The following is a 56,812-nucleotide window of genomic DNA, read 5'->3' on the forward strand; positions in this document are numbered from 1 at the left end:
CGCCTCCGGCGGCCAGGGGGGAAGGGGAGAGAGGGAACCCTTTGAAAAGGGCTTCCCTCTCTCCCCTTCCCCCCGGACCCCCATCCCCTCTCTCCCTCCTAAACTTTTTGTGCCGCTTCGCGGAGGGAGATGTCGTAGAATGGAAAATTCGGAAAGGGTTGCCTTTTTTCCGACCGAAGCGATACATCTACATATGTTTGATTACGACGCGAAGCGCGCCAAAAGTTTTGAAGGGGAGTCCAGAGGGGAAACTTTTGTAAAAGTTTTCCCTCTGGCCGCCGGAGGCAACCTCACCATGAGCAAACGCAATATCTATCTGAAGACTATCCCGCCCGAAGAGGCGGTGGCCCTGGCCAAGGCGAACCTTGACCGCGACGCCCTGCTCGGCACCGAGCGGGTGCCCACCCACGAGGCGGCGGGCCGGGTCACGGCCGGGCCGATCTACGCCCGGTATTCCTCGCCCACCTTCCACGCGGCGGCCATGGACGGCGTGGCCGTGGTGGCCGAATCCACCTTCGCGGCCCGCGAGGACGCGCCCGTGGCCCTGGAGCTGGGCGAGGGGTTCCTGTTCGTCAACACCGGCAACCCCATGCCCGACGGCAAAAACGCGGTGGTCATGATCGAGAACGTGGTCCAGAAGGGTGAGATGACCGTGCTCATCGACGGCCCCGCCTTCCCCTGGCAGCACGTGCGCCGCATCGGCGAGGACATCGTGGCCACGGAGCTGCTCATCCCCCAGAACCGGGAACTGACGCCGTCGGACATCGGCGCGCTCATCTCGGCGGGCATCTACGAGGTGGAGGTCCGCGACCGGATCCGGACCATCTTCCTGCCTACGGGCGACGAGGTGCTGAATTTCCTGGACAAGCCCGAGCCGCGCGCCGGGCAGGTCATCGAATCCAACTCCCAGGTGTTCCGGGCCTACGCCAAGAGCTGGGGCCTGGACGCCCAGTGGTCCGCCCCGGTGCCGGACGACGAGGACGCCCTGCGCGAGGCCGTCGTGGACGGGCTGCGCAAGGGCTGCCACATGGTCGTGGTCGGCGCGGGATCGAGCGCCGGGAGCAAGGATTTCTCCAAGAAGGTCTTCGAATCCATCGGCACGGTCCTGGTCCACGGCATTTCGGTCATGCCGGGCAAACCGAGCCTGCTGGCCGTAAGCGACGAGCGCAGCGGGTATCCGGGCAGGCTCCTGGTGGGCGCGCCGGGCTATCCGGTGTCGGCCATTGTTTGCCACGAGAAGATTCTCGCGCCCGTGGTCCACTGGCTCATGGGCAAAGCCGCGCCCGAACGGTTCGAGGCGGACATCGTCCTGGCCCGCAAGACGCCGTCCAGGCCGGGCATGCGCGAGGCCATCCGGCTGGCCGCCGGACGCATCGGCGAGAACATCGTGGGCGCGCCGCTGGCCAGGGGCGCGGGCATGATCTCGACCATGACCAAGGCCCAGGCCGTGACCTACATCCCGGAGGACGTGGAGGGCGTGGAACAGGGCGAGACGGTCAAGGCCGAACTGCTGGTCCCCAAAAGCGACCTGGACCGGGTGCTGGTCCACGTGGGCAGCCACGACAACACCCTGGACCTGTTGGCCAACGAATTGATGGGGCTGTCCGAGCCCCTGCGCCTGGTCTCGAGCCACGCCGGGTCCATGGGCGGCCTGACCGCGCTCAAGGCGGGCTCGGCCCTGTTCGCGGGCGCGCACCTGTTCGACCCCGAGACCGGGGACTTCAACTTCCCGTTCATCGAGCGCTACCTGAAGGGCATCCCGGTCACCGTGATCAACCTGGCCATCCGCCATCAGGGGCTCATCGTGGCCAAGGGCAACCCGCTGTCCATCCGGGGCGTGAACGACCTGACCCGCAAGGACGTGACCTTCATCAACCGCCAGCGCGGGGCCGGGACGCGCATCCTGCTCGACCATCATCTGAAGAAGGCGGGCATCGACCCGCGCGAGGTGGCCGGGTACGACAACGAGGAATTCACCCACATGGCCGTGGCCGTGAACGTGCTCACCGGCGCGGCCTCCTGCGGGCTGGGCATCTACGCGGCGGCCAAGGCGCTGGGCCTGGACTTCGCGCCCCTGGCCCACGAGCGATACGACCTGGTCATCCCGGACAGGTTCATGGACGATGCGCGCATCAAGACCCTGCTCGAGGTCATCGGCAAGAGTTCCGTCCAGACCAGGATCAAGGCCCAGGGCGGATATGAGACGGATCTGACCGGCCGCGTCATGGAGCCGGGCATGGGATTGGGACAGGATTAGAGCAGGGAGGCGGTCTTGGCCTCTTCGGCCGGGCGGACCTCGACGGCCTTGGGGCCGGTCTCCTCGTCGGTCAGGCCGAAGGTGACCTTTTCGCCGGGCTCCAGGGTCTGGAACCCGTCGCGGACGATCTCGGTGTAGTGGACGAAGACGTCGCGGCCGTCCTCGCCGGTGATGAAACCGAACCCCTTCTGTTCGTTGAACCAGGTTACTTCGCCCTTGTGTCGCATGGCTTCCTCCGCATGCTCACGCATGGAATTTCCCTGATACTACCCGCCGGCCGGGGTCTTGGCAATGCGCCAACCGCCCCGGCCCGACAATGAAATCAGGACGCCTCTACCTGGTCGTCGTCCGAATCCGCGTCGTCGTCCGCGTCATCGTCAGCGTCGTCGTCCGAATCAAAGTCGTCCTGCTTCTTCAGCTCCTTGCGCTTCAATTTTTCTTCTTTCTTCTTTTTCTTCGCCAACTCTTTCTGCCGCTTTGCGAACTTGTAATTCGGTTTGGCCAAAACAACTCCCGGTTATGGGTGACCGGCCTGACGCCGGAGAATAAAAAGCCCGTCCCTCCCTCAAGAGAGACGGGCATAGATGCCTTTTTAAGGGCGGGTGCGAACTACCAGCGGGGGCGCTCCGCACGGGGCTTGGCTTCGTTGACCTTCAGGTTACGGCCGCCGAAGTCCTTGCCGTCCAGCGCCTCGATGGCGTCCAGAGCGGCGGAGTCGTCGTCCATTTCCACGAAACCGAAGCCACGCGGGCGGCCGGTCTCACGGTCTTCGATCAGTTTAACGGAGGAAACCTGGCCGTGAGCTTCGAAAGCCGCGCGGACTTCGTCTTCGGTGGCGGACCAGGGCAGATTGCCGACATAGATATTCTTGGACATGTTATTCACTCCTGGTGAATCAATTTGATGCTTTCGCATCGATGAAATAATAAGAGAAGCAGCGTACACGATGCGCACACTGCTTCTCGATATACCTGTTTCCTTTCCCCAGTCAGCGTCGGCCGGAAATGAGACCGTCCCCAAGGGGTCCCGCTGACACACTAGAAGGCACAGTTCTCCAAAAAACAAAATTAGTCAAGGGGTTTTTTTAAATTTAAACGGAATTAAATGGCAGGGTTCCATCCTCACCCGGCGGCCCGGCCCGCCGCAAACCCGCTCCGTTCGCCGCAAAAACGCTGCCGCCCGGCCGCAAGTTCCATAATCCGGTTGACTGCGGGTATCCGGTCCTCGGCGTAATGGGAGACCATTATCAGCGGAGTTCCGGCCTCGGCCAGCCGTTCAATGAGGCCGATCATCAGCGCCCTGGAGGCCGGGTCCAGGCCGGACAGCGGCTCGTCCAGGAGGAGCAGCCTCGGCCCCGGCGCCATGGCCCGGGCCATGAAGACCCTGCGCTGCTGGCCGTAGGACATGTGCCGCAGCCGCCGGGAGCCCAGCCCGCGCAGGCCGACGATGTCCAGCCACTGTTCGGCCCCGAGCCGTTCCCGGCTGGTGGGCTCGTCGAGCATGCCCACCGAGCCCCGGAACCCGGACATGACCGTCTCTTCGGCGGTCACCTCCCAGCCCAGCTCGCGGGCGTACCCGGCCTGGAGGTCCGGGGAGACCACGCCGATGAGCGGCCGGGCCTCGTCCATGGTCATGCCGCCGAACCGCTCCACCGTGCCCGTGCCCCGCTCGCCGTCGGCATAGGGCGCGATGTGGCTGAGGATCAGCTTGAGCAGCGTGGACTTGCCCGCCCCGTTCTCGCCGAGCACGAGCCAGTTTTCGCCGGGCAGGACCTCCCAGTCGATCCCGTCGAGGATGCGCGTGCCGTCGGCCACCACGGACACCCCGGTCATGCGCAGGAGAAATTCGAAGGATTCGGGCGCGGACGCGGGCGGCAGGTCGCAGGCGACCACGTCCGGGGCGGACTGGCACAGGGCGCGCTCGGCCTGGTCGCGCTCCCCTTCGGCCAGGACCTCGCCGTGGTCCAGGGCCAGGGCGTGGCGCACGCAGTCGGGCAGGTCCCCGGCGCGGTGGGCGGCGCAGACCAGGGTGGTCCGCTCCCCGGCCCGGTCGAGCAATTCGACCACCTCGGCCCGTGAGGCCGCGTCCAGCCCGTCCAGAGCCTCGTCCAGGAGCAGGACGTCCGGCTCCGGGGCCAGGGCCCGGGCCACCAGGAGCTTGCGCACCTGGCCTGTGGAAAGTGTTCGCAACTCGCTCTCGGCCAGGTCGCGGATGCCGAGCCGCTCGATGACCGCGTCGGCCAAGGCCTCCTCCCCGGGCTCGACCCGGTCGTAGAGGATGGGGGTGTCGTGGAACCCGGCCAGGACCACGTCGCGGCCCTTTACCCGGGGGGTGTGCAGGAAGTAGAAGTCCTGCATGTCCGCCGAGACCAGGCCGATGCGCTGCCTGAGCCCGAGCACGGTCCGCTGCGGCCCTTCGCCGAAGTCGTAGACGCGCTCACCGCCGATGTCCGGGGTGATCTCGCCGCGCAGCAGGCGCAACAGGGTGGTCTTGCCCGAGCCGTTGCGCCCGGTCACGGCGGTGTGGCGGCCGCGCTCCAATTGCCAGGTCACGGGCCCGAGCAGCCGCCTGCCGTTGCGGGTCACGGACACGTCTTTCAGGGAAACGAGTGGATTCATTCGGCTATTGTCTCCTTTCCCGGCCCGGCTGGCAAGCCCCGGCTTGTCAATGTCCGGGACCGGGCCTATGCTCGCCCCCATGCCCGAAACCGTCGCCATACTCAGCGTCCCCGAATACCGGTCCGACCTGCTCGGCCCGGCCGTCGCCCGGCTCCTGGAAACCATCGGGTTCGCGCCCGCTCCGGGCGACCGGGTGCTGGTCAAGCCGAACCTGGTCAACGGGAGCAACGCGGCCCACTGCACCACCCATCCGCTGGTGGTCCGGGCGGCCTGCGCCTGGCTCCTGGACCACGGCGCGAAGGTGACCGTGGCCGACTCCCCGGCCTTCGGTCCGGCCTCCTACGTGGCCGGAGCCTCCGGGCTCGGCGAGGCGCTCCGGGAGCTCGGCCTGGAGGTCCGGAGCCTGGGCCGCCCCGCCCCCCTGCCCCTGACCCTGGGCGGGACCATCGGGCTGTCGCGCGACGCCCTGGAAGCGGACCGCATCCTCAACCTCCCCAAGCTCAAGGTCCACTGCCAGATGACCGTGTCCGGCGCGGTCAAGAACCTGTTCGGCTGCGTGGTCGGGTTTCGCAAGGCGTACGCCCACCACCGGCTGGGGCACAGCCACGCGGTCTTCCGGTCCATGATCATGGACGTGTACCGCGCCCTGCCCCGGACCACGCACCTCATGGACGCGGTCCGGCCCATGCACCGCGACGGCCCCATCAAGGGCGAGCCGTTCCCCCTGGGCATGCTGGCCGCGTCGAACAACGGCGTGGCCCTGGACACCATGGCCTGCACCCTGCTCGGGCTTAAGCCGGAACAGGTCCCCCTGTGGGAGGAGGCCGAGACCCGGGGTATGGACGGCGCGCATCAGGACCGGCTGGCCTATCCCCTGGAATCATTAGAAGGATTTGACACCACTGGATTTATGCTCTCCGAGGTCCGCGAACTGTCCTTCGCGCCCATGCGGCTGATCCGAGGACGTATACGCAGCCTGTTGAAACATCTTGCAAAAAATTGATTCCCCTTGCGTAAAATGGGCTTGAACGGTATGGACAACCATGCGGATGCGCCAACGTTTCACCATCACCGGCCAGGTGCAGGGAGTGGGCTTCAGGCCCTTCGTCTACCGCATCGCCCTTGACCACGGCGTCACCGGTTCGGTGAACAACTCCTCGGCCGGGGTGCTCATCGAAGTGCAGGGCGACGTCGGGCAGGTCAACGGATTCGCCGAGGATCTGACCGGCAAGCTGCCGCCGCTGGCCCGCATCGTCACCTTCGATTTCGAGGAACTGGACGCGGTGGACGGCGAGGACGGTTTCATCATCCTCGAATCCACCCGGAGCGCGGGGCACTCCGTGCTCATCAGCCCGGACGTGGCCACCTGCCCGGACTGCCTGGACGACATGCGCGACCCGGACAACCGGCGCTACCGCTACCCGTTCACCAACTGCACCAACTGCGGGCCGCGCTACACCATAACGCGGTCCATCCCCTACGACCGGCCCCAGACCTCCATGGCCAAGTTCGCCCTGTGCCCCGAGTGCGGGGCCGAGTACGCCGACCCGCTGGACCGGCGCTTCCACGCCCAGCCCAACGCCTGCCCGCGCTGCGGCCCGCGCACCTGGCTGACCGACCGCGACGGCCTGGTCATCGCCCAGGGCGACGAGTCCCTGCGCCGCCTGGCCATCGAACTGGCCGCAGGCAGGATCGCCGCGGTCAAAGGACTCGGCGGCTTCCACCTGGTCTGCGATGCGGGCTCGAACAAGGCCGTGGACGAACTCAGGCGGCGCAAGCACCGCCCGGACAAGCCGCTGGCCGTGATGGTCGCGGACATGGACACGGCCCGGCGGCTGGCCCTGGTTTCCCCGGCCGAGGAGGAATGGCTGACCGGCATCCGCAGGCCCATCGTCCTGACGGCCAAGAAACGCCCCTTCCCGCTCGCCGGGAGCGTGGCCCCGGACACGGACTTCGTCGGGCTGATGCTGCCCTACACCCCGCTGCACCACATCCTGCTCCACGACTACGCCGGGCTCAAAGGGCCCGAGAGCGCCCTGGTCATGACCTCGGGCAACATGAGCTCCGAGCCCATCTGCCTGGACAACGACGAGGCCCTGGAGCGGCTGACCGACATCGCGGATATCTTTCTCTTCCACAACCGGGACATCCTCATCCGCACGGACGACTCCGTGGTTCGGGTCAACCCGGACACAGGCGAGCCCATCTTCATGCGCCGGGCGCGCGGCTTCGTGCCCTCCCCGGTGTTCATGCCGGTCAAGGGCCCGACCGTGCTCGGCGTGGGCCCGGAGCTCAAGTGCACCCTGACCCTGACCAAGGGCGACCAGGCCTTCACCAGCCAGCACATCGGCAACATGTCGAACCTGGAGACCCTGGAATTCCACAACGAGATCCGCGCCCATCTCGAAGACATTTTGCAGGTCGAGCCGAAGCTCATCGTCCGCGACCTGCACCCGGACTACATGACCACGTCCCTGGCCGAGGAGCTGGGCGGGAAGCGGGGCGTGCCCGTGGCCGCGCTGCAACACCACTACGCGCACATCCACGCGGTCCTGGCCGAGAACAAGTTCGACGGGCCGGTCATCGGCCTGGCCCTGGACGGCACGGGCTACGGCGAGGACGGGACCATCTGGGGCGGCGAGTGCCTGCTGGTGGACCCGACTTCCCAGGACCACCAGCGGCTGGCCCACTTCGCGCGCTTCCGGCTGCCCGGCGGCGAGGCCGCGGTCAGGGAGCCGTGGCGCATCGCCCAGGCCGCCCTGTGGGAGCTGGGCGTGAAGGAGCCGGGCAAGTACGCCTGGCCGTGGCTCGGCCGCTACGAGGCCGAGAGCCGCTTCCTGCCGCAGATACTTGAAAAGGGGCTCAACGCGCCGCTGACGTCGAGCTGTGGACGGCTGTTCGACGGCGTGGCCGCCCTTTGCGGGCTGACCAGCGCCATCACCTACGAGGGACAGGCGGCCATCCTCCTGGAAAAGGCCCAGGACATGGACGAGGCCGGGGCCTACCCCTGCCCGCTCAAGTCCGACGATCCGGTGGCCCTGGACACCTTGTCCCTGGTGGCGGCCGCGCTCGAAGACCTGGAAAACGGCGCTCCGGTGGGCAAGATCGCCCGGCGCTTCCACCTGGGGCTGATCAACGGGCTGACCGAGATGGCCTTCTCCTTTTCCATGCTCCTGGACATCCACCACGTGGCCCTGTCCGGCGGGGTCATGCAGAACCTGACCCTGGCCCGCGAATTGCCCCTGGCCCTCCGGGGCGCAGGTCTGCTACCCTTGGTCCATACCCAGCTGCCGCCGAACGACGGGTGCATCTCCCTGGGCCAGGCGGCGTGGGGAGTGCGCAAGCTGCTCAACGAACCCTAGGAGGGACCATGCCCCGGACACTGACGCTGCTGATCACCCTGTTCCTGCTGCTCGGCCCGTCAACGCTCCGGGCCGCCCCGCCCTGCGACCCGCCCGTCCTGGGTGCGGTGACGATCACCGAGCGGACCGCCGGCTTCAAGGTAGACGCCGAATACCCGGTGCTCTGCCGGGCCGAGCCCACACGGGCCGTCCGCGACTACGTGTCCGCGACCATCCATGAGTTCAAGAAGACCGACCCGGACCACGACCTGCGCCGTTTTCCCCACCCCTACGAGCTGATCACCCGCTACGCGGTCTGGCCCGCGCCCGGCGGCCGCTTCGTCTCGGTCAAGCTGCACGTCATGGCCTATACCGGCGGGGCCCACCCCAACAACTGGCCCATGACCTGGGTCTTCGACATGCAGGACGGCCGGGAGATCACCCTGGACCGGCTGTTCCCGGACCGCAAGGCGGCCCTGGCCAGGGTCTCCGGCCTGTGCCGCGAGGTCCTGTCGCAGTCGCTGGGCGGCATGCTCGTGCCGGACATGCTCGACGCGGGCCTTACGCCCACGGCCGACAACTTCAGCCGCTTCATCCTGACGAACGAGGGCGTGGCCTTCTTCTTCGGCCCCTACCAGGTGGCCCCCTACGCGGCGGGCGAACAGGTGGTGACCATCCCCTACGACAACCTGGGCGGGCTCATCGCCCCGGACATCGCGGCCGGGGCCAAGGCGGATTGACCGCCGTTGTCCGCGACGCGAAAAAACGATAAGAATGACCATCCCCCAACCCGCACCAAGGAGCCCCCATGGAAATCCTGCGCATCATCATCTCCATACTCATCCCGCCGCTGGGCGCCTTCCTCAAGGTCGGCCTGGGGCTGCAGTTCTGGATCAACCTGCTCCTGACCCTGCTGGGCTACTTCCCCGGCCTGGTCCACGTCATCTGGCTGCTGTCCAGGCGATAGACGCAAAAAAAGGGTCGGCGCGCGCCGACCCTTTTTACGTTCTCCCGCATCAATACCGTTCCAGGCCGTCGCCTTGGCCGGAGCCCGAAGCGGCGGGCAAGGCCCCGGACGACGCGTACCCGCCACCGTCCACGCCCCCCAGATCAAAATAGCCGATGGCCCGGTGCAGCTGCCGGGCCTGACCCGACAGCTCCTCGGCGGTGGAGGCCAGCTCCTCGGAGGCCGAGGCGTTCTGCTGGATGGCCTGGTCCAGCCCCTGGATGCCGCTGTTGACCTGGGCGGCCCCCTGGGACTGCTCGGCGCTGGCCGACGAAATCTCCTGGACCAGTTCCGCGGTCCGCAGTATGTCCGGGACCATCTTGGCCAGCATGTCCCCGGCCTTTTCGGCCACGGCCACGGAGTTGTTGGACAGTTCGCTGATCTCGGCGGCGGCCTTGCCGCTGCGCTCGGCCAGCTTGCGCACCTCGGCGGCGACCACGGCGAACCCCTTGCCCTGCTCCCCGGCCCTGGCCGCCTCGATGGCCGCGTTCAGGGCCAGCAGGTTGGTCTGCCGGGCGATCTCCTCGACGATCGAAATCTTTTCCGCGATGGCGCGCATGGCCTGCACGGTCTCGCCCACGGCCCGGCCGCCCTCTTCGGCGTCGCCGCTGGCCTGCCGCGAAATGGACTCGGTCTTGGCGGCGTTTTCGGAGTTCTGCCGGATGGAGACCACGATCTGCTCCACGCTGGCCGAAACCTCCTCCACCCCGGCGGCCTGCTGATTAGCCCCCTGGGCCACGGCCTCGGCCGTGGCGTTCAGCTCCTCGGCCCCGGTGGTCACGCTGGAGGACGCCTCGGACACGTCCGTGACCACCCCGACGAGCTTCTCCACCATGGACCGCATGGCCCCGTAAACCGAACCGCCGTCCCCGGCCGCGTCGAACCGCACGCCGAGCCTGCCGTCCGCGATGAGCCGGGTGATGCGCACCAACTCCATGGGATCGGTGCCCAGCTGGCCGAGCACGCTGCGCACGATGAACACGGCGAAGACCAGGCTCAGGACGATGGCCGCAAGCCCGATGAGCATGGCCGCGCGGGCCAGCCGGGCGGCGCGGGCCCCGACCTCGTCGGCCCGCTCCCCGGCCAGGCGCGTGCCTTCGGCCGAGAGATTCTCCACCACGGGTTCGATGGCGTGCACGGCCGTGCGCATGCGCTCGGTGATCTCCTTGATGCGCCCGTCCTCGGCCACCAGGGCGTCGAAGGAGTTCGCGTACGCCTTGGTCATGGCCACGGCCTCGCGCACGTATTGTTCATCCGCGCCGGACTTTTCAAAGGCGGCGACCAGCTTGTCCAGGCTGGCGTGGGTCTTGCGCACGTATTTCTCCTGGCCGCGCAGGAGGTAGTCCTTCTCGCCGCGCCGGACCATGAGCAGGAGTCCCTTGACGTCGGGCACGAACACCGAATCCAGGAGCTTTTCCAGGGCTTCGGCGGACTGGCGCACGATCTGGTAGTCGGCGTCGGAACGACTCACGCGGAACCGGTCGAAGGCCGCGCGGTAGGCGGCCAGCGCCTTGCCTGCGTCGTCGAGCAGCGCGGTTTTCTCCTTCAGATCCAGGTCGTGCTCGAAGCGGTCCATGGCGTCGAGCAACCGGTTCAGGTAGCGGTCCGCGCCGGTGCGGTGGAAGTCCTTTTCCCAGCGGCGCATGAAGAGCATGTCGATGTACAGGTCCTGGACCTCGTGCCGCTCGAAGGCAGCCTCGGCCGCATGAACCACGTCGCGGAAGGCCCCCTGGAGCCCCGAGTCCGGGGTCAGACCGCGCCGCTCCCAGGCCTCGACCAGTTCCAGGAAAGCGGCCCGGTACTCGGCGGCGGCCGATTCCACCGACCGCGCCTGGGCCGCGAGATCCGGCTTGCCGATGGCCTCGGCCAGGGGGACGACGGCGGCGGCCCGCTCGTTCACCCGGGCCAGGTTGGCCTCGAAGGTCGAAAGATACTTCCTGTCCAGCCGCAGGAGAAAGTCCTTCTCGTTGCGGCGGCATTGCAGCATGGCTATCTCGGCCTGCCGGGCGTGGGCGCTGATCGCCACCTGCTCGCGCAGCAGCCGGTCGAAATCCCGCACCGAGGCGGTGTTGGCGTATTGGTAAAGGCCGACGACGACGAGCAACAGCAGGCTGGCCGTGCCGAAGCCGAGCAACAGTTTTGTCCTGAGCTTCAGGGCGTGGAACATGGGTCTCTCCTTCCCGGGATGGATATTTCAGGCATAACCATCAGGCAGGTGGCCCGGTTCATCCATTATATAACTGTTACGATACGGTGACGGACGCGCGGGCGCAAAAAAAGCGGGCCGGAGAAATCCCCCGGCCCGCACGAATTCGGATTGGCGCTCTATATCAGATGGTCACGCGGTTGACGCCCGCGATGGCGCTCAGGGCCTCGCGGACCGTCTCGGTGGGCCTGGAGTGGACCATGTACACGGTCTGGACCTGCTCGCCGAGCTTGCGGGAGTTGTTCTCGCGGATGTTCACGCCCATCTCGCCCATGAGGGTGCCGAACTTGCCGAACATGCCGGGCTTGTCCTCGTGGGTGATGAAGATGGTATAGACGTCCGCGCCCTCTTCCTCGACGGTTTCGCCCACGTTCACGGAGTTGCTGTACTCGCCGCGCTTGAGGTAGCCGGTGACCACCTCGGCGATCTCCAGCCCGGTGCGGATGCCCGCGTTGTTGGTGGACGCGCCCAGGTGGGCGGACATGACGATGTTGTCCAGCTCCTGGAGCTTGTTCACGAAGGGCAGCCCCTCGCGCTTGGGCTCGGTCTCGTAGCAGTCCAGGGCCGCGCCCGCGATCTGCCCGGTCTTGAGGGCGTGGTACAGGGCGTCCTCGGACACGTTCCTGCCGCGCGAGGCGTTGATCAGGAAGGCGGTCTCCTTCATCTGCCCGAGCTCCGGCGCGTTGATGACCGGGTCCGCGCCGCCGCAGTGCAGGGACACGAAGTCGGACCTGCCGAGCAGTTCCGGGATGGAATCCACGTAGGTCAGGGGCGCGTCGATGGACCGGTAGAGATCGTAGCCGATGACCTTCATGCCCAGGGCCGAGGCCTTGCCCGCCAGGGCCTGGCCGATGCGCCCGCAGCCGATGACCCCGAGCGTCTTGCCGAACAGCTCCACGCCCTTGAACCGCTTCTTGTGCCAGGTGCCGCCCATGAGGGTGCGGTGGGCGAACGGCACCTTGCGGGCGATGGCGAACATCAGCCCCAGGGCGTGTTCGGCCGTGGCGTTGGTGTTGCCGTTGGGCGCGAACTTGACGATCACGCCCAGCTCCTTGGCCGCATCCAGGTCGATGTTGTCCGTGCCCACGCCGCCCCGGCCGACGATCTTGAGCCTGCCCCCGTCCCGCACCCCGGCCTCGAGCAGGGCCCGGGTTACCTTGGTGGCCGACCGCACGAGCAGGGCGTCGAAGGAACCGATCTCGCTGATGAGGTCGTCCTCGTCGCGTTTCTCGGTCTCCACGGTGAAGCCCTGCTGTTTCAAGTACTTCCGCGCCTCCTCCACGAGGCCGTCATTGGCAAGAATCCGCATACTCTTCTCCCCTTCCTCTGCTTCGAGTCGTCAGACGGTTACAACTTCCTCAACTCCTTTGCGAGCGTGTCCAGGTAGGCCGAGAGCATGTCGGGCATGATGTCGCCCATGTGGCCCACGCGGAAAACCAGGCGGCGGCCCGCCTCTTCCAGCAGATTGTTCAGCTTCATGTAGCCCGGGTCCATGAGGTACCCGTGGGCGCGCATGGCCTCCTTGACCGTGCCCTTGAGCTGCGCGCCGGTCACGCCCTCGGGGCAGAGCACGGTGGACACGGTGGGCGAGCGGTAGCCTTCCGGGGCGAACATGTCGAAGCCGTCGAGCCCGGCGACCCATTTCTCGACGATGCCGCGCATCTCGATGTGCCGCGCGAAGCGGCGCTCGATGCCTTCCTCGTTGACGATGCGGTCGAGCTGGAACCACATCATGTTGGCCAGGGTGGTGTTGGGGGTGGTCAGGGTCTGGTTCTTGCGCGCCCGGCCCAGGTGCTTGATGATGTCGTGGTGGTGGCCCTTGTTGGTCACCCTTTCGGCCTTATCCTCGGCCTCCTTGGAGACGAAGCCGATGCCGAACCCGGCGGGCAGGGCCAGGGACTTCTGGGTGGCCGTGGAGTACATGGCCGCCCCGGACTCGGACAGGGCGATGTCCGCACCGCCGAAGATGGACACGCCGTCCACGAGGGGCATGGCCCCGTATTGGCGGATGAGCGAACAGACGGCCTTCATGTCGTTGACCACGCCGGTGGAGGTCTCGTTGTGGGTGAAGGAGACCACCTGCGGCTTGAGCTCCTTGAGCTTGTCCTCAAGCACGTTCAGGTCGATGGCCTGGCCGTAGTCGAACTTGAGGTTCTCGGCCTTCTTCCCGTTGCTGACGGCGATGTTGTAGTACATGTCGCCGAAGGAGCCCACGGACACGTTCAGGATGGTCTCGTCCTCGGCCACCAGGGAACGGACCGAGGCCTCCATGGCCATGGAGCCGGAGCCCAGGCACAGGATCGGCTCATAGTCGTCGCCGCACCCGGCGAGCTTGCGCAGGTTCTCGCGGATGGGCGCGAAACGCAGGTCGTTCTCCGCGTCGCGATGCCCGAATTCGGGCAACAGGCCCGCCTCCTTGACATCCTGCCGGATGTAGGTCGGCCCGGTGATGAACAGTTTCAAAGGCGCAAAATTCGGCTTGCTCATAGTCTCTACCCTTCAGTGATTGTGACGGAAAAGAAAAGTCTGCCCCATACCATGAAAAATGTTTTCGATCAGTATAACGGCAGGGGCCGAAAGGCAAGACGGACCGGAACCGCTCCGCATTCGCGGCCGCGCATCCGGGACCTTTCCCCACACGGCCCTTTCGTTGTTCCCGGAACCGGATCGCCCGGGGAAAATGCATCCCGAGTCCGGTGGAGCGAATTTTATAATACCGTCGTCCTGAGTTAGCGCGAACACTATGCCCATTGTGACCGAATACGGTCGAGTTACAACAACCGTCAATTTCTTCGGGAGAAAAATCATGTTTAAGAATCTTCGGTTGGGCATGAAGTTGGGCATCGGTTTTGGAATCGTCCTGGTGCTTACAGCCGCCATCGCCGTAATCAGCTTGCAGGGAATGGCGAACATCAGGGATCGCGTGGACAAGGCGGACGACGCCAACCGCATGGTCCGCTTCATCCTCGAAGGGCGCATCAAGGAAAAGAACTACATCCTCCGCAAGGACGCCACGCTCCTGGAGGCGCACGCCGCCACTCTCAAGGATTTGTTCGCCCAGGCCAACGCGACCAGCGACAAGTTCGACAATAAGGCCAACAAGGCCCAGATGACCGCCACGATCGAGGCGGTGCGCAACTACGAAAAAGCCTTCACCAGCTACGTGGACCTGGAGAGCAAGAAGGTCGTCAACCTGGCCCAGATGCGTGACAGCGCCAAGGCGGCCCTGACCCTGGCCGAGGAACTGCGCAGCGAGCAGAAGGGCCAGTTCTCGACCCTGCTCGCCGGGGGCACGGCCCCCCGCAGCGAGTTGGAGTCCAAGCTGGCCAAGGCGGACGACGCCAACCGGATCATCAAGTGGATGCTGGACGCGCGCAAGAACGAGAAGGAATACATCGTCTCCAAGGACAACGCCTACCGTGACGCCAACCTGAAGGACATTAAGAGCATCCTGGCCCTGACCGCCAACCTGGGGACCCGCTTCAACGACCAGCGCAATATCGACCTGCTCAAGCGAGTCGGCGAGGCCGTGACCCGCTACCAGACCGAATTCGAGACCTTCCACCAGTATGTGCAAAGCCAGGGCGAGGCCGAAAAGGCGATGCTCACGGCCGCCCGGACTGCGGACGAGGTCTGCCGCAAGGCGCGGGCCGAACAGAAGCAGGCCATGCTCAACGACATGGAATGGGCCAACATCCTGAGCCTGAGCGCGGCGGGCGCGGCCCTGCTCCTCGGTCTGGCCGCCGCCGTCCTCCTGACCCTGTCCATCACCCGGCCCGTGGCCAAGGGCGTGCGCTTCGCCGAAGACATGGCGGGCGGCGACTTCACCAAGTCCCTGGACGTGGACCAGAAGGATGAAATCGGCGTGCTGGCCACGGCCCTGAACAACATGGTCGTCAAGCTGCGCGAGGTGGTCCAGTCCGTGGGCGCGGCCTCGGAGAACATCGCCTCGGGCAGCGAGGAGCTGTCCGCCTCGGCCGAGGCCCTGGCCCAGGGAGCCACGGAACAGGCCTCGGCCATCGAGGAAATATCGGCCTCCATGGAACAGATGGCGTCCAACATCGAGCAGAACGCCCACAACTCCAAGGAGACCGAGGAACTGGCCAACAAGGCGGCCGCCGACGCACGCGAAAGCGGCGAGTCCGTGGGCATGACCGTAAACGCCATGAACAGCATCGCCGAAAAGATCTCGATCATCGAGGAAATCGCCCGGCAGACCAACCTGCTGGCCCTGAACGCGGCCATCGAGGCGGCCCGCGCCGGCGAGCACGGCAAGGGATTCGCCGTGGTCGCGGCCGAGGTGCGCAGGCTGGCCGAGCGCAGCGGCGTGGCCGCGGCCGAGATCAGCGATCTGTCCACCTCCAGCCTGGCCGTGGCCGACAAGGCCGGGAAGATGCTCCAGCAACTGGTCCCGGACATCGAGAAGACCGCCTCCCTGGTTCAGGAGATCACGGCCGCGAGCAACGAGCAGAACGCGGGCGCGACCCAGGTCACCCAGGCCATCGAACAGCTCGACCAGGTCATCCAGCAGAACGCCTCGGCCTCCGAGGAGATGGCTTCCACCAGCGAGGAGCTCTCGGCCCAGGGCCAGGAGCTCCAGACCACCATGGCCTTCTTCAACGTGGACGAGGGCCCGGCCCGCACCGTCCGCGTGACCCCCGCCCGTCCCAAGCCCCTACCCGGCGCGGGCGCCTCTGCCCGCCAGACCCCTCAGGCCCTGGAAAGCGGCGACGGGGACTTCGAGCGGTTCTAGACGGAAAACCGCAGCACGTATCCTGATGCGCGGCGTCCATTGCGGACGCCGCGCCTTTTTTCCGGTTTTTGTGAACTTGCCATCCGGCCAAAAAGGTCTTACTCCTCTTCCCTTCACCGACCACCCATGGAGTAATAAGACATGGCCCAGCTTGGACCCCATATATCGATCTCGGATGAACAGCTCATCACCCGCGCCTTCGGGGTGGTGGACATGGAGCAGTTTCAGCACTGGCCCGAAAAGGTCAAGAAACTGGCCTCGAACCTGGCCGCCGAACTGTTCCTGGTGCGCTACAACCCCTTCATCGATCCCGAACTGGTCAAGACCGCCGTGGAACGGCGGCTGAACATGTCCCGGCCCATGCTGGACCGCGAGTTCGCCACCATCCTGACCAAGGGCATCGAGCTGTTTTGGGAGCGCCACGAGAACGAGCTGGCCTTCCGCGACGACATCGTCTCCCGGCTCAGGAAGTTCATGTCCGAGGACGCCATCGGCCATGAGCCGCACGCGCGCGTCGAGTCGGCCACGGACGCCACCGACCTGCGCATGGAGCTGCCCATGCTCGTGCTCTTCCCCGAGGACGAGGCGCAGATTCAGGGCATCGTCAAGCTGGCCAACGAGATGCGCTTCGGGATCATCCCGCGCGGCGGCGGCACTGGCGCGACCGGCGGGGCCATCCCGGCCGAGGCGCGCTGCGTGATCCTGTCCCTGTCGCGCTTCAAGAAAATTCTGGACATCGACCCGGCCGAGCGGACCATGACCGCCCAGTCCGGCGTGATCACCCTGAACGCCATCCAGGCAGCGGCCAAGAAGGGACTGCTCTTCACCGTGGACCCGGCCTCCAAGGCGGGCTCCTCGCTGGGCGGCAATATTTCGGAAAACGCGGGCGGGCCGTTCGCCTTCGAATACGGCACGACCATCGACAACATCCTGAGCTACCGCATGGTCCGGCCCGACGGCTCGCTCATCGAGGTCCGGCGCAAGGACCACCCGCGCCACAAGATCTACCCCTTCGACACCGCCGTGTTCGAGATCCTCGACCAGCACGGCAAGCTCCTGGACACCGTCACCCTCAAGGGCGACGAGATCCGCGGCCCGGGCCTGGGCAAGGACGTGTCCAACAAGTACCTGGGCGGCCTGCCCGGCGTGCAGAAGGAAGGCACGGACGGGATCATCACCACGGCCACCTTCGTCTGCTACCCCACCCTGGCCCACTCCCGTGTGCTCTGCCTGGAGTTCTTCGGCCGGAGCATGGGCAACGCCATGCTGGTCATCAAGGACGTGGTCCGGATGCGCGACACCATCCGCGAGGAGGGCGACCTGGTCAAGATCTCGGCCCTGGAGGAGTTCGGGCCCAAGTACGTCCAGGCCATCGAGTACCAGACCAAGTCCACCCAGTACGAGGGCGACCCCATCTCGGTCATCATCATGCAGCTCGACTCGGACGACAAGGCGGCCCTGGACGCGGCCTGCCAGACCGTCCTGGCCATTGCCCAGCCCTATGACGGCGTGGACATCTTCGCCGCCCGCGACGAGCGCGAGGCCGAACTCTTCTGGGAGGACCGCCACAAACTGTCCGCCATCGCCCGGCGCACCTCGGGGTTCAAGATCAACGAGGACGTGGTCATCCCCATGGAGGTCATCCCGCAGTTCTCGGAGTTCCTCGAGGACCTGAACCTCATTTACCTGGCGAACATCTACGCGGCCACCCTGGACAAGGTCGTGGACCTGGAAGGGGTCAGCCCGAACGACGAGGACATCCAGGAGGCGCGCGAGCGCATCCGGGCCATCCTGGGCGGCGAGATCACCTCCAAAAACTTCTCGGACGTGGAGCAGGAGGCCCAGTGCCGGTTCCTGTTCCTCAAGCTGCGCGACACCTACCCGAAGCTCGACCGCGAGATCAAGGCGCTGTGGCAGGAGCTGCAGCTCAAGCGCATCGTCATCGCCAACCACATGCACGCGGGCGACGGCAACTGCCACGTCAACCTGCCGGTCAACTCCAACGACGCCGAGATGCTGGCCGCCGCCCACGAGGCCGCGGACACGGTCATGAGCAAGGTCCTGGAGATGGGCGGCCAGGTGTCCGGCGAACACGGCATCGGCATCACCAAGATCGGCTTTTTGAGCGAGGAGAAGATCGAGGCCCTGGCGAAGTACCGCAAGGTGGTGGACCCGGGCGGGGTGTTCAACCCCGGCAAATTGACCTCCAGGACCCTGCCGAGCACGCCCTTCACCTTCTCCTTCAACCGGCTCATCCACGACCTGGACGACACGGCGCTCAAGGACAAGGAAGCCCTCATGGGGCTGCTCCGGAACATCCAGACCTGCACCCGCTGCGGCAAGTGCAAGCAGGTCTGCCCCATGTACCAGCCCGCGCGCGGGCTCATGTACCACCCGCGCAACAAGAACATCGCGCTCGGCGCGCTCATCGAGGGTATCTATTATTCGCAGATCCAGACCGGCGAGCCCGCCCATGCGTTGATGAAGGAGTTGCGCGACCTCATGGACCACTGCACGGCCTGCGGCAAGTGCCAGGCCGCCTGCCCGGTCAAGATCGACTCGGCCGGGGCCGCCCTGTCCATGCGCTCGTTCCTCGACTCCAAGGGCAAATCCGGCCACCCGATCAAGCAGATCGTGCTGCGCAACCTGGCCAAGAACCCGGCCCAGACCCTGCCCGTGACGGCCAAGGTCTTGTCGGTCGGCCAGTCCATCCAGGACAAGACACTGGGCATGATCCCGGCCCGCTGGCTGTCGAAGATCCAGTCGCCCGTGGTCAAACACCGCAGCCCGAACATGGACTTCCACAACCTGTCGGAAAAGCTGCATCTCGAAGAGGGCTCGGTCTTCCGGAACCCCGGCGCGGACCGCGACCAGACCGTGCTCTACTTCCCGGGCTGCGGGGCCTCGCTCTTCTCCCGGTCCATCGGCATGGCCTCGGTCTACCTGCTGCTCAAGAGCGGGGTGAACGTGGTCCTGCCCGACCACCACATGTGCTGCGGCTACCCCCTGCTCGCCTCGGGCTGCGAAGAGGCCTACAAGACCAACCGGCACCGCAACGTGCAGGAATTTCTGGACCTGCTGGTCAAGACCGGCAAGGCGGGCCTGAAGGCCACCACCCTGCTCACGGCCTGCGGCACCTGCCGCGAGTCGCTCGAGACCTACGACTTCTCCTCGGAGCTGGCCGACCCGCTCAAGCACCTGGACGTGGTCCAGTTCCTCATGGAGCGGCTGCCCGCCGTGCGCCAGACCGAAGCGGTCCTGTACCACGCGGCCTGCCACATGGAGTGGACCGGCGTGCCCAAGCTCAAGGCCCCGGAGATGTACCGCGCGGCCCTGGCCAGGCTGACCGGCACCGAAGTGGACCTCTCCCCGGGCTGCTGCGGCGAGTCCGGCCTGGGGGCCATGACCAGCCCGGCCATCTACAACCGGCTGCGCGAACGCAAGCAGGAACAGCTGCGCGAGGACCTCGGCTTCGACCGCGACCGTCCCATCGTGGTCGGCTGCCCGTCGTGCAAGATCGGCATAAAGCGGTCCATGCTCCAGATGAAGCGGCCCAACCGAGTCCTGCACGCCGTGGAGTACCTGGCCGAATGCGTGGGCGGCCCCAAGTGGGAGAAGGATTTCGCCAAACTGCTCGACACCGTGGAGCGCAAGGGGACCTAGTCCCCGGCCCTAGGGTTTCGGCCCCAGGATGCGCCCCAGGTTCTCCGGCTTGTAGGACGGGTCCTCCCGATACTTCCGCTCCAGCGAGGGGTGCAGGGACTCGCACGTGTTGTCCGCCCGCATCACCTCGCGGTGGTGCGGCGCGACGACCTTGTAGAACCCCTTCCACGATTCGTGGCGCCGCGCCATGGGGTCCGGCCGGGGCCCCGGCCTGAACGGCGAGAACTCCAGCCCGCAGGACTTGGCCTTGTCGATCATCCACTTCAGCGGGATGTCCGACAGTCCGGTCTGCGGGTAGCCCCCGCCCACGTCCGAATGCACCCCGGCGAACCAGACCTGCTCCAGGGTCTGCCCCTTGGGCGCGGGCTGGTCCTGCACCCACAGGCTGGCCTTGAAATGCCTGCGCTTCTCGTCCACGGCCAGGGCCTGGAAGGCGTTCTCGATCTTGGAGCTCAGCGACAGGTCGTGGAAGGTGTTGCGGCGGCTCAGGGGGCTCTTCAGCCAGGCGGGGTTGCCCAGGGCGCCGACCGTGTCCCAGACCCCGATGAACTTGATCGGGGTGACGTCCTCGAAGGCGTAGGTCTTGCGGAACAGCACGGCCTCCCGCGCCCTGGGGTGCGAATCCTGGGCCCGGGAACGGTACAGCTTGTAGGCCATGCCGATCCTGTCCAGGTTCTCGGGGCAGAGCAGCCCGGAGTTGCGGATCAGCCCGGCCAGGCTGCGCGCGGTGAACGCGCCCCGGCTGAACCCGAAGAGATACAGGTCGTCGCCCGGCTCAAAGACCGAGGAAAGATACCGGTAGGCCTCCCGGACGTTTTTCGACAGCCCGGTGCCCGTTGCCCCTTCGAACACGCGCCGGAGCCTGGTGCCGCTGGCCCCCACGCCGGGGTCGTAGAACATCTTCTGTTCCACCCCGTCCTTGCCTTCCCGTTTGACGGCCTCGGCCATGCGCACCACGTTGGTGGCGCAGGATACGCCCTCGCTGGTCGTGTCCGGCGAATTCCAGGTACCGTCGCAAAAGATCGCTATCCGCTTCCTGTCAGCCATATGTCCTCCCCGGCTTGCAGTGAACGCACACGCCGAATTCATACACCCGATACAAATTATGCGTCAAACCGATATAACAAAAAATAACCTCGGCCGTGACCGGGGTTATTCCCCGGCGGCCGCACCCGGCCCTTGACCACGGGCGGCGGGCATGCTTTTTTGTCTCAGTCATTCACGCGCCGGAGGAGGCCCATGGACAGCCAGGACATACGACGACTCTTCAACGAGAAGAACCGGTTCGCCGCCCACGCCGGGGTGGAGATCGTGGATATTTCGCCCGGCGCGGCCGTCTGCCGCATGGACGTGCGCGACGAGCACCTGAACCCCTTCGGCACGGTCAACGCGGGGGCCGTCTACACCCTGGCCGAGACCGCCTTCGGCGCGGCCGCCAACGGGCACGGCAATGTGGCTCTGGCCGTGAACCTGTCCATCGCCTACCTCAAGCCCGCCACGGGCAGGCGGCTCACGGCCACGGCCACGGAGCTGTCCGCCGGGGGCCGCATGGCCACCTACTCGGTCCGGGTGACGGACGAGGCGGGCGCGCTCGTCGCCGACGTCCAGGCCATGGGCTACCGGACCAAGACCCCGCTGGAGGACGTCTAGGTGCGCGCGCTGGGCATCGATTTCGGGCTCAAGCGCGTGGGCCTGGCCGTCAGCGACCGCACCGGCACCCTGGTCTCGCCGCTGAAGACCATCGAGCGGACCACGCGCCAGGCGCTCTTTGACGAACTGACCGAAATCATTCATGATGAGGCCATCGAGGCCGTGGTGGTCGGCCTGCCGCTCGCACTCGACGGCGAGGACACCCTGACCACCCGGCAGGCCCGCAATTTCGCGCAGAGCCTGGAGCGGAGGATCGAAGCGCCCGTCCATCTCATGGACGAGCGGCTGACCTCGGCCCAGGCCGAAGAGGAACTCAACGCCGCCGGACTGTACGGCGCCAAACGCAAGGCCGCCCTGGACAGCCAGGCCGCCGTGGTCATCCTTCGCTCATGGCTCGATTCCGTTACTTCCTGATTGCCTCGGTCCTGCTGGCGGTCCTCGCCGGGCTCGGCGTGGCCGGCTACAAGTGGTACAAGGCGTGGCAGGAGGAGCAGTTCCTCAAGACCGCGCCCGAGACGCCCGGCCGCGAGGTCCTGTTCCGCGTGGAGCCGGGCCAGCTGTTCACCACCGTCGCCGCCAACCTCAAGAGCCAGGGCCTGATCACCGACACCCGCCGCTTCTACCGGCTGGCCGTGCGCACGGGCAAGGGCTCGGCCGTACGCGCGGGCGTGTTCAGGCTGTCCACGGGCTGGGTGCCGGAGCGCGTCCTGACCGAACTGACCTCGTCCACCGGGGTCATGCGCCGGGTATCCGTGCGCGAGGGGCTGACCTGGTGGCAGACGGCCAAGGTCATCGAGGAAGCGGAGCTGGGCGATGCGGACGGCTTCGCCAAGGCAGTGGCCGACCCCGAACTGCTGGCCGGATTCGGCATCAAGGCCAAGGACGCCGAGGGCTACCTCTTTCCCGAGACCTACCTGCTGACGCCGCCCAAGGACCACCCGGCCCGGCACATGGCCGAGGTCATGATCCGGGAGTTCTTCAAGAACGCGCACAAGGTCTGGCCCGAGGGGCTGCCGCCCTTCAAGGAGATGCACCGGGCCGTGATCCTGGCCTCGCTGGTCGAGAAGGAGACCGGCGACGTGACCGAGCGGGCGCGCATCGCCGGGGTGTTCCGCAACCGGCTGAAAAAGCACATGCTCATCCAGTGCGACCCGACCATCATCTACGGCCTGGGCCCGGACTTCGACGGCAACCTGAAAAAGAGCGACCTGACGGACCGGAACAACGCGTACAACACCTACGTCCACTCCGGCCTGCCTCCGGGCCCCATCTGCTCGCCCGGCCTGGACTCCCTCATGGCGGCGGTCCATCCCGAGAAGCACGATTTCCTCTATTTCGTGGCCAAGGGCGACGGCTCGCACCAGTTCAGCCGGACCCTGGAGGAGCACAACCGGGCCGTGCGCAAATATCAGCTGCAGCGCAACCGCTCCACCTACCGCTCCACCAAGCAGTGACCCATTATGTCTTGCATTGCGAACCCACCCTTTTTTCTATAGGTTACACCGGTAAGCGTAACAGGTGACATTGGGGGGGAATGATGCGTTCGAGATGGAACTTCGCATTGCTGGCCGGGCTGTTCCTGTGCCTCTGCATGATCTCGCCGTCCTCCGCGCAGGACGCCACCGTGGTCCGTCGCGCGGCCTTCGACGTCGGCGCGGCGGCCATCAAGTGCATCATCGCGGACGTGGACATCTCCACCGGGCTCATCGTCAAAACCGTGGACACCCTGTCCGAAAAGGTCGATTTCGCCGAGGACCTGGCCCGGTCCTATGACGGCAACCTGAGCAAGGAAGTCATGGCCCAGGGCATCAAGACCCTGGAAAAACTCAAGGCCGTGGCCGTGGAGAAGAACGCCCTGGAATACTCGGCCGTGGGCGGCCGCATCTTCCAGAAGGCCCAGAACGGGCGGGCGTATTTCGTGCGCATCCGCCAGGAGACGGGCATCCCCTCGCGGGTCATCTCCGAACAGCAGGCGGCCATGCTCAGCTACCACGCCGTGCGCCAGGAACTGGGCGACAAGGCCCACGACCTCCTGGTCTGGGACATCGGCGGCAACTCCATGCAGATGACCATCCGCAAGCCGGACGGCGGCCTGCTCTTCTACATCGATCCCATGGCCTCGGTGGCCTTCAAGAACGTGGTCATCCAGACCATCCAGCGCAAGGACATCGGCACCACGGTCAGCCCCAACCCGGTCAGCGCCGACGAGGTGGAGCAGGCCCTGGCCTACATCCAAGCCCACGCGGCCATGACCGTGCCCCTGTACATCGCCAACAGGGTCTCGCGCCCGGACCTGACCGTGGCCGGCATCGGCGGGGTGCACTACTACTCCGTGCCCGAGGTGCTGGGCGGCCGCAAAGACGTCTACACCCGCGACGAGGTGGCCGCGGCCCTCAAGAAGTGGACCGGCAGGCCGGACAAGGATTTCGAAAGCGAATACGCCGAGAGCCGCCTGACCAACCTCATCCTGGTCCTGGGCTACATGGACGCCCTGGGCATCAGGGAAGTCCGCCCGCTCAAGATCAACCAGGCCGACGGGCTGTTCGCTGCCCGCGAATTCTGGTAGGCCACCCCGCCTAACGCAGGGGCGCTCCCAATCTGTCCGCCCAGTCGGGGGCGTTCATGTCGCCGGGGAAATAGATGTACCCGGCCCTTCCGGTTATCTTGTCCCTGGGCACCGGCCCGAGCCAGCGCGAATCGAAGCTGTCCTCGCGGTTGTCGCCCATGAGGAAATACTCGCCCGCCCCAAGGGTGACCGGCCCGAAGATGTCGCGCACCGGAAGGTTGCCCTGCCGGGTATAGCAGACGTAGGGCTCGCTCAGGGCGGCCCCGTCGACAAAGACCTGCCGCGCCTTGATCTCCACGGTCTCGCCGGGCAGGCCGACGATCCGCTTGACGAAGTCCCGGCCCCGGGTCTCGGGCATGCAGAAAATGACGATGTCGCCCCGCTTCAACGCATCCTCGGGCTCCAGGACCTCGACCATGAAGTGGTCGCCCACCCGGATGGTCGGCAGCATGGAGGCCGACGGCACCTCGTAGGCCTTGAAGAACCAGCCCTTGACCACCCGCTCGAAGGCCGCGCCCGAGCCGAGGCTGACGGCCAGGCAGAGGAGATATATCCACCACCGATTGCACGGCTTGAACGTGTACCCCGACGACTTGCGCGCCGTGGCGAAGGCCTCCCCGGCCACGAACAGGTTGTAGCCGAGCAGGATGGACACGCACAGGAGCATGGCCGCGAAATCGGCCCAGAACAGAACCATGACCAGGGCCACGAGCAGTTCGGCCAGGTAGAAGCCCGCGCCCTTTTTCCACTGGCCGTTGTAGACCTGGCCCAGGCCCACGGCCGCCAGAGAGAGGACCAGGGCCAGCCACGGGTTGCGGGGCTTGGCGACAGCTGCCGCCGGAGCGTCGATGTCGGCCATGGAATGCATCCTCCCGGTCAGTCGCTGACCAGCTTGTGCAGTTTGTCGCCCACCTTGAGCCCGTGCCCGGTGAACATGGTCACGATGGTCTCGCCCGGGGCGGCGTCTCTCGCGTACTGCGCGGCGCCAGCCGCCACCGCCGCCGAGGTGGGCTCGATGCAATACCCCTTGCGGCCCGCGTCCCGGAAGGCGGCCAGGATGTCCTGTTCGGACACGGCCAGGCAGGTCCCACCGGTGTTGCGCACGGCCTCGAGCATCTGCTGGCCGCGCATGGGCAGCCCGATGGCGATGCCCTCGGCCAGGGTGGGTTCGGAGATGGCCGCGTCCACGGTGTCCGCGCCCGCCGCAAAGGCCGCGCACAACGGCGCGCACCGGGCGGACTGCACGGCCACCAGCCGGGGCACGCGCTCGATGAGCCCCATGTCCCGGAGCTCCCGGAAGCCGATGTGCGCCCCGAGCAACAGGGTGCCGTTGCCCGCGGGCAGGACCACGGTGTCCGGGCCCTTCCAGCCGAGCTGCTCGACCACCTCGTAGGCGAAGGTCTTGGTGCCGTGGAAAAAGAACGGATTGTACACGTGGCTGGCGTAGTAGTGGTCCCGCGCCGCCGCCATGCACGCGGCGGCCGTGTCCTCGCGGGAGCCGGGCACGGGTTCGAGCTCGGCCCCGTAGAGTTCGATCTGGCCGAGCTTGCCCGGCGAGTTGTCGGCGGGCACGAATATGCGGCACCGGATGCCCGCCTTGGCCGCGAAGGCCGACACGGCGCAGCCCGCGTTGCCGGACGAATCCTCGACCACGTCGGTCACGCCGATGTGCGCGGCCATGGCCATCATGACCGCCGCGCCCCGGTCCTTGTACGAGCCGGTGGGAAAGAGCTGCTCCTGCTTGACCAGCACGCCGCGCCCGCCCAGCTCCACCTCGACCATGGGGGTGAACCCCTCGCCCAGCGTCAGCTCCGCGCCCTCGGGCACGGGCAGGGCCTCGCGGTAGCGCCACAGGGTGGCGGGCCGCCCGGCCACTCGATCCGGGTCGAGGCGCGGGGTGAAGTCCAAATCCAGCAGCCCGCCGCAGTCGCAGCGCCAACGCGGGACCATGACGTCGAAATCCAGGCCGCAGTCGCGGCAGACGAACCGAGTCATGCGCCCTCCCCCCCGGTCTCCTCGACGGCGTTCACGGCGGCCACGCACTCGATCTCCACCAGGAAACCGTAGTGCAGCTCGCGGGTCGGGACCACGGCGCGGGCGGGTTTGTGCTCGCCGAAGAACTCGGCGTAGACCGCGTTGACCCGGCCCCACAGCTCGATGTCGGCAATATAGCAGGTGCATTTGAGCACCCGGTCGCGGCCGGAACCGGCGGCGCGCAGGACCGCGTCCACGTTGTCCAGCGCCTGCCGGGTCTGTTCCTCGATGGTCCCGAGCCTGCGCTCGCCCGTGGCCGGGTCCACGGCGAGCATGCCCGAGACCCAGACCAGGCCGCCGTGCACGACGCCCTGGGAATAATGCCCCGCCGGGGGCGCGCAATCCGGTGTGGATACGAACTTCATGAGCACTCCTTGTCTGGATCAACCGTGCCAGATTCCGAGTGAAATGGCTAGACTGGGGGAGAAATCAGGCGGCCGGAATGTAGTCGCGGCCAAGTCGGCCGCCGCGCGCTTCGAGGAACTCGGCGATCTCCCCCCGCGCGCCCCGACTGGCCACGTACGGGACGCAGAATCCTTCGCCCGGACCGGGGAGCTCGGCGCGGTCGCGGACCGGCAGGCCGTGGACCACGTGGCCGATCTTTTTCGGGTCCACGTCGTAGTAGGCCGCGAACTCGATGCCGTGTTCCAGGAGCAGGTCGGCCCGCTTGCGGGTGATCCGCCCCGAGCCGAGGATGTGGACCACGGGGTGGTGCGGGTTGTTGCGCTTGAGCCAGCGGGCCAGGTACTCGGTCTTGACGCGGTAGAAGGCGTCCACGTCGTAGCGCGGATGGGTGCGCGACAGCCGGTCCGGCGGATCGTTCCAGACCAGCAGTTCGGCGTCCGCCTTCATCATCCGCACCCCGCCCTCCAGCCAGCGCAGGAGCAGGTCGTAGTCCTCGGGGAAGTCGCCCTCGCGGTACGGGCCGTGCCGCTCCAGACAATCGCGCCGGAACATGATCGACGGGTTGGGCACCGGGAACTCCACGAACCGGTTCAGGCTGATGGCCTCGTGGTCCAGGAGCGTGTTGGTCCAATCCACGTAGTGGGCGTACCCCCGGCAGGTCCGGCGGCAGCCGCCGAAGCGCACCCGGCAGCCGACCAGGCCGACGCTCCGGTGGGCGTCGAGCAGCCCGGCCTGGATCGCCAGGCGGCCCGGCAAGGCCTCGTCGTCGGCGTCCATGCGGGCGATGTACCGCCCTTTCGAGGCCTCGATGGCCGCGTTGGCCGCCTGGATGACCCCGCCGTGGGGCATGGACAAGACACGGACGCGTCCGTCCCGGCGCGCGTATTCGGCCAGGACGGACGCGGTGTCGTCGGTCGATCCGTCGTCCACGGCCACCACCTCGAAATCCGCGCCCTCCTGGGCCAGGAGCGAATCGAGCGCCCCGGCCACGGTGCCCGCGCAATTGTGGCAGGGCATGGTCACGGAAATTTTCGGGGTGGCCACGGGACTACTCCGCCTGGGCCTTGCTCTCGCGCACGGCCGCCCTGATGCGGCAGACCGAGCAGACCTCGGCGCTGGTGGGCGAGCCGCACTCGGTGCACGGCGCCAGTTTCGCGCCGGTCTCCTTCTCCACCTGGGCGAAGGCCGGTTTGCCTTTCTTGAGGAAGGACTGGTAGAACTGGAACTTCTGGCCCGGGCTGCGGTGCTCCAGCTCGCCCCACAGCTCCTTGTGCCCGGTGAAGCTGGCCCCGCCCGCGTACGGGCAGGGGTCGGAATGGATCTCAATGCCCTTGAGGAAGGCGTAGTTGGCGGTCTCGAACTCGCTTAGGCGGAACAGGGGCTTGACCTTGCGCACGAACCCTTCGGACGCGGGCAGGACCGGGCCCTGGTCGGACAGGTAGGCCGTGTCCCAGCGCAGGGTGTTGGCGAACAACCGAGCCACCTCGTCGTCCAGGTTGTGGCCCGTGGCCAGGACGTCGAAGCCCTCCTCCACCGCGATGCGGTTGAAGTGGTGGCGCTTCAGCTTGCCGCACACGGCGCAGACCGGGCGCTTGACGTGCTCCTTGACGTCCGGGATGGGCAGCCCCCAGGCGGCCATCTCGAAGACGCGCAGGGGCAGTTCGTTCCTTTCGCAGAAGTTCTCGACCTTGTTGCGGGCCTTGTCCGACGAGTTCGGGATGCCCAGGTCGATGTGCAGGCCGGTCACGTCGTACCCCTGCAGTTTCAGTTCGAGCATCAGCGCCAGGGAGTCCTTGCCCCCGGACAGGGCCACCAGGACCCGGTCGTCATGGGTGAACATCTTCTCCCGGCGGATGGCCGTCTCCACCTGCTTGGTGAAGAAGAGCGGATAACAATCCGCGCAAAAGCCGGAGTGATGGCTCGGCAGGGCCACGTGGGCCGTCTTGCGGCAGCGGGTGCATTTCATATGATTATCCCCCCCTAACCGGCCGAGGTGACTTTGCGGACCAGCAGTTCGTCGCCGTGGAAGAGCATGCGGTCCGAGGTGAGCAGTTCGCCGTCGCGGACGACGATGGCCATGGTGGAACGGAGCCGCAATTTGTTCAGCACGGCCAGCACCGAGCGCGTGTCGTTCAGCTCGATGCGCTTTCCGTCCGGTTCCAGATTGACAATGATCATGGGTTATCTCCTTTGCCGCAGGTCATTTTGAGGGCCAGCGGCTGCGGCGGACAGTACGCAGATTGGCGTCCGAGTTCAAGTTTTGCCCGGCACGCCGCCTGCGGCGGGGAGGAAAGGCGATTATCTGCCATTAATTTCAAAACCGCTGTTGACCCTAAAGCGCTATATCGCCTATGCTCGTATTAAGGGCTAATTCCAAGGAGGAAGCCATGAGCAAACCTAAAATTCTCGTAGTCGACGATGAAAAGCATATCCGCATGCTCTACCGGGAAGAACTGGAAGCGGACGACTACGTGGTCGCCACTTCCGACGGGGAAGAAGACATTCTCGACGTCATCGCCAGGGAAAATCCGACCATCGTCATTCTGGATATCAAACTGGGCGTCAACCGCTCCGGTCTCGATCTGTTGCAGGAAATCCGCACCAAGGATCAACAGATTCCGGTCATTCTTTCGACGGCCTACGACTCCTTCCAGCATGACCTCAAATCCATCGCGGCCGACTACTACGTGGTCAAATCCGTGGACCTGACCGAGCTGAAGGACAAGGTCCGGATGGCCTTGAACAAGGCCGGCGTCTAACATTTCTCCTTCATGCTCACTCCGAACAAGGGCGTCCTCCCGCCACGGGAGGGCGCTCTGCTTTTTGGCGGCCCGCAAAGGGCCTGCGGCTATCATTGACAACCGGGAAGTTTCATGGATACCTGAAATCATTCCGGGAAGAGGCGGCGGGGTCCCCCACCGGACCGGCAAACAGGAAGATGTCCATGGCCCAACTGACCAAGGCTGAATATTTCCCCATCTCACCGCTCATCCTGCGGCCGGACTTCAAGGTGCCCTTCGACATTTTCCTGCGCCACGACGACAGCTACGTCCTGTTCAACGCCAGCGGGCGGACCCTGACCAAGGCCAAGCGCAAGGAACTGGCCCTGGCGGGCATCGTGACCATCTACGTGGACAAGCGCTCCCGCAAGCTCTACCACAGCTATATCCAGGCCAACCTCATCGAACTGCTCGAGGACGAGTCCATCTCCCTGCCCGAACGGGCCCAGGCGTGGACCAACGCGGCCTCGGCCCTGTCCAAGGAGCTGTTCGAGACCAACCTGCCGGGCCCGGCCTTCAAGAAGCGCTACGTCCGCTTCCAGGAACTCATCCGCAGCAGCACGTCCTTCCTCAAGTCCCCGGCCCCGCTCAAGAACCTGACCAAATTCATCGGCAAGGGATACGAGACCTACCACCACGGCATCTCGACCATGGTCTACGCCGTGAACCTGATGCAGGAATACAGGTTCGAGGACGAGGACGTCCTGGCCTGCGGCATGGGCGCCCTGCTCCACGACATCGGCCAGGTCGGCATGGACGAGACCCTGCTCAACGCCGACCCCGAGACCATGGGACCGGCCCAGCTCCAGGCCTACGCCATGCACCCGCTCATTGGAGTGCGCGTCTGCGCCAACTTCGACCTGCCGATCATCGCCACCAACTGCATCCTGTTCCACCACGAGCGTATCGACGGCAAAGGCTACCCCACCCAGGCCTCGGGCGAGGAAGTCCCCCTGCCCACCCGCGTGGTCGCCCTGTGCAACCGCTACGACAACCTGACCCGCAACCGCCCCTACCGACGGGCCATCAAGCCGTTCGACGCCCTCAAGGCCCTGACCGACGACAAGGGGCTGGTGGAGCCGGACATGATCAAGCGATTCATCAAGCTCCTGTCCCGCGCGGAGATCGTGTAACAACCGCCGGTCCGGGCGGGTCCGGGGGTCGAAATCCCTTGCCGCCCTGCCCCGTTGCATGGTAGCCGCTCCTGATGTTCAACATCACCGCACAGGACATCCAGGTCTACCTGACCCTGGCGCCGGGCCTGCTCGTCGCCCTGGTCTTCCACGAGGTGGCCCACGGCTACGTGGCCTACCTTCTGGGTGACCCCACGGCCAAGTCCGCCGGACGGCTGACCCTGAACCCCCTCAAGCACCTGGACCCCATCGGCACCCTGGCCTTCTTCTTCGTCCATTTCGGCTGGGCCCGGCCCGTACCGGTCAACGCCCGCTACTTCAAGGACCCGCGCAAGGGCATGATGTTCACCGCCATGGCCGGACCGGGCATCAACTTCATCCTGGCCGCCCTGTTCGCCGGGGCCTTCCATCTCATGTCCATGTTCGGCCTGAGCCCCCGGAGCGCCCTCTACGCGGTGGCCTACTACGGGGTCTTCGTCAATCTCATCCTGGCCGCCTTCAATCTTTTGCCCATCCCGCCACTGGACGGCAGCAACGTCCTGGCGTACTTCCTACCCCCGCGAGCCGCCTACAAATTCATGTCCATGAGCCGCTACGGGTTCATCATCCTCATCGCCATTATCCTGCTCGGACGCTATACCGGGCTCGACATCGTCGGCCGGGTGATAGTCCCCCTGGTCCAGGGCATGGGCTCCCTGCTCGGCGTGCCCCTCTAACCTTCTAACCGCAGACCACACTTCATCATGAGCGAAAAACAACGAATCCTCTCCGGCATGCGGCCCACCGGCCCCCTCCACCTCGGCCACTACTTCGGCGTCATCGCCAACTGGCTGAAGCTCCAGGAGGAATACGACTGCTTCTTCTTCGTGGCCGACTGGCATGCCCTGACCAGCGAATACGCCGACCCCACCCGCATCAAAGGGTTCATCCCCGGCCTGGTCAAGGACTGGGTGGCCGCCGGACTGGACCCGGAAAAGTGCTCCATCTTCCAGCAGTCCCAGATCAAGGAACACGCCGAGCTCAACCTGATCCTGTCCATGTACACCCCGCTGGGCTGGCTGGAACGCTGCCCGACCTACAAGGACCAGAAGGAACAGCTGGCCCAGAAGGACCTGAACACCCACGGCTTCCTCGGCTATCCGGTGCTCATGTCCGTGGACATCCTCATGTACAAGCCCCTGGCCGTGCCCGTGGGCAAGGACCAGCTGCCGCACCTGGAACTGACCCGCGAGATCGCGCGCCGGTTCAACCACATCAACAACACCGACCTGTTCCCGGAACCGGCGGACATGCTCACCGAGGAGCCGGTCCTGCCCGGCCTGGACGGGCGCAAGATGTCCAAGAGCTACGGCAACTCCATCATGCTCTCCGAGCCGCTGGACGAGATCATGCCCAAGGTCCGCGGCATGAAGACCGACGAGAACCGGCTGCGCAAGTCCGATCCGGGCGACCCGGACGTCTGCAATCTCTTCCCCTACCACCGGCTCATGACCGACCCCGAAAGGCTCCCCGAGATCATCAAGGGGTGCAAGGACGCGTCCTGGGGCTGCGTGGACTGCAAGAAGCTGCTCATGGAGTCGCTGGAACGGTTCCTCACGCCCCTGCACGAGCGGCGCGCCGCCTGCACCGACGAGAAGGTCCGGGAAATCCTGGAAGCGGGCAACGAAAAGGCCCGCGCCTACGCCGTGAAGACCATGGAAGAGGTCCGCAAGGTCATCAATTTCGACTTCTAGCCAAAAACGCGCTAGGGTGACTAAATCCACCCGGAGGACCGGGCAAAACCACCATCCAGGAGATTCTATGACTGCGCAGAATGGCAGCACCGTAAAAGTCCATTACACCGGCACCCTCAAGGAGGACGGCAGCCAGTTCGATTCCAGCGAAGGCCGTGAGCCGCTGGAGTTCAAACTGGGTGAAGGCATGGTCATCGCCGGGTTCGAAAAGGCCGTGATCGGCAAGTCCGCAGGCGACACCGTGACCGTCGAGATTCCGCCCGAGGAGGGCTACGGCTCCCCCAGCGAGGAACTGGTCTTCCAGGTCCGCCGCGAACAGCTCCCGCCCACCGTGGAGCTGGAAGAGGGCATCATGCTGGAGATTCGCACCGAGGACGGCCAGCCAGCCTATGTCCGCGTGGCCGAGTTCGACGAGGAGCTGGTCACCCTGGACGGCAACCATCCCCTGTCCGGCCAGACTCTGGTTTTCGACATCGAAATCGTTGAAGTAGCGTAACCGGCGACATTGTAGACAACTTTCCCCGCCTCTTGCTGCACCGGCGAGGGGCGGGTTTTCTTTTTGCGAGAGACGTCATGAGCATATCCGATCGTTGTTGCGGCATCACCCCGTTCCTGGTCATGGAGATCAACGAAAAAGCCGAGGCCATGGAGCGGGCCGGACAGTCCGTCATCCGCATGTGCGTGGGCGAACCGGACTTCGACACGCCCGAGTGCGCCAAGAAGGCCGCCTGCAAGGCGCTCGACGACAACCTGACCCACTACACCCACTCCCTCGGCATCCGCGAACTGCGCGAGGCCATCTGCGAGGACTATCAAAAACGCTACGGCGTGACCGTGGCCCCGGACAACATGGTCGTCACCCAGGGCACCAGCCCGGCCATGCTCGTGCTCTTCTCCACCATCCTCGAACAGGGCGACAGGGTCATCACCTCGGACCCGTGCTACGCCTGCTACGACAATTTCATCACCTTTGCCGGGGCCGAGCCGGTCAAGGTCCCGGTCTACGAGGACGACGGCTTCCAGTACCGCGTGTCCGCCATCCGCAAGGCCCTTGCGGAGAACGACCGGATCAAGGCCATCCTGATCAACTCCCCGGCCAACCCCACCGGCACCCTGCTCTCCGAGGAGCGCCTCAAGGCCATCGCCGAAATCGCCGAGGAGCACGGCCTGTGGGTCGTGTCCGACGAGATCTACCACGGCCTGGTCTACGAGGGTAAGGAACACTCCATCCTGGAATACACTGACCGCGCCTTCGTGTTCAACGGCTTCTCCAAGCTCTACGCCATGACCGGCTGGCGGCTGGGCTACCTCATCGCCCCGCCCAACTTCATGCGCACCCTCCAGAACCTCTGCCAGAACTTCTTCATCTCGGCCAACACCATGGCCCAGTGGGGCGGGCTGGCCGCGCTCAAGGAGGCCGGACCGGACGTGGAACGCATGAAGGCCACCTACAACAAGCGCCGCATCCACATGCTCGACCGCCTCAAGAACATGGGGCTGCCCGTCAGGCACGAACCTACCGGCGCGTTCTACGTGCTCGTCAACATGCGCCCCTACGCCGAAAAATTCGGCGGCTCCTCCCTGGCCCTGGCCTACGACATCCTCGAAAAGGCCCACATCGCCGTCACCCCGGGCATCGACTTCGGCCAGGGCGCCGAAGGCTACATCCGCTTCTCCTACGCCACCTCCATGGCCAACATCGAGGAAGGCATGAACCGGTTGGAGAAGTATCTGAAGGACTTCGCCTAGAAACGAGTCCTGGCGCGACGGGAGGCGGCTTCCGAGCGCGGAGGACTGAGCCGCTGTCGGGTGCTGCGCACCCGAATCGCTCCAAGAAAGATAGGCAACGTAGAGAGACGCTCCCCCTACCCACTACACCCTGATATCCAAACCCTTGTATGGGGCGGCGCCCGCTCCCACCACAACGCCGCCTTGGGAGAAGAGGGTCTGGGGGTTCATGTTGGTGGAGTACCACCAAGCCATGGCGTCGGTGGACAGGGGGCGGGTCATGTCCCGTTCGGACAGGCTGTTTCTGGCCGCGGCGGCGAGCTTGCCGAACTGGAGGGTCTGGCCGAGCTGTTGAACGCGCTCGGGGTTGGCCGTGAAATAGGCGTTGATCATGTCCTTGTCCGGGTGGTCGCCGGTGACCGTGGCCGAGCCCGCCGGGTCGTAGAGCAGGCGGAAGACCGTGGAGGTGTCCACGCCGAGCGCTTCGAGGTCGGCCTTGACCTCGTCGTTCCAGGTCTCGAGCAGTTCGCTGTGGCGGGCCTCGACGTCGGCGAAGGTCAGTTGTCCGGCGTCGTCGGACGCGGCGGAGGATAGCAGGTCGCGGAGATAGCCGCGCAGGACCGAACCCGAGGCGGGCGCGTCGTCCCGACGGCTTTTTGACTGTTCCGCGCCCAGGGGAAATTCGCTGTCCGAAGAGGATTTCCTCGGGCGTTGGTACGTGTACCCTTGTACAGCCTGTTCAATAGGTTGCGTCGCCATGATCCCTTCCCGCGCGGGCGTTGTACCGAATGGCCGCAGACGTTCTCCCTATATGTGTAGCATGAAATGTACCATTCGATTGCCAAGAAACGGCGATCAAGGTTAGTATGGGGCGACTCCTGAAAAACCGCCAACTACCGGGAGGAAACGGATGATGCTCAAGAAAACCATGAAGATCAACGGGGTGGACGTATCCAAGATCGTCAACCGCAACGAGCGGCGCGTGGCCGAGCTGGTCCCCCAGATCCTCGACGAATATTACAAAGACTATATCTTCGAGGCCCTGGACATCCAGGACATCTACGCCCTGACCCTGAACCTGCTTCCGGCGGCCTATGCCCAGGCAGGGTCCATCGTGCTCTCGGACCGCATCTCGGACTACGAGCTGCGCTCCCAGATCCGCAACGCGGTGGAACGGGTCCTGGACAACCCCACCCGAGCGACTGAATAGCGTTTAACAGGCAAGGAAAGCGAGCGGCCCGCCATGGCGAACATGGCGGGCCGTTTTTTTATCCGATGGGCCGGTCTAGGCCTCTTCTTCCTGTCGGCCGCCCTTTTTCTCCATGGGAATGATGAACATGAGCAGGGCCGGGATGACGAACACGGTGAAGACCGTGGACAGGGCCAGGCCGCCCAGGACCACCGCACCCAGGCCGCGATAGAGCTCCGAGCCGGGGCCGGGAGCCACGGCCAGGGGGAGCATGCCGAAGACCGAGGTGGTGGCGGACATGTAGATGGGCCGCAACCGCGTGCGGGTGGCGTCGAGCACGGCGTCCTTGTAGTCCATGCCCTGGTCGCGCACGTTGTTCAGCGACTGGTGGACGATGAGGATGGCGTTGTTCACGACCACGCCGATGAGGATGACGAAGCCGAGCATGGTCAGGATGTCCAGCGGCTGCGGGGCGATGAGCAGGTTTTCGAGCCGCAGGCCCATGAAGCCGCCCGCGCCCGCCAGGGGCACGGTGAACATGATGATCAGCGGGTAGATGAAGTTCTCGAACAGGGCGGCCATGAGCAGATAGGTGATGATCATGGCCAGGATGAAGTTCCACTTGAGCGCGTCGCGGGTCACGGTCAGCTTGTCGGCCGCGCCGGACAGACGCACGGACACGCCGTGCATGAGCCCGGCCTGCTCCACTTTGGGCAGAAGCTGCTGCTGGATGATCTCCATGGCGGACTGCAAGGGCATCTCCACCGGCGGGGTGACCTGGAGGGTGATGGTCCGCCTGCGTTCCAGGTGGCGGATCTGGGTCACGCCGTAGGTGTTCTCCATGTCGGCCAGAGAGGAGAGCGGCACGGCCCACCCGTCGGGGGTCGCCACAAGCTGCGAGTAGAGCTCCTCGGGCGTGGCCACCTCCTCGGCGGACGCCTTGAGCACCAGATCGATCTTCTTTTTGCCCTCTTCCTTGAAGTCGCCCACCTTCTTGCCGTCCAGAATGACGTCGATGGCCGTGCCCAGGTCCTCGGAGGAGAGGCCCACGGCCTTGAGCCGGTCGCGGTAAGGATGGAAGCGGACCTCGGGATAGAGCAGCTCCAGCGACGGGATGGGCCGGATCTGCGCGCCGTGGATGGCCTGCATGGTCATGCCGAACATGGCCCCGGCCGTAGCCACCAGCTGGTTCAGGTCGTCGCCGGAGAAGTCCACGTTGATGACGCGCCCCTCGCCCAGCCCCTGTTCGAAGATGGACGCCTGGAGGGACACGCCGAACATGCCGGGGATGGAGTTGATGATCCGCATGAACATGGGGATGAGCGCCCCCGCGTTCTGCTCCTGGGTGGAGATGACCCCGAACAGGTTGATGGTCGGCGCGGACACGTAGAAGAGTTCGTCCACGCCGGGCTCGCCGTTCACTTCCTTGCGGAACCGGGGCTTGACCTGGTCGAAGATATACTTGCCGATGTCGTCGCGCTCCTCAAAGGACAGGCCCGGCGGCGGGATGAGAATGTTCAGGATAAGATTGCGGTTGCCCTGGGGCAGGTATTCCATCTTCGGGAACATGGTCACGACCATGAGCACGGACACGGCGGTCAGGCCCAGGACGGTGATCAGCCGGGTCCTCCAGTTGTCGATGGCCCAGGCGAGTAGGCCGATGATCCAGTCGGACAGCTTGCCGCCGATCCGGGTCAGGGGGACCAGCGCGCGTTTGGCCAGGGACAGCCCGGCCGGGGTGCGCGGCCCGCCGGACGCGGCCTCGCGCTGCGTCTTGCGGTCCGCGATGCGGTAGAACTGGTTGGCCAGCATGGGGATGACCAGCACGGACACGAGCATGGACAGGGCGATGGCGCAGGTCACGGCGATGGCGATGTCCTTGAACAGCTGACCGGCCTCCTGCTCCATGAAGACCACGGGCAGGAACACGGCCACGGTGGTCAGGGTGGAGGCCAGGACCGCGCCCCATACCTCGCTGGCCCCGTCGTAGGCCGCCCTGAACGGCGACTTGCCCATCTGCCGGTGCCGGTCCACGTTCTCGAGGACCACGATGGCGTTGTCCACGAGCATGCCCACGGCGAACGAGATGCCCGCCATGGACACGATGTTCAGGGACCGCCCGGCGGCGGCGAACATGATGAACGCGCCCACGATGGACACCGGGATGGAGACGGCCACGATGATGGTCGAGCTGAAGGACTGGAGAAAGACGAACAGGACCACGATGGCCAGGATCGAACCGATGAGGATGTTGCGCTTGACCAGGTCGATGGCGCCGTTGATGTACGGCCGCTGGTCGTAGACCCAGTTGAAGCGCACGCCCTGCTCGGCCAGGGGCCCGTCATTGAGGTCCTGGATGACCTTGTGGACCTGGTCGGTCATGGTCAGGATGTTGGTGCCCGGCTCGGGCCGCACGCCCACGACCATGCCCGTCTCGCCGTTGTAGAGCATGGCCACCGTGTGCTTCTCGTTGCCGCGCGCCACCGTGGCCACGTCGCCCAGGGTGACGCGGTACTGGCCGGACGAGGAGATGACCACGGACTCGATGTCCTCCGGGGTCTTGAAGTCGGCGGGGGTGCGGATGCGGTAGTCTCGGCGGCCCACGCCCAGCGTGCCCGCGGACACGGACACGTTCTCGCTCTTGAGCACGTCGATCAGTTCGGTGGCGGTCAGGTTGTAGGAAGCCAGCTTGACCGGATCGACGATGACGTCCATCTCGTCCTCGCGGCCGCCGCCGATGAACAGCTCGGCCACGCCCTCTACGCGCTCGATGTACTGGCGGATGTCGTTCTCGAAAAAGGTCTGGTAGGTGGTCACGTCCCTGTCGTTGCCGGGCAGGGTCTCGAGAACCAGCCAGATGACCGGGGAGGTGGACGCGCCGGTGGCCGAGATGATCGGCCGGTCCACGCCGTCGGGGTATTCCGGCACCTCGTCGAGCTTGTTGGACACGCGCAGCAGCGCGCTGTCGATCTCGGTGCCGATCTCGAACTTGAGGGTCAGCTCGGTCCGGGCGTTGTAGTTGGCGCTCTCCATCTGGGTCAGGGCAGGAATGCCCTTGAGGACCTTCTCCTGCTCCTCGGCCACGTCGCGCTCCATCTCGTAGGGCGTGGCCCCGGTCCAGGTGGTGGTCACGGTGATGACCGGCTCGGTCACGTTGGGCGAGAGCTGGTACGGCAGGCCGAGCAGGGCCACCGTGCCGAACATGACCACGAGGATGACGCCGACCAGAACGGCGACGGGCTTGCGTATGGCGGTTCCGACGATATCCATTGGAAACCCCCTACGGCTGTTTCAAGGGTTGCGCGGCCACGGGCTGCTGCGGCTGGAGCCGCTCGTTGCCCTTGACGACCACGTCCATGCCCTCCTTGAGGGTCTTGGACTTGACCCCGGCCTCCATGCCCCGGTAGCCGACCACGTACACGGGCATGGGCTGCGCCTTGCCGTCCACTACGGCCCAGACGACCATCTGGCCCCGTGAGGAGATGATTGCGTCGCGGGGTACGATCATGGTCTTGCCGCCCACCCCCTTGGGCAGAACCACCCTGGCCTCCATGCCCTCGGCCAGGAAACCGTCGTTGTGCACGCGGATTTTGACCGGGAAGGTGCGGGTGGCCACGTCGCCCTTGGGAATGGCCGCGAAGACCGTGCCCGGCACGTCCCGCCCGGCGACCCTGACGGTCACCCCGAGCCCGGGCTTGACCACGCCGAATGCCTCGCGCGGGGCGTTGACCACCACGTCGAAGTCCTCGTCCGCGGCCAGGACGGCCACGGTCGCGCCCACGGAGATCCAGTCGCCCCGGAACGCCTTGCGCTCCAGAACCACCCCGTCGTAGGGGGCGCGGATGGTCTTCTTGCCGCGCTCGATGAGCAACCGGTTGAGGATCGCCTGGGCCGCGATCATCTTCTTCTGGGCGGACAGGGCGGACAGCCGCTTGGTGTCGTACTCGCCCTCGGCCACGGTGCGGCTCTTGTACAGCTTGGTGGTCCGCTCGTTCTCGAGCTTGGCCAGTTCGTAGTCGGCCCTGGCCTGTTCCAGGAGGGCGCGGGCGTTGGCGATGCTGCTGTCCAGGATGTCCGAAGACAGGGTCACCAGGGGATCGCCTTTCTTGACGCGTTGGCCGTCCTCCACGTCCAGGGACACGACCTTGCCCTCGACCTCGGCGGCCACGTTGGAAATTTCCTTGAAATAGACCGTGCCGATGAACTCGGTCTCGGGGGCCATGTCACCGCTGGTCACCTTGGCCGTGACAACGGGGGACGGCGGCCGCTCGCCCCCTTTCTGGGCAAACGCGGGGACGGACAGCAGGATCGCCAGGCAGACAATAACCGCACTCTCAAGGACTCTCTGCATCACTCACTCTTTTTGCGAAGATTTTTCCATGGCTTGAACACGGACACGAAGACCGTGCCCACCAGGACCGCAACCTGGACCAGCCCCCAGACGAAATTCATTCTTTCATTATACAGATACGCGACATCGTGCAGGGCGTCGATGCCGAGTTGACCGGAAATGTGCATCATGGCCCGTTCCCAGGGGCCGAGGCAGACCGTGCCGAAGACGATGGCCGACAGGGTGACCGCCCATTTGAGGATCACCCAGCCGTGCCGGAAAAACCCGAACCCGGTGAACAGGGAATAGGCCAGTCCGGTGAGCAGGCAGCCGAAGGCGCCGGGAATGACCACCACAAGCCCGTCCACGTGGTGGATGGCCTGGTTCATGCCGTAGAGCACGCCGCCGTCGGTCACCCCGGGCTTGAGGAAATAGAGCAGTATCAGGGCCACGCCGCCCCCGATCCAACAGGCGACCGCGCACAGGTGCAACCCCTTCAACCATCTCTGTCCCCGGGCCCCCAGCTTCGGCATGGCTCTCCCCTACTTCGGAAACGGCTCTTCCTTGAGACAGCAGGCCGCGTCCAGGTGGGGCTCGATAAGCTGCCACAGGACCCGCTTGCACACGGCATACTCCTCCGGGTCCACGTGCTTGACGATGTCCGCCCGGCTCTCCAGGACGATGTCGATGGTGAAGTCCACCAGTTCGCGGCCCTTGTCCGTGATGTAGATGTACTTCACTCGCCGGTCGTCGTCGCTGGATTCGCGGCGCAGCAGGCCGTGCTTTTCCAGGGCCGCGACCAGGCGGCTGACCCCGGTCTTCTCCTGGGAGAGCATGTCGCACAGTCTTCCCTGAGTCAGTCCGTCGGCCTTGTATGCCGGCAACAGGGCGCGCCACTGCTCCACCGTGATCTTGACGCCGGCCTCGGCGAAGCGGGCGGCCAGGTCGTTGGCGAAGACGCGGGCAACCTTCCAGGAGAGGAAGCCGATGGACTCCCTCGGATTCAGTCTATCAAGATTCATGGCGAAAGTTGTATCTGCAACAAAACCCGCAGTCAACCCATTTAGGAGGGGCCCACGGGTTGCAATAATAGGAGTATGCCTATACTGTTCCCTCCATGGAAAGATTCACCGCCGACCTGCACATACACTCCCGTTTTTCGCGTGCCACCAGCAAGAACCTGACCATCCGGAACCTGGCCGCCTGGGGCCGGATGAAGGGGCTTTCGGTGCTGGGTACGGGCGACTTCACCCACCCCGAATGGCTGGCCGAGATCGAGGAGCAGCTGGAGGACAACGGCAAGGGATTATTCACCCTGCGCGAGCCCCGCGGGCTGGAAAAGGAGATCCCGGCCTTCGACGGCGACATCCCCGGCCGCACCCGGTTCATGCTCCAGACGGAGATCAGCTCCATCTACAAGCGCGGCGGCAAGGTCCGCAAGGTCCACAACCTGGTCTACATGCCCAACCTGGACGCGGTGAAAAGGTTCAACGAGAAGCTCGGCCAGGTGGGCAACCTGGCCTCGGACGGCCGCCCCATCCTCGGCCTGGACTCCCGCGACCTCATGGACCTGGTCCTGGAGACCCACTCCCAGGCCTTCCTGGTCCCGGCCCACATCTGGACCCCCTGGTTCTCCCTGTTCGGCTCCAAGTCCGGCTTCGACTCCATCCGCGAGTGCTTCGGCGACTACGCGGACGAGATCTTCGCCATGGAGACCGGGCTCTCATCCGACCCCGAGATGAACTGGACCTGGTCCGAACTGGACCGCATCCGGCTGATCTCCAACTCCGACGCCCACTCCGGCGAAAAGCTCGGCCGCGAGGCCAACCTGTTCCGGGGCGAAATTTCCTACGAGGGCATCTACCGGGCCCTGCGCGGCGAGGGCTTGGGCCACAAATTTCTCGGCACCGTGGAGTTCTTTCCCGAGGAGGGCAAGTACCACATGGACGGGCACCGCAAGTGCGGCGTGTCCATGGACCCCCACGAAACCATCGCGCGGGACGGCATCTGCCCGGTCTGCGGCAAGCCCGTGACAGTGGGCGTGTACAACCGCATCCTGGAGCTGGCCGACCGCGAGGAGCCGGCCCAGCCCGCGGGCGCGCCCGGCTTCGTATCCATGATCCCGCTCAAGGAGATCCTCTCCGAGGTGCTCGGCGTGGGCCCGGGCTCCAAGAAGGTCGACCACCTGTACATGCAGCTCATCCGCGAGTTCGGCAACGAGCTGGACATCCTCCAGCGCGCGCCCGCCGAGGACCTGACCCGGTTCTCCTGCCACCTGGCCGAGGGCATCACCCGCATGCGCGACGGCCAGGTCATCCGCAAGGCCGGGTTCGACGGCGAGTACGGGGTCATCTCGGTTTTTTCGGAAAAGGAGCGCGCCCAGATCAAGAACGGGGGCACGCTCATCCACATCCCCCGACCCGAGGCCCGGCCCGACCCCGGCATGACCGCGACCTGCAAGGCCGTGTCCCGGCCCAAGGTCGAGGCCATCCCGCTGGCCTACAACGACGCCCAGCAGGCGGCCATCGACGCGGGGCCCGGCCCGGTGCTCGTCCTGGCCGGTCCCGGCACGGGCAAGACCCAGACCCTCATGGGCCGGGTGGAACGGCTCATGGACGAGGGGGTCCCCCCCAAGCGCATCCTGGCCCTGACCTTCACCCGGCGGGCCGCCCAGGAGATGCGCGACCGGCTGCACGCCCTGCGCGGCGAGAACGCGGAAATGCCCCAGGCCGGGACGCTCCACTCCCTGTGCTTCGACTACTGGAAGCACGCCTACTCCGAGACGCCCATCGTGGTCCCCGAGACAGCGGCCAAGAAACTTTTCGCCGAGGTCAACCCGGAATTCGCGGGCAAGAACCTCGATCACTACTGGAACAAGTACATCCTGGCCCGCGAGCAGCTGACCGAACTGCCCGAGGACCTGGCCGAGGCGCACATCAGCTACGGCAACCAGAAGAATCACTGGGACCTGGTGGACTACACCGACCTGCTGGAATTCATGCTCGAGCAAAGCGGCGCGCCGACCTTCCACATGCCCTACACCCACGTGTTGGTGGACGAGGTCCAGGACCTCACCCCCCTGCAACTGGCCGTGGTCCGGGGCATCGCCGGGAAGTCCGGCGAGGGGCTGTTCTGCATCGGCGACCCCAAGCAGTCCATCTACGGGTTCCGGGGGGCCGTGAGCGACGTGGAGGAGTACCTCAAGGGGGTCTGGCCGGACATCGAGATGGTCACCCTGGTCGACAACTACCGCTCGGGCCAGACCATCCTGGACGGGGCGGGCAATCTTTTCCCCGATTCGCCGCGCCTGATCGCCCGCAAGGGCGTGGACGCGACCATGCACCTGTTCGAGGCCCCGGACGCCATGCGCGAGGCCACCTGGATCAGCGACAAGATCAAGGGGCTGATCGGGGCCACCAGCCACTCCATCGTGGACAGCGAGGGGGGCGGGGACCTGGCGCCCGGCGACATCGCCGTGCTGGTCCGCTTCAAGGCGCTCATCCCGGTCATCGAGAAGGCGCTCAAGCGCGCGGGCATCCCCGTCAGCACCCCGGAGCTGGAAGGATTCTGGCAGGAACCGCGCGTGGCCGCCATTCTCAAGGCCGCCGAGCAGTTCCTGGGCATGACCCTGTCCGGCGTCGAGGGCACCATCGAGATTCCGGACCACATCCTGGCCAAGGGCCCGGTGGGGCTGGCCGCCTACCTGAGCGAGACCCCGCCGTTCGACCAGTTCTTCTGGGAAAGCCGCCAGTTCAAGGAACTCAAGAAGGAGTTCGACCGGCGCGGCGGCTGGCAGGGGCTGGTCAACTGGGTGTCGCTCCAGACCGAGCTCGAACTGGTCCGCCGGACCGCCGAGAAGGTCCAGATCATGACCCTCCACGCCTCCAAGGGTTTGGAATTCGAGGCCGTTTTCATGCCCGCCTGCGAGGAGGGCATCCTCCCCTTCGCGGGCATGGACCTGCTCACCGCCACCGTCACCCTGACCCCCGGCAGGGGCCAGCGGTTCGCCGAGGAGCGCCGCCTGATGTTCGTGGGCATGACCCGCGCCCGGCGCAACCTCTATCTCAGCCACGCGGCCAACCGGCAACTCTACGGCAAGACCCTTACCCTGCCGCGATCGCGCTATCTACGTGAAATTCCGGAACGACTTCTGACCAAATCCACCCTGGCCGCCCGCAAGGTGACCAAGGAAAAGCAACTCGGCCTGCTCGACTAGAGAAGAAAGCGGTAAAGCCCGCGTTCGTAGATCCAACAGACGTTGCGGGCGGCGGATCGGGGCAGACCGAACCGGCGCAACCGGCAGAAGACGTGCAGGGGATTGAACTTATGTTGGAAATAATTCCGAAATCCGATCATATCCAAAACCTCGGCGAACCGTTCGTTACATTGAGCGATTCGCTGCAATAGCCATGCCCCGAGACCCTATGTCAACGAAACCGACGGCTTCGCGGAACCTCCCCGGCGGCGACCGGGCAAATCCTGCGCCCTCCGCCCCCCTTTCCGTGCGCGGGGTGGAGCAAAAATGGGACGTGCGCTTCCCCTTCCCCCTGGCCGCGCCCTCGGCCGTGCTGCCTGCGGGCCTGGCCGAGAACAGCGCGTTCCTGGCCGATTATTTCCCCGAAATCGCGGTTCTTTTCTTCGAAACCGAGGCCTGTCTGGCCTACACGGACGAGGACCTGCCCGCGCACCTGGCGGACCTGCCCTGCTCCTGGCACGTGCATCTGCCGCTGGACCTGCCGTGGCGGGCCGGGTTCGAGACCGCCTGGCAAAAGATTGACGGGCTGCTGGACAAGATCGCCTTGGTCTCGCCCAGAGCCTATGTGCTCCATCCGCCGGACGGGCCGGACATGCTCCCGCCCCTGGCGGAGAGGCTGCGCGACAAGGGCGTGGACCCGGCCCTGTTCCTGATCGAGAACGTGGGCGGCCGCAGCCTGACCGAGGTCTGGGACGAGGTGGTCGAGGGCGGCTTCTCGGCCTGCCTGGACATCGGGCACATCCAGGCCTATGACCAGCGCGACGTGCTGCAGCTGCCCGGCCTGTGGGAGCGGGTGCGCATGCTCCACATATACGGGGCCGAACGGGACAGGCGGCACTGGCCGCTCAACGAACTGGACCCCGTGGGCCAGGTCCTGCTCAGGACCATGCTCGAACGGGCAACCGACTTCACCGTGACCCTGGAGCTCTTCCGCCGGACGGAGCTGTTCGACTCCCTGGACCTCTTCGGCCAGTGGTTCGCCGGGTGGCAGGAGGAAAAATGATCACATTGGTGCTCGGCGGCAACAAATCCGGAAAATCCGATTTCGCGCTGGATTTGCTGGCCGAATCGGCCGGTCCGGGCCTGTTCGTGGCCACGGGCAAGGCCCGGGACATGGAATTTCGCGACCAGATCCGGCGCCACCGCCAAAGCCGGGGGCCCGGTATCGAAGTGGCGGAAGTGGCCGAGGACTTGCCTCAAAGGCTTCAAAAGGCTAAATTGTCGTTTCCGGCCGTGCTGGTGGATAGCCTGGACTACTGGTTGTTCGCCTGTCGCGAGGCCGGATGCGAGCCGGTTAAGGTCGAGGAATTCCTGGAAGTTCTCGACAACTGGGGCTCCACGGATTTGATACTTGTCTCCTGTGAGACAGGGCTTGGGCCGCTGCCTGCCGGCAGCGCGGTCCGGGCCTTCGTGCGGAGCCTCGGCGCGCTCAACCAAGCTGTCGCCGTGCGGGCCGACCAGGCTTTTCTGGTGGCGGCCGGGCTGCCGTTAACCCTGAAACAGGGATAGTACGTGGCACTATTTCGACAACTTGACGAGCAGGTCGAGCAACTTCTCAGCCTGTTCAACAAAGAAGACAACTGGCTGATCCTCATCAACGCCGACCCGGACGCGCTGGGCTCGGCGCTGGCCCTGAAACGGATCATGACCCGGCGCGTGAACGCCGCGGCCATTGCGCAGATCAATGAAATCAAGCGGCCGGACAACCTGTCCATGATCCGCTACTGCCGCATTCCCACCCAGAAGCTCATCCCGAACCTCGCGGCCCAATACGACAAGTTCGCCCTGGTGGACTCGCAGCCGCACCACAACCCCGAGTTCAAGCAGTTCGATTTCTCGGTGGTCATCGACCACCACCCGATCATGCAGGACAACCTGGTCCAGGCCGACTTCGTGGACATCCGGCCCAAGTACGGCGCGGTCTGCACCATGATGACCGAGTACCTGTACAACATGAAGATCCGCCCGGCCAAACTGCTGGCCACGGCGCTTCTGTACGGCATCCGCTGCGACACCAAGACGTTCGAGCGGGAGTTCACCGACGCGGACATGTCCGCCTTCAAGTACCTGAGCAAGTTCGCGGACTCCAAGCTGATGAACCGCATCAGCCGCAGCGAGTTCCACCTGGACTGGATGCGCTACTTTTCCCGCGCCTTCTACAACCTGCGGCGCATCGGCCACGGACTGTTCGCCCACTGCGGCAACGTGGACAACCCGGACATCCTGGTCATCGTGGCCGATTTCTTCACCCGGGTGCACAACGTGGCCTGGGTGGTGGTCTCGGGCACGGCCGACGACAAGCTGGTCTGCATCTTCCGGGGCGACGGCCTGCGCCGCGACATGGGGGCCATGGCCCAGAAGCTGATGAACGGGCTCGGCTCGGCGGGCGGGCACAAACAGGCCGCCCGGGCCGAAGTGGAGCTGACCGACCTGGAAGGCGTGGACCCGGAAATCTTCATGCTCAAACGCCTCGGACACGGCCGCAAATCCTCCATCCACAGAATCTAACCCCCACCCCACATAGCTATGTCGTTAAAAGAACGCCTCAATTTCGATAAGGACCCGGTGTACCTCATCGACGGGACCGCCCTGCTCTATCGCGCCTTCTACGCGCGCGCCGACCTGTCCCGCTCGGACGGGTTCCCGACCAACGCCATCAACACGGTCATGCGCGTGCTCATGAACCTGCTCAAGGACGAGAACCCGAACCACGTGGGCTTTCTCATGGACGGCAAGGGGCCGACCTTCCGCAACGCGCTGTACGGCGAGTACAAGGCCAACCGCCCGGCCATGCCCGAGCCGCTTCGCGACCAGGTGGAGCCCGTGCGCCGGGGCGTGGAGCTACTCGGCATCAGGCTGCTGGTTTCCGACGGCGTGGAGGCGGACGACTGCATCTGCTCCCTGGCGGGCCGCTACAAGGCGGACAGGCCGGTGATCATCCTGGCCACGGACAAGGACATCAAGCAGTGCCTGGACGACCGGGTGGTCATGGTCAGCCAGATCGGGCGCAAGGAGACCATCCACACGCTCGATTCCTTCCGCGAGGCCGAGGGCATGGAGCCCGACACCTGGCCGGACTTCCAGGCCGTGATCGGCGACTCGGCGGACAACATCCCCGGCATCCCCGGCATCGGCCCCGTGACCGCGCGCAAGCTGTTCGCCGCCACCGGCCCCACGCTGGAGGACGTGCGCGACAACCTGGACAAGGTGCCCGAGAAGCTGCGCGCCAAGGTCGAGCCCGAGCTGGACAACATCTTCAACTTCCGCGAACTGACGCGCATGAAGACCGACAGCTGCGACCAGGACCTGGACTTTTTCCGGCTGCAACGGCCTGACCTGGCCGCGTTGGACGCGTTTTTCGAGGAATACGAGCTGCGCGGATTGCAGCGGCTCCTGCCCAGGGACGCGGGCACGGCCCAGTCCGCACCGGCCCCGCTGGCCGAGACGGTCAAGAAGGCCGCCCAGGCCGCTCCGGCCGGAGAGAGCAAGCAGTTCTCCCTGTTCGGCGAGGCCGCCCCGGCCAACGAGAAGGCCGAGGAGCCCCTGGACGTGAACGTGGCCGGAACCGTGGACGACCTGCCCGACCTGGGCGGCGAGGACGTGGGGTTGACCTTCGAGAACGAGGCATTTTTTATCGGCGTGAACGGCCAGGAATACCGCTACACGGGCCCGGCCAAGGATTTGGTGCGCAAGATCGAGCACGCCTCGGTCATCGCCACGCCGAGCGTGCAGGACCTGCTGCGCGCGGACGAGGCGTGGGGGCACATCCTGTCGAGCCAGTGGTTCGACCTCAGCCTGGCCGCCTACCTGCTCGACCCCGAGGCGCGCAACTACACCTGGGCGCGGCTGCGGCAGTCCATGTTCCAGGACGGCCGGGCCGAGTTCGCGGACGCATCGCGCGACCTGCACCCGAAGTCCCAGGGGCTGGCCGCGCTGGCCTACATGACGGGCATTCGGGGCCAGGTGGAAGGCGCGCACCTGAACGAGCTCATGCGCGAGCTGGAAATCCCGCTCATCCCGGTGCTGGTGTCCATGGAGCGGGCGGGCATCGCCATCGACGACGCGGCGTTCCAGGAATTTCTGGACGAAGTCAACGGCCAGCTGGACGAGCTGACCCGGACGATCATCAGGCACGCGGGCGAGGAGTTCAACATCCGCTCCAGCCAGCAGCTGGCCGTGGTCCTGTTCGACCAACTCGGCATCAAGGCCGGGTCCAAGACCTCCACCGGGCTGCGCTCCACGGCCAACCAAGTGTTGGAGAAAATCCGCGACCAGCATCCCATCGTGGATGCTGTGCTGGAATTCCGCATGCTCGAAAAGCTGCGCTCCACCTACTTGGAGCCCCTGCCCAAGATGGTCGGGGAGGACGGCCGCCTGCACACGCATTTCAACCAGCTGTCCACGGCCACGGGCAGGCTGTCCAGCTCGCAGCCGAATTTGCAGAACATCCCCATCCGGGGAGTGCACGGACCGCGCATGCGCGCCTGCTTCAACGCGGCCGAGGGCAACCGGCTGGCCGCGGCGGACTACTCGCAGGTCGAGTTGCGCGTCCTGGCCCATTTCTCCAAGGACCCGGCGCTGATCGACGCCTTCAGGCACGACGAGGACATCCACGCGCGCACGGCGGCGCTGATCCACGACAAGGACATCAAGGACGTGACCGACACCGAGCGGCGCGGGGCCAAGACCATCAACTTCGGCCTGATCTACGGCATGGGCGTGCAGAAGCTGGCCCGCGAGTTGAGCATCAAGCAGGCCGAGGCCCAGGAATTCACGGACAAATACTTCGAGAAGATGGCCACCCTCAAGGCGTACTACGATACGATTGTCGAGGACGCGCTCAAGCACGGCTTCGTGACCACCCTGGCCGGACGCCGCCGCTTGCTACCCGAGCTCCACTCCCGCAACAACCAGCTCTCGTCCCAGGCCCGCCGCCAGGCGGTCAACACGGTCATCCAGGGCTCGGCCGCCGACATCATCAAGATGGCCATGGTCCAGGCCCACAAGGACAAGCCCCTCAAGGAACTCGAAGCCCGCCTCATCCTCCAGGTCCACGACGAACTCATCATCGAAGCCCCCGAAGCCAACATCGAAAAGGCGGGCGCGCGCTTAATGGAGATCATGCAGAACGTCGCCAAACTGGACGTCCCGCTCAAGGTGGACATGGGCGTTGGGAAGAATTGGGCGGAAGCGCATTAAAAGGCTGTCCAAGACAACAGATTGCCCACTCGACACCAACAAAAATATAGTAAAATAAATAATTGGATGATAAGCCATGTACACACCTGAATAACTCAAGGAGACTCACTGTGGCTAAAGATTCCAATATTGTTGTCCGCACCTTTGACGTTCTTAACCTGCAAGATTCCTTTTTTGATTCACTTCGAAAGGCATACCGCGGTTTCGATGATTGGTTCAGGAGGAAGGGAAAAGAGCACGCTTATGTCATGAGCGACGCCGAAGGAATTCAAGCGTTTCTGTATCTCAAAGTTGAGTACGGACCTATAACAGACATCACTCCACCTCTTAATACTGATATATGCTTAAAAGTAGGCACCTTTAAAATCAATGCTCATGGCACTAAACTTGGAGAACGGTTCGTTAAAAAGATTTTTGACCATGCTATTGTAAACAATATCAAGCATATATATGTTACTGTTTTTGATGAGCACTGGCCTTTAATCAGTATTCTTGAAAAGTACGGCTTTGTTCGCCACGGAACCAAGACAACCCCAAGTGGAACAGAACAGGTTTACCTTAAAGACTTCAATCGCATGACGGGTAGTATCGTGGCCGACTATCCGGTACTTGATGCAGTTAATTGCAATAAATGGCTACTAGCTATCTACCCTCAATGGCACACCAAGCTATTTCCTGACTCCATTTTACGGACAGAAAACTCTAGCATTATAGACGACATTTCCCACACCAATAGCATTCATAAAGTATATATATCATGGGCAAGGGACATTGGCTCAATCAAAAACAAAGACTTGATAATTATTTACCGAACCAAAGATTCAGGGCCTGCATGGTATCGCTCTGTTGCCACTTCTATATGCGCAGTTGAGAACATAAAGGCTGTCAATTCTTTCACCACACTGGACGACTTCAAAAAATTCACATCGCCCCATAGCGTCTTTACTGACGAAGAACTTACAAAATTCTACAAAAAACAGGTCGGATATGCCATTAAAATGACTTACAATATCGCTTTACCGAAAAGACCAAACATGGCTTCACTCGTTGAGAATGTTGGTCTCAACAGGGATAACTATTGGGGATTTATGAAAGTAGACGATAAGCAATTTTTAGCTCTAGTTGAAGAGAGTAAAGTGCCAAAATGCGGAGTCATTCTCCCATAATATATGGAGATTAACAGGTGGCCTCAATATTCCTTCCGATCAAACCAGTTTATGCTGACAGATTATTGTCAGGAGAAAAACGATTTGAATACAGAAAATCAATACCATCAAAAGACATCTCGGCTGTCGTTATTTATGCTTCCTCCCCTAAGAAGATGATTGTCGGGATTGGTATTGTCGATCATATACTCTGCGGTTCAGTAAGTGACATTTGGCAAAAGACAAGACATGCATCTGGCATTAATAAAGATGCATACCTTCACTATTTCGAAGGAAAGAGAACGGCATATGCAATTCAATTTTCTGAAATCCGTAGGCTGACAACGATGGTACCTCCAGAAACTCTCTCAGAAACATTCAGGATACCACAATCATTTACATATATTGATGATGACAATCTAAAATCTCTTACAGACTTAGAGTATGAGACAGTCAAACACTAATATTTTTTTTATAGGTGGAATACATGGAGTTGGAAAGACCACTTTATGTGAATTGATTGCTGATTTTTTTGATATTCCAACATTTTCCGCTAGTGCCATAATAAAGGCGCATACCAATAATAACTTCTTAGACAAAATTGCTCATGAACCAGAAAGCAATCAATCTATTCTAATAAAAGGACTTGGACGACTTAGAGCTGATCATCAAGATTTAATACTGGATGGGCACTTTACCATTATCTCGGGAAACGGAATTTATCCTATTAGCGTGAACTCCTTTATCAATATGGATTTAAGTGCGCTATTCTTGCTAACCGATACGGCGGAACGAATACTTAAGAGGCGGCTCACACGTGATAGCAACTTATGTATTTCACTTTCAGAAGTTGAAAACCATTTGAAAGCTGAACGCCGCCACGCTGAAGCAGTCAGTAAAGTCTTAGGACTTCCTCTCCACCTGCTTGATGTCAACAATCCTAATTGCTCGACCAAGTTCAAAGATATTCTTATCGAAATATTTCAGCCATCTCCTCGTCAGCCCTAGAAGCTGACGGAACGGCGGAGCGGCTCTTCGATCCTGGGAGGGAGCGGAGCGGACGACTGGATCGGGAGCGGAGCCGGTCCGATCAGATTCTTGGGCTGACGAGGAAGGCGGCGGCGCTACCTCCAGGCCCTTTTCTTTGGTTCTTTCTTTTGGGCCAGCAAAAGAAAGAACCCCGCCGGGAGGGCTGCAAAAAAGTTGGAGGAGCGCCAGCGACGGCTCTTTTCTTATTTGTCTTTATCTTTTCCAATGCAGAAGGCCCGCTCAGCGGGCCTTCTCCTTCTCCCCTCAGCGGGTGTGGCACTCCCTGCAACAGAAATAGCAGCCGTCCACCTCCTCGTAATACTCCCGGGCCTTGGCGATCGCGCCGTGGCAGGTCGGGAACTCGCCGAGGTAGATGCTGTTTTCGGGCAGGGGCTTGTTCGAGCACAGGCTCGTGTGGACTTCGTGCTCCCCGGTGGGCTGGGCCTTCTTGTTGACGTAATACCTGAACATGGAGCCTCCTTTTGCGGCGGAATTTAACTCCATATATAGGCAATTACATTTAGTGTAAACACAATACCGTCAAATCTATCAACAGGCGCAAAAAAAAGATGCCCTCTCCCCCTATTGGTTGCCCTCGTATTTCGACAGGATGGCATCGAGCCGCCCCTCGGCCTTCATCTCTTTGATGGCCTCGTCGAACTCGGGCAGCCGGGCGGCATGGGGGCAGTCGCGGTTGATGAGCAGGTGAAACGGCATGGCGTCGAGCGAGACGTCCGTCTCCACGATACGGTTGCCCACCCCGCCCTCTTCGATCAGGGGCCAGGCGGCCATGGGCCACTCGATGACGATGTCGCCCCGGTGGTTGGCCAGCATGAGCCAGACGTTCTTGAGCAATGGCGACTCGTAGGTCTTGATGCCCCGGGAGCGGATACATTTGTCGTTCCAGCCGTTGCCGTGGTAGGTGAGCACCACCAGGCCCAGGCGGAAGATGTCGTCGATGGAGCGGATATCCCTGATCTCGGCCAGCTTGGGGTGGTCCGCGGTGGTGAACACCTTGAGCCGCTTCAGGTAAAACGGGTTCTTGTGCGTGGCCGCATAGACCAGCCGCTCGGCCGTAGGCACGGTGATCATGGCGTCGACGTCGCCCGACCGGACCAGGGCCTGGCAGCGGCTCCACGGATAGGCCCGCCACGTCGAGCCGATGCCCAGGCGGACCAGGGCCTCGCTGACGATCTCGTAGAAAAACCCGGTCATGTACCCTTCCTCGGACCGGGTGAAGAAGGGCCAGTAGTCCGGATAGGCCACGCGCAGGGGCTCGGCAGCGAACGACACGGGAGCGAGGGCGGCAAGGAGCGCGGCGGCAAGGCACCAGCCCGCCAGCCGCCGTCCGGCCCTGCCGAACATAATTCGCCACATACACCCTCTCATGCTCAGACGGTAGCAGATTCCTTTTTTCAGTCAACAGGATAGGAACTTTTCCAATCAAAAAGACAGAAGACACGAAAAAAGCCGCCCGAAAGCGGCTTTTTACACGTATCACTTATACATAACAGACTATTTTTCTTTCCTGTTGGCTATACCCTCTTTGCGCAGGAAACCGCCTATCCAGGAGCCCGCGCCCTGGATGGCCGTGTACAGTGAGGGGACTACGAGCACGCCGAGGACGGTGGCCGCGATCATGCCGCCAAAGACCGAGGTGCCCAGCGCGTGCCGGCTGGCCGAGCCCGCGCCCGAGGCCCGCACCAGGGGGATGACGCCCAGGATGAAGGCAAACGAGGTCATCAGGATGGGCCGGAAGCGCAGGGACGCGGCGGCCTTGGCCGCCTCCAGGATGGACATGCCCGCGTCGTGCTTGTCCTTGGCGTACTCCACGATCATGATCGCGTTCTTGGCCGCCAGGCCGATGAGCATGACCAGGCCGACCTGGGCGTAGACGTTGTTGTCCAGCCCGCGCAGCCACTGGGCCGACATGGCCCCGAAGATGCCGAGCGGGACGCACAGGATGACCGCGAACGGCGTGGTCCAGCTCTCGTACTGCGCGGCCAGGACCAGGAAGACCATGACGATGGCCAGGCCGAAGATGATCCCGACCTGCCCTCCGGCGCTCTTCTCCTGATAGGCGATGGCCGTCCAGTCGTAGCCGTACCCGTCGGGCAGGTTCTGCTGGGCCACTTCCTCCATGGCGGCGATGGTCTGGCCCGAGCTGTACCCCGCCGGAGTGGCCGCGTTGATCTCCACCGAGCGGAAGACGTTGTAGCGCTGGATGTATTCCGGGCCGGTGATGCGCTTGGCGTTGCTCAGGGTGGACAGCGGGACCATCTGGCCGGTGTTGGAACGCATGTAGAACCGGTTCAGGTCCTCGAGCCGGGTACGGAACTGCGACTCGGCCTGGGCCATGACCCGGTAGGTGCGCCCGTACTTGTTGAAGTCGTTGATATAGTAGCCGCCGAGATAGGTCTGCAGCGTCTTGAACACGTCGGAGATGGGCACGCCGAGCTTCTTGGCCTTGTCGCGGTCGATCTCCACGAAGTACTGCGGCACGCTGTCGCTGAAGGTGGTGAACAGGCTGGTGATCTCCGGGCGCTTGGCCGCCTCGGCGATATACGCCCTGGTCACGGCGGCCAGCTCGGACACGCTGTTGCCCGAGCGGTCCTGCAGCTCGAACTGCAACCCGCCGGTGGAGGACAGGCCCGGGATGGGCGGCGGCGAAAAGGCCATGACCACCGCTTCCTGGATGCCCCAGAACGCCTTCTGGGCATTGCCCATGATGGACGCGAGCGACAGCTCCGGCGTGGTCCGCTTGGCCCAGTCCTCCAGGACCACGAAGACCGCCGAGGTGTACGAGGAGTAGGCCCCGGTCAGCAGGTTGAACCCGCCGAGCACGACGTAGTTGTGCACGCCCGGCGCGTCCTTGAGGTAGGCCTCGACCTTCTTCATGACCCCGTCGGACCGCTCCAGGGACGCGCCCTCGGGCAAGGAGACGTTGACGATGAAGTAGCCCTGGTCCTCGTCCGGCACGAAGCTGGACGGCAGGATGGAGAACAGGCCGCCGCAGGCCCCGATGAGCACGGCCACCACGAGCACGCCCATGAAGGCGCGCTTGACCATGGCCGCCACGGCCTTGTTGTAGCGCTTGGTGACCCAGTCGAAGATGGTGTTGAACTTGCCGAAGAACCAGCCGAGCGGCCCCCGGATGGGCGAGTACGGCCGCAGGATCAGGGCCGACAGGGCGGGCGACAGGGTCAGGGCGTTGACCGACGAGATGGCCACGGACACGGACAGGGTCAGGGCGAACTGCTTGTACAGCTGGCCGGTGATGCCGCCCATGAAGGCCACGGGGATGAACACCGCGACGAGCACCAGGGTACTGGCGATGATCGGACCGGTGACCTCGCTCATGGCCTTCTTGGTGGCGTCCTTGGGCGACATGCCCTCGTCGTCGATGTTGCGCTGGGTCGCCTCGACCACGACGATGGCGTCGTCCACGACGATGCCGATGGCCAGGACCAGGCCGAACAGGGTCAGGGTGTTGATGGAGAACCCGAGCAGGGGGAACAGGGCGAAGGTGCCGATCAGCGAGACCGGCACGCAGACCATGGGAATGACGGTCGTGCGCCAGTTCTGCAGGAAAATGAAGACCACCAGGAAGACGAGGATCAACGCCTCGTACAGGGTGGACATGACCTCCTCAATGGACGAGTTCACGAACCGGGTGGTGTCGTACGGGATGGAATAATGCACGCCCTCCGGGAAGTACCGGTACAGGTCCGCCATGGTCGCCCGCACCTGCTTGGCCACGTCCAGGGCGTTGGAGCCGGGCAGCTGGTAGATGAGCATGGAGGCGTTGGGCTGGCCGTTGAGGCGGGCGAAGGTGAAGTAGTTCTTGGCGCCCAGCTCCACCCGGGCCACGTCCCTGATGCGCACCACGGACCCGTCGGACTCGGCCTTGAGGATGATGTTGCCGAACTCGTCGGGGTCGGCCAGGCGGCCCTTGACGCGCAGGGTCATCTGGAACTGCTGGTCCTTGGGCGAGGGCGGCATGCCGATCTGGCCCGCCGGGGCCTGGGTGTTCTGCTCCTCCACGGCGTTGATCACGTCGCTGACCGTCAGGTTGTAGGAGGCCAGGCGGTCCGGGTCGAGCCACAGGCGCATGCCGTAGTCCAGGTCGCCGAACATGTTCACGTCGCCGACGCCCTCGATGCGCCGCAGGGCGTCATAGAGGTTGATCTTGCCGTAGTTGTTCAGGAAAAGGGTGTCGTACTCCGGCTTGTCCGAGGTCAGGGAGACGATGAGCACGAACTCCGGCGACTGCTTGCGCACGGAGATGCCGGTGTTGCGGACATCCTGGGGCAGCTGGGGCGTCGCCAGGTTGACGCGGTTCTGCACGTCCACGGTGGCCAGCTCCAGGTCGCGGCCCAGCTGGAAGGTCACGGTCAGGTTCAGGGAGCCGTCGTTGGCCGAGATGGACTTCATGTACATCATGTCCTGGGCGCCGTTGACCTGCTCCTCGATGGGCGCGGCCACGGACTGCTCCACGGTGGCGGCGTCGGCGCCGGTGTACGTGGCCTTGACGCTGACCGAAGGCGGCGAGATCTGCGGATACTGGGCGATGGGCAGGGCGAACAGGGAAAGGATGCCCACCAGCAGGATGATGATGGCCACCACCGAGGCGAAGATGGGCCGGTCGATGAAGAAGCGGACGAACATGGGCTACTCCGCTCCGGTCTTCGCGCCGTCGCCGGAAGCGGGCTGCGCGGTGTCGCCGGAGACCGGCGCGGGCGTGGTCCCGGCATCTTCGGCCGGGGCGGGCTGCTGCGGAGCGCCGGACTCCATGGGCACCACCACCGGCTTGATCTTCATGCCCGGCTTGACCCGGTTGATGCCCTCGGCCAGGATCATGTCCCCTTCCTTGACGCCCTCGGTGACCACGGCCAGGCTCGCGGATTCGGTGCCGAGCTTGACCGGCTGGTTCTTGATGGTCCCGTCTGCGTCCACCAGGTACACGGACTTCATGCCCTGGACGTCCATGATCGCCGTGACCGGAATGACCACCGCGTTCTGATGGTTGGAGACTCGCACCCGGACCTTGGCGTACTGGCCGGGCTTGAGCAGGTTGCCGGGGTTGGGAAAGAGCACGCGGATGCCGAGCGTTCCGGTCTGCGGGTCCACGGTCGGGTTGACCATGTCGAAGCTGCCGGGATGGCTGTATTCGCTGCCGTCGGCCAGGACCAAGCGGATGGGCCGGTCGCCGGAATCGCGGGCCTGCTTGTCGCGCATGGCCCGGATGTAGTCGCCCTCGCTGACGTTGAAGCTGACGTAGACCGGGTCCATGGTGGAGATGGTCGCCAGCAGGGTGTTCTCGCCCTGGCCCACCAGGTTGCCCACGTCCACCTGCACCCGGCCGATGACGCCGTCGATGGGCGAGTAGATCTTGGTGTAGCCGAGCTGGATCTTGGCGTTCTCCACCTTGGCCCGGTTGTCGGCCAGCTGGGCCTTGTAGGTGGCCGCCTGGGTCTCGTAGCTCTCGTACTCGTCGCGGCTGACCACGCCCTCCTTGAAGAGCTTCTGGAAACGGACCAGGTCCTTGGCCGCCTTGTTGTACAGGGCCTGGTTGTACTCCAGGCCGGACTGGGCCTGTTTCAGGTCCTCCTCGAACGGCTTGGGATCGATGACGAAGAGCAGGTCGCCCTTCTTGACGGTCCGGCCCTCCTCGAAATTCTTCTTGATCAGGAACCCGGCCACGCGCGCCCGGACCTCCACGGTCTCGTGGGCGCTGATCTGGCCGACCCACTCGCCCCAGTTGGGCATGTCGCGGGTCTCCGCCTTGACCA

The 56,812-nt window shown here is 64.5% G+C and carries 49 protein-coding genes (1 of these 49 cut by a window edge); 26 read left to right on the top strand and 23 right to left on the bottom strand.

Annotated elements, in window-relative coordinates; all coding sequences use genetic code 11:
• Positions 1-295 precede the first annotated feature (295 nt).
• Positions 296-2,257 (top strand): molybdopterin biosynthesis protein, encoded by a 1,962-nt coding sequence (locus tag AB6M95_RS08730; RefSeq protein ID WP_371386352.1) that lies wholly within the window; start codon positions 296-298, stop codon positions 2,255-2,257.
• Here the strand turns inward: AB6M95_RS08730 and AB6M95_RS08735 are convergent.
• The 4 genes from AB6M95_RS08735 to AB6M95_RS08750 all read right to left on the bottom strand — a co-directional run bounded on the left by AB6M95_RS08735 (position 2,254) and on the right by AB6M95_RS08750 (position 4,875).
• Positions 2,254-2,484, bottom strand: coding sequence for a cold-shock protein (locus tag AB6M95_RS08735; RefSeq protein WP_371386353.1), 231 nt, complete (start codon positions 2,482-2,484; stop codon positions 2,254-2,256). The two genes, AB6M95_RS08730 and AB6M95_RS08735, sit on opposite strands and share 4 nt — an antisense overlap.
• A 95-nt stretch (positions 2,485-2,579) precedes the next feature.
• On the bottom strand, positions 2,580-2,762 hold the full coding sequence (locus AB6M95_RS08740; protein ID WP_371386354.1) for a hypothetical protein: 183 nt from the start codon (positions 2,760-2,762) through the stop codon (positions 2,580-2,582).
• Positions 2,763-2,866: 104 nt separating this feature from the next.
• Complete coding sequence (gene rbp, locus AB6M95_RS08745; RefSeq protein ID WP_071544271.1) at positions 2,867-3,133, bottom strand: RNA-binding regulator; 267 nt, start codon at positions 3,131-3,133, stop codon at positions 2,867-2,869.
• A gap of 245 nt (positions 3,134-3,378) precedes the next feature.
• Positions 3,379-4,875, bottom strand: a complete 1,497-nt coding sequence (locus AB6M95_RS08750; protein WP_371386355.1) for an ATP-binding cassette domain-containing protein — start codon at positions 4,873-4,875, stop codon at positions 3,379-3,381.
• 67 nt (positions 4,876-4,942) lie between these two features.
• On the opposite strand from AB6M95_RS08750, the gene AB6M95_RS08755 reads away from it, so the two are divergent.
• From AB6M95_RS08755 to AB6M95_RS08770, 4 genes are all read left to right on the top strand, one after another.
• Positions 4,943-5,878 carry a DUF362 domain-containing protein gene (locus AB6M95_RS08755; protein ID WP_371386356.1) on the top strand — a complete coding sequence of 312 codons (936 nt, stop codon included), beginning with the start codon at positions 4,943-4,945 and terminating at the stop codon, positions 5,876-5,878.
• Positions 5,879-5,918: 40 nt separating this feature from the next.
• Positions 5,919-8,237: a carbamoyltransferase HypF gene (hypF, locus tag AB6M95_RS08760; RefSeq protein WP_371386357.1), complete on the top strand. Its 2,319-nt coding sequence runs from the start codon at positions 5,919-5,921 to the stop codon at positions 8,235-8,237.
• 8 nt (positions 8,238-8,245) lie between these two features.
• On the top strand, positions 8,246-8,956 hold the full coding sequence (locus AB6M95_RS08765; RefSeq protein WP_371386358.1) for a DUF3298 and DUF4163 domain-containing protein: 711 nt from the start codon (positions 8,246-8,248) through the stop codon (positions 8,954-8,956).
• A gap of 68 nt (positions 8,957-9,024) precedes the next feature.
• Positions 9,025-9,183, top strand: coding sequence for a YqaE/Pmp3 family membrane protein (locus tag AB6M95_RS08770; protein ID WP_338667540.1), 159 nt, complete (start codon positions 9,025-9,027; stop codon positions 9,181-9,183).
• Positions 9,184-9,232: 49 nt separating this feature from the next.
• Here AB6M95_RS08770 and AB6M95_RS08775 read toward each other — a convergent pair whose 3' ends face one another.
• From AB6M95_RS08775 to AB6M95_RS08785, 3 genes are all read right to left on the bottom strand, one after another.
• On the bottom strand, positions 9,233-11,389 hold the full coding sequence (locus AB6M95_RS08775; RefSeq protein WP_371386359.1) for a methyl-accepting chemotaxis protein: 2,157 nt from the start codon (positions 11,387-11,389) through the stop codon (positions 9,233-9,235).
• Between the two features lie 163 nt (positions 11,390-11,552).
• On the bottom strand, positions 11,553-12,737 hold the full coding sequence (locus AB6M95_RS08780; RefSeq protein ID WP_371386360.1) for a phosphoglycerate dehydrogenase: 1,185 nt from the start codon (positions 12,735-12,737) through the stop codon (positions 11,553-11,555).
• Between the two features lie 38 nt (positions 12,738-12,775).
• On the bottom strand, positions 12,776-13,915 hold the full coding sequence (locus AB6M95_RS08785) for a pyridoxal-phosphate-dependent aminotransferase family protein (RefSeq protein WP_371386361.1): 1,140 nt from the start codon (positions 13,913-13,915) through the stop codon (positions 12,776-12,778).
• Between the two features lie 319 nt (positions 13,916-14,234).
• Between AB6M95_RS08785 and AB6M95_RS08790 the strand changes: the two genes are divergently transcribed.
• Together AB6M95_RS08790 and AB6M95_RS08795 are read left to right on the top strand one after the other, a co-directional pair.
• On the top strand, positions 14,235-16,181 hold the full coding sequence (locus AB6M95_RS08790) for a methyl-accepting chemotaxis protein (RefSeq protein ID WP_371386362.1): 1,947 nt from the start codon (positions 14,235-14,237) through the stop codon (positions 16,179-16,181).
• Positions 16,182-16,322: 141 nt separating this feature from the next.
• On the top strand, positions 16,323-19,844 hold the full coding sequence (locus tag AB6M95_RS08795) for an FAD-binding and (Fe-S)-binding domain-containing protein (RefSeq protein ID WP_371386363.1): 3,522 nt from the start codon (positions 16,323-16,325) through the stop codon (positions 19,842-19,844).
• 9 nt (positions 19,845-19,853) lie between these two features.
• Here the strand turns inward: AB6M95_RS08795 and AB6M95_RS08800 are convergent, their stop codons facing one another.
• The gene (locus AB6M95_RS08800) at positions 19,854-20,891 is read right to left on the bottom strand and encodes a T6SS phospholipase effector Tle1-like catalytic domain-containing protein (RefSeq protein ID WP_371386364.1); all 1,038 of its coding nucleotides are present in this window, start codon (positions 20,889-20,891) and stop codon (positions 19,854-19,856) included.
• Between the two features lie 192 nt (positions 20,892-21,083).
• On the opposite strand from AB6M95_RS08800, the gene AB6M95_RS08805 reads away from it, so the two are divergent.
• The 4 genes from AB6M95_RS08805 to AB6M95_RS08820 all read left to right on the top strand — a co-directional run bounded on the left by AB6M95_RS08805 (position 21,084) and on the right by AB6M95_RS08820 (position 24,060).
• On the top strand, positions 21,084-21,494 hold the full coding sequence (locus tag AB6M95_RS08805; protein ID WP_371386365.1) for a PaaI family thioesterase: 411 nt from the start codon (positions 21,084-21,086) through the stop codon (positions 21,492-21,494).
• Positions 21,495-21,908: a Holliday junction resolvase RuvX gene (ruvX, locus tag AB6M95_RS08810; RefSeq protein ID WP_371386366.1), complete on the top strand. Its 414-nt coding sequence runs from the start codon at positions 21,495-21,497 to the stop codon at positions 21,906-21,908.
• Positions 21,884-22,948: an endolytic transglycosylase MltG gene (gene mltG, locus AB6M95_RS08815; RefSeq protein WP_371386367.1), complete on the top strand. Its 1,065-nt coding sequence runs from the start codon at positions 21,884-21,886 to the stop codon at positions 22,946-22,948. Before ruvX ends, mltG begins: the two co-directional genes overlap by 25 nt.
• An 80-nt stretch (positions 22,949-23,028) precedes the next feature.
• Positions 23,029-24,060: a Ppx/GppA phosphatase family protein gene (locus AB6M95_RS08820; protein ID WP_371386368.1), complete on the top strand. Its 1,032-nt coding sequence runs from the start codon at positions 23,029-23,031 to the stop codon at positions 24,058-24,060.
• A 10-nt stretch (positions 24,061-24,070) separates the two neighbouring features.
• Here AB6M95_RS08820 and lepB read toward each other — a convergent pair whose 3' ends face one another.
• From lepB to AB6M95_RS08850, 6 genes are all read right to left on the bottom strand, one after another.
• On the bottom strand, positions 24,071-24,919 hold the full coding sequence (gene lepB / locus AB6M95_RS08825; protein WP_371386369.1) for a signal peptidase I: 849 nt from the start codon (positions 24,917-24,919) through the stop codon (positions 24,071-24,073).
• 17 nt (positions 24,920-24,936) lie between these two features.
• Positions 24,937-26,055, bottom strand: a complete 1,119-nt coding sequence (locus AB6M95_RS08830; RefSeq protein WP_371386370.1) for a threonine synthase — start codon at positions 26,053-26,055, stop codon at positions 24,937-24,939.
• Positions 26,052-26,459: a RidA family protein gene (locus tag AB6M95_RS08835; RefSeq protein WP_371386371.1), complete on the bottom strand. Its 408-nt coding sequence runs from the start codon at positions 26,457-26,459 to the stop codon at positions 26,052-26,054. The genes AB6M95_RS08830 and AB6M95_RS08835 overlap by 4 nt, the downstream gene beginning before the upstream one ends.
• Positions 26,460-26,523: 64 nt before the next feature.
• Positions 26,524-27,543 carry a glycosyltransferase gene (locus tag AB6M95_RS08840; RefSeq protein ID WP_371386372.1) on the bottom strand — a complete coding sequence of 340 codons (1,020 nt, stop codon included), beginning with the start codon at positions 27,541-27,543 and terminating at the stop codon, positions 26,524-26,526.
• Between the two features lie 4 nt (positions 27,544-27,547).
• The gene (locus tag AB6M95_RS08845) at positions 27,548-28,465 is read right to left on the bottom strand and encodes a PP-loop family protein (protein WP_371386373.1); all 918 of its coding nucleotides are present in this window, start codon (positions 28,463-28,465) and stop codon (positions 27,548-27,550) included.
• A gap of 14 nt (positions 28,466-28,479) precedes the next feature.
• Positions 28,480-28,677 (bottom strand): hypothetical protein, encoded by a 198-nt coding sequence (locus AB6M95_RS08850; RefSeq protein WP_371386374.1) that lies wholly within the window; start codon positions 28,675-28,677, stop codon positions 28,480-28,482.
• Positions 28,678-28,886: 209 nt separating this feature from the next.
• Here AB6M95_RS08850 and AB6M95_RS08855 point away from each other — a divergent pair, with 209 nt between their 5' ends.
• The 6 genes from AB6M95_RS08855 (at position 28,887) to AB6M95_RS08880 (ending at position 33,894) form a co-directional block, all read left to right on the top strand.
• Positions 28,887-29,258, top strand: coding sequence for a response regulator (locus AB6M95_RS08855; protein WP_371386375.1), 372 nt, complete (start codon positions 28,887-28,889; stop codon positions 29,256-29,258).
• Positions 29,259-29,443: 185 nt separating this feature from the next.
• Positions 29,444-30,412: an HD-GYP domain-containing protein gene (locus tag AB6M95_RS08860; RefSeq protein ID WP_371386376.1), complete on the top strand. Its 969-nt coding sequence runs from the start codon at positions 29,444-29,446 to the stop codon at positions 30,410-30,412.
• 74 nt (positions 30,413-30,486) lie between these two features.
• Positions 30,487-31,128, top strand: a complete 642-nt coding sequence (locus AB6M95_RS08865) for a site-2 protease family protein (RefSeq protein ID WP_371386377.1) — start codon at positions 30,487-30,489, stop codon at positions 31,126-31,128.
• A 27-nt stretch (positions 31,129-31,155) separates the two neighbouring features.
• On the top strand, positions 31,156-32,145 hold the full coding sequence (gene trpS, locus AB6M95_RS08870) for a tryptophan--tRNA ligase (RefSeq protein ID WP_371386378.1): 990 nt from the start codon (positions 31,156-31,158) through the stop codon (positions 32,143-32,145).
• Positions 32,146-32,212: 67 nt separating this feature from the next.
• Complete coding sequence (locus AB6M95_RS08875) at positions 32,213-32,641, top strand: FKBP-type peptidyl-prolyl cis-trans isomerase (protein ID WP_371386379.1); 429 nt, start codon at positions 32,213-32,215, stop codon at positions 32,639-32,641.
• Positions 32,642-32,718: 77 nt separating this feature from the next.
• The gene (locus AB6M95_RS08880; protein ID WP_371386380.1) at positions 32,719-33,894 is read left to right on the top strand and encodes a pyridoxal phosphate-dependent aminotransferase; all 1,176 of its coding nucleotides are present in this window, start codon (positions 32,719-32,721) and stop codon (positions 33,892-33,894) included.
• Positions 33,895-34,017: 123 nt separating this feature from the next.
• Here AB6M95_RS08880 and AB6M95_RS08885 read toward each other — a convergent pair whose 3' ends face one another.
• Entirely contained in the window at positions 34,018-34,632 is a 615-nt protein-coding gene (locus AB6M95_RS08885; RefSeq protein WP_371386381.1) for a hypothetical protein, read from the bottom strand.
• A 151-nt stretch (positions 34,633-34,783) separates the two neighbouring features.
• Between AB6M95_RS08885 and AB6M95_RS08890 the strand changes: the two genes are divergently transcribed.
• On the top strand, positions 34,784-35,083 hold the full coding sequence (locus AB6M95_RS08890; protein ID WP_371386382.1) for a late competence development ComFB family protein: 300 nt from the start codon (positions 34,784-34,786) through the stop codon (positions 35,081-35,083).
• Between the two features lie 75 nt (positions 35,084-35,158).
• Here AB6M95_RS08890 and AB6M95_RS08895 read toward each other — a convergent pair whose 3' ends face one another.
• From AB6M95_RS08895 to AB6M95_RS08910, 4 genes are read right to left on the bottom strand one after another with little or no spacing between them, the layout of a single operon-like run.
• Positions 35,159-38,332 (bottom strand): efflux RND transporter permease subunit, encoded by a 3,174-nt coding sequence (locus tag AB6M95_RS08895; RefSeq protein ID WP_371386383.1) that lies wholly within the window; start codon positions 38,330-38,332, stop codon positions 35,159-35,161.
• A gap of 10 nt (positions 38,333-38,342) precedes the next feature.
• Entirely contained in the window at positions 38,343-39,413 is a 1,071-nt protein-coding gene (locus AB6M95_RS08900; RefSeq protein ID WP_371386384.1) for an efflux RND transporter periplasmic adaptor subunit, read from the bottom strand.
• A complete protein-coding gene (locus AB6M95_RS08905; RefSeq protein ID WP_371386385.1) occupies positions 39,413-39,925 on the bottom strand; it encodes a hypothetical protein in 513 nt (170 codons plus the stop codon). The genes AB6M95_RS08900 and AB6M95_RS08905 overlap by 1 nt, the downstream gene beginning before the upstream one ends.
• Positions 39,926-39,934: 9 nt before the next feature.
• Positions 39,935-40,414 (bottom strand): MarR family winged helix-turn-helix transcriptional regulator, encoded by a 480-nt coding sequence (locus tag AB6M95_RS08910; protein ID WP_371386386.1) that lies wholly within the window; start codon positions 40,412-40,414, stop codon positions 39,935-39,937.
• Positions 40,415-40,509: 95 nt separating this feature from the next.
• Between AB6M95_RS08910 and AB6M95_RS08915 the strand changes: the two genes are divergently transcribed.
• From AB6M95_RS08915 to AB6M95_RS08950, 8 genes are all read left to right on the top strand, one after another.
• On the top strand, positions 40,510-43,608 hold the full coding sequence (locus AB6M95_RS08915; protein WP_371386387.1) for a UvrD-helicase domain-containing protein: 3,099 nt from the start codon (positions 40,510-40,512) through the stop codon (positions 43,606-43,608).
• 313 nt (positions 43,609-43,921) lie between these two features.
• Positions 43,922-44,650, top strand: a complete 729-nt coding sequence (cbiR, locus tag AB6M95_RS08920; RefSeq protein ID WP_371386388.1) for a cobamide remodeling phosphodiesterase CbiR — start codon at positions 43,922-43,924, stop codon at positions 44,648-44,650.
• Positions 44,647-45,156 (top strand): bifunctional adenosylcobinamide kinase/adenosylcobinamide-phosphate guanylyltransferase, encoded by a 510-nt coding sequence (locus AB6M95_RS08925; protein ID WP_371386389.1) that lies wholly within the window; start codon positions 44,647-44,649, stop codon positions 45,154-45,156. The genes cbiR and AB6M95_RS08925 overlap by 4 nt, the downstream gene beginning before the upstream one ends.
• Positions 45,157-45,159: 3 nt before the next feature.
• Entirely contained in the window at positions 45,160-46,155 is a 996-nt protein-coding gene (locus AB6M95_RS08930; RefSeq protein WP_371386390.1) for a DHH family phosphoesterase, read from the top strand.
• An 18-nt stretch (positions 46,156-46,173) separates the two neighbouring features.
• Positions 46,174-48,846, top strand: coding sequence for a DNA polymerase I (gene polA / locus AB6M95_RS08935; RefSeq protein WP_371386391.1), 2,673 nt, complete (start codon positions 46,174-46,176; stop codon positions 48,844-48,846).
• Between the two features lie 110 nt (positions 48,847-48,956).
• Positions 48,957-50,012 carry a hypothetical protein gene (locus tag AB6M95_RS08940; RefSeq protein ID WP_371386392.1) on the top strand — a complete coding sequence of 352 codons (1,056 nt, stop codon included), beginning with the start codon at positions 48,957-48,959 and terminating at the stop codon, positions 50,010-50,012.
• 17 nt (positions 50,013-50,029) lie between these two features.
• Positions 50,030-50,455 (top strand): ASCH domain-containing protein, encoded by a 426-nt coding sequence (locus AB6M95_RS08945; protein ID WP_371386393.1) that lies wholly within the window; start codon positions 50,030-50,032, stop codon positions 50,453-50,455.
• Entirely contained in the window at positions 50,436-50,999 is a 564-nt protein-coding gene (locus AB6M95_RS08950; protein WP_371386394.1) for an ATP-binding protein, read from the top strand. Before AB6M95_RS08945 ends, AB6M95_RS08950 begins: the two co-directional genes overlap by 20 nt.
• 285 nt (positions 51,000-51,284) lie before the next feature.
• On the opposite strand, the gene AB6M95_RS08955 is transcribed toward AB6M95_RS08950, so the two are convergent.
• From AB6M95_RS08955 to AB6M95_RS08970, 4 genes are all read right to left on the bottom strand, one after another.
• Complete coding sequence (locus tag AB6M95_RS08955) at positions 51,285-51,491, bottom strand: hypothetical protein (RefSeq protein WP_371386395.1); 207 nt, start codon at positions 51,489-51,491, stop codon at positions 51,285-51,287.
• A gap of 111 nt (positions 51,492-51,602) precedes the next feature.
• Positions 51,603-52,397 carry a substrate-binding periplasmic protein gene (locus AB6M95_RS08960; RefSeq protein ID WP_371386396.1) on the bottom strand — a complete coding sequence of 265 codons (795 nt, stop codon included), beginning with the start codon at positions 52,395-52,397 and terminating at the stop codon, positions 51,603-51,605.
• 138 nt (positions 52,398-52,535) lie between these two features.
• Complete coding sequence (locus AB6M95_RS08965; protein ID WP_371386397.1) at positions 52,536-55,688, bottom strand: efflux RND transporter permease subunit; 3,153 nt, start codon at positions 55,686-55,688, stop codon at positions 52,536-52,538.
• Positions 55,689-55,691: 3 nt separating this feature from the next.
• Positions 55,692-56,812: the 3' portion of an efflux RND transporter periplasmic adaptor subunit gene (locus AB6M95_RS08970; RefSeq protein WP_371386398.1), read on the bottom strand. Its footprint extends 115 nt past the window's final position; only the last 1,121 of its 1,236 coding nucleotides appear in the window; its start codon lies off the right edge, out of view; it ends in the stop codon at positions 55,692-55,694.

It is taken from the genome of Pseudodesulfovibrio karagichevae, from assembly GCF_041414475.1.
Classification (GTDB): Bacteria; Desulfobacterota; Desulfovibrionia; order Desulfovibrionales; family Desulfovibrionaceae; genus Pseudodesulfovibrio; species Pseudodesulfovibrio karagichevae.

What these genes read in the sequence shown, in the direction of transcription:
- AB6M95_RS08730 (WP_371386352.1), top strand. Translation starts at nt 296, where the DNA reads ATGAGCAAACGCAATATCTATCTGAAGACTATCCCGCCCGAAGAGGCG.
- AB6M95_RS08735 (WP_371386353.1), bottom strand. Translation starts at nt 2,484, where the DNA reads ATGCGACACAAGGGCGAAGTAACCTGGTTCAACGAACAGAAGGGGTTC.
- rbp (WP_071544271.1), bottom strand. Translation starts at nt 3,133, where the DNA reads ATGTCCAAGAATATCTATGTCGGCAATCTGCCCTGGTCCGCCACCGAA.
- AB6M95_RS08750 (WP_371386355.1), bottom strand. Translation starts at nt 4,875, where the DNA reads ATGAATCCACTCGTTTCCCTGAAAGACGTGTCCGTGACCCGCAACGGC.
- AB6M95_RS08755 (WP_371386356.1), top strand. Translation starts at nt 4,943, where the DNA reads ATGCTCGCCCCCATGCCCGAAACCGTCGCCATACTCAGCGTCCCCGAA.
- hypF (WP_371386357.1), top strand. Translation starts at nt 5,919, where the DNA reads ATGCGGATGCGCCAACGTTTCACCATCACCGGCCAGGTGCAGGGAGTG.
- AB6M95_RS08765 (WP_371386358.1), top strand. Translation starts at nt 8,246, where the DNA reads ATGCCCCGGACACTGACGCTGCTGATCACCCTGTTCCTGCTGCTCGGC.
- AB6M95_RS08770 (WP_338667540.1), top strand. Translation starts at nt 9,025, where the DNA reads ATGGAAATCCTGCGCATCATCATCTCCATACTCATCCCGCCGCTGGGC.
- AB6M95_RS08775 (WP_371386359.1), bottom strand. Translation starts at nt 11,389, where the DNA reads ATGTTCCACGCCCTGAAGCTCAGGACAAAACTGTTGCTCGGCTTCGGC.
- AB6M95_RS08780 (WP_371386360.1), bottom strand. Translation starts at nt 12,737, where the DNA reads ATGCGGATTCTTGCCAATGACGGCCTCGTGGAGGAGGCGCGGAAGTAC.
- AB6M95_RS08785 (WP_371386361.1), bottom strand. Translation starts at nt 13,915, where the DNA reads ATGAGCAAGCCGAATTTTGCGCCTTTGAAACTGTTCATCACCGGGCCG.
- AB6M95_RS08790 (WP_371386362.1), top strand. Translation starts at nt 14,235, where the DNA reads ATGTTTAAGAATCTTCGGTTGGGCATGAAGTTGGGCATCGGTTTTGGA.
- AB6M95_RS08795 (WP_371386363.1), top strand. Translation starts at nt 16,323, where the DNA reads ATGGCCCAGCTTGGACCCCATATATCGATCTCGGATGAACAGCTCATC.
- AB6M95_RS08800 (WP_371386364.1), bottom strand. Translation starts at nt 20,891, where the DNA reads ATGGCTGACAGGAAGCGGATAGCGATCTTTTGCGACGGTACCTGGAAT.
- AB6M95_RS08805 (WP_371386365.1), top strand. Translation starts at nt 21,084, where the DNA reads ATGGACAGCCAGGACATACGACGACTCTTCAACGAGAAGAACCGGTTC.
- mltG (WP_371386367.1), top strand. Translation starts at nt 21,884, where the DNA reads ATGGCTCGATTCCGTTACTTCCTGATTGCCTCGGTCCTGCTGGCGGTC.
- AB6M95_RS08820 (WP_371386368.1), top strand. Translation starts at nt 23,029, where the DNA reads ATGATGCGTTCGAGATGGAACTTCGCATTGCTGGCCGGGCTGTTCCTG.
- lepB (WP_371386369.1), bottom strand. Translation starts at nt 24,919, where the DNA reads ATGGCCGACATCGACGCTCCGGCGGCAGCTGTCGCCAAGCCCCGCAAC.
- AB6M95_RS08830 (WP_371386370.1), bottom strand. Translation starts at nt 26,055, where the DNA reads ATGACTCGGTTCGTCTGCCGCGACTGCGGCCTGGATTTCGACGTCATG.
- AB6M95_RS08835 (WP_371386371.1), bottom strand. Translation starts at nt 26,459, where the DNA reads ATGAAGTTCGTATCCACACCGGATTGCGCGCCCCCGGCGGGGCATTAT.
- AB6M95_RS08845 (WP_371386373.1), bottom strand. Translation starts at nt 28,465, where the DNA reads ATGAAATGCACCCGCTGCCGCAAGACGGCCCACGTGGCCCTGCCGAGC.
- AB6M95_RS08850 (WP_371386374.1), bottom strand. Translation starts at nt 28,677, where the DNA reads ATGATCATTGTCAATCTGGAACCGGACGGAAAGCGCATCGAGCTGAAC.
- AB6M95_RS08855 (WP_371386375.1), top strand. Translation starts at nt 28,887, where the DNA reads ATGAGCAAACCTAAAATTCTCGTAGTCGACGATGAAAAGCATATCCGC.
- AB6M95_RS08860 (WP_371386376.1), top strand. Translation starts at nt 29,444, where the DNA reads ATGGCCCAACTGACCAAGGCTGAATATTTCCCCATCTCACCGCTCATC.
- AB6M95_RS08865 (WP_371386377.1), top strand. Translation starts at nt 30,487, where the DNA reads ATGTTCAACATCACCGCACAGGACATCCAGGTCTACCTGACCCTGGCG.
- trpS (WP_371386378.1), top strand. Translation starts at nt 31,156, where the DNA reads ATGAGCGAAAAACAACGAATCCTCTCCGGCATGCGGCCCACCGGCCCC.
- AB6M95_RS08875 (WP_371386379.1), top strand. Translation starts at nt 32,213, where the DNA reads ATGACTGCGCAGAATGGCAGCACCGTAAAAGTCCATTACACCGGCACC.
- AB6M95_RS08880 (WP_371386380.1), top strand. Translation starts at nt 32,719, where the DNA reads ATGAGCATATCCGATCGTTGTTGCGGCATCACCCCGTTCCTGGTCATG.
- AB6M95_RS08885 (WP_371386381.1), bottom strand. Translation starts at nt 34,632, where the DNA reads ATGGCGACGCAACCTATTGAACAGGCTGTACAAGGGTACACGTACCAA.
- AB6M95_RS08890 (WP_371386382.1), top strand. Translation starts at nt 34,784, where the DNA reads ATGATGCTCAAGAAAACCATGAAGATCAACGGGGTGGACGTATCCAAG.
- AB6M95_RS08895 (WP_371386383.1), bottom strand. Translation starts at nt 38,332, where the DNA reads ATGGATATCGTCGGAACCGCCATACGCAAGCCCGTCGCCGTTCTGGTC.
- AB6M95_RS08900 (WP_371386384.1), bottom strand. Translation starts at nt 39,413, where the DNA reads ATGCAGAGAGTCCTTGAGAGTGCGGTTATTGTCTGCCTGGCGATCCTG.
- AB6M95_RS08905 (WP_371386385.1), bottom strand. Translation starts at nt 39,925, where the DNA reads ATGCCGAAGCTGGGGGCCCGGGGACAGAGATGGTTGAAGGGGTTGCAC.
- AB6M95_RS08910 (WP_371386386.1), bottom strand. Translation starts at nt 40,414, where the DNA reads ATGAATCTTGATAGACTGAATCCGAGGGAGTCCATCGGCTTCCTCTCC.
- AB6M95_RS08915 (WP_371386387.1), top strand. Translation starts at nt 40,510, where the DNA reads ATGGAAAGATTCACCGCCGACCTGCACATACACTCCCGTTTTTCGCGT.
- AB6M95_RS08925 (WP_371386389.1), top strand. Translation starts at nt 44,647, where the DNA reads ATGATCACATTGGTGCTCGGCGGCAACAAATCCGGAAAATCCGATTTC.
- polA (WP_371386391.1), top strand. Translation starts at nt 46,174, where the DNA reads ATGTCGTTAAAAGAACGCCTCAATTTCGATAAGGACCCGGTGTACCTC.
- AB6M95_RS08950 (WP_371386394.1), top strand. Translation starts at nt 50,436, where the DNA reads ATGAGACAGTCAAACACTAATATTTTTTTTATAGGTGGAATACATGGA.
- AB6M95_RS08955 (WP_371386395.1), bottom strand. Translation starts at nt 51,491, where the DNA reads ATGTTCAGGTATTACGTCAACAAGAAGGCCCAGCCCACCGGGGAGCAC.
- AB6M95_RS08960 (WP_371386396.1), bottom strand. Translation starts at nt 52,397, where the DNA reads ATGTGGCGAATTATGTTCGGCAGGGCCGGACGGCGGCTGGCGGGCTGG.
- AB6M95_RS08965 (WP_371386397.1), bottom strand. Translation starts at nt 55,688, where the DNA reads ATGTTCGTCCGCTTCTTCATCGACCGGCCCATCTTCGCCTCGGTGGTG.